The sequence below is a fragment of the Thioalkalivibrio sp. ALJ4 genome, from assembly GCF_000377225.1.
In the GTDB taxonomy this organism is placed as follows: Bacteria; Pseudomonadota; Gammaproteobacteria; order Ectothiorhodospirales; family Ectothiorhodospiraceae; genus Thioalkalivibrio.
Map to the genome: position 1 here is coordinate 72937 of NZ_KB897919.1, position 56805 is coordinate 129741.

The 56805-nt window shown below is 66.2% G+C and carries 53 protein-coding genes (2 of these 53 cut by a window edge); 25 read left to right on the top strand and 28 right to left on the bottom strand.

Annotation, left to right across the window (positions count from 1 at the left end; translation table 11 throughout):
* Positions 1-326 carry the 3' portion of a hypothetical protein gene (locus tag C936_RS0109845; RefSeq protein ID WP_018174197.1) on the top strand. It extends 352 nt beyond the left edge of the window, so the window shows 326 of its 678 coding nt (coding positions 353-678); its start codon lies off the left edge, out of view; the stop codon is at positions 324-326.
* On the opposite strand, the gene C936_RS0109850 is transcribed toward C936_RS0109845, so the two are convergent.
* On the bottom strand, positions 268-645 hold the full coding sequence (locus C936_RS0109850; protein WP_018139298.1) for an MliC family protein: 378 nt from the start codon (positions 643-645) through the stop codon (positions 268-270). The two genes, C936_RS0109845 and C936_RS0109850, sit on opposite strands and share 59 nt — an antisense overlap.
* Before the next feature lie 130 nt (positions 646-775).
* Between C936_RS0109850 and C936_RS0109855 the strand changes: the two genes are divergently transcribed.
* The 3 genes from C936_RS0109855 (at position 776) to C936_RS0109865 (ending at position 3464) form a co-directional block, all read left to right on the top strand.
* Entirely contained in the window at positions 776-1399 is a 624-nt protein-coding gene (locus C936_RS0109855) for a hypothetical protein (RefSeq protein WP_018139299.1), read from the top strand.
* Between the two features lie 72 nt (positions 1400-1471).
* Positions 1472-3007: an L-lactate permease gene (locus tag C936_RS0109860; RefSeq protein WP_018139300.1), complete on the top strand. Its 1536-nt coding sequence runs from the start codon at positions 1472-1474 to the stop codon at positions 3005-3007.
* Positions 3008-3251: 244 nt separating this feature from the next.
* Entirely contained in the window at positions 3252-3464 is a 213-nt protein-coding gene (locus C936_RS0109865; protein ID WP_018139301.1) for a CsbD family protein, read from the top strand.
* Between the two features lie 46 nt (positions 3465-3510).
* On the opposite strand, the gene C936_RS0109870 is transcribed toward C936_RS0109865, so the two are convergent.
* Together C936_RS0109870 and C936_RS0109875 are read right to left on the bottom strand one after the other, a co-directional pair.
* The gene (locus C936_RS0109870; protein ID WP_018139302.1) at positions 3511-4248 is read right to left on the bottom strand and encodes a Crp/Fnr family transcriptional regulator; all 738 of its coding nucleotides are present in this window, start codon (positions 4246-4248) and stop codon (positions 3511-3513) included.
* Positions 4249-4495: 247 nt separating this feature from the next.
* The gene (locus C936_RS0109875) at positions 4496-4942 is read right to left on the bottom strand and encodes a PRC-barrel domain-containing protein (RefSeq protein ID WP_018649463.1); all 447 of its coding nucleotides are present in this window, start codon (positions 4940-4942) and stop codon (positions 4496-4498) included.
* A gap of 518 nt (positions 4943-5460) precedes the next feature.
* Between C936_RS0109875 and C936_RS0109880 the strand changes: the two genes are divergently transcribed.
* Complete coding sequence (locus C936_RS0109880; RefSeq protein ID WP_018174201.1) at positions 5461-6258, top strand: GGDEF domain-containing protein; 798 nt, start codon at positions 5461-5463, stop codon at positions 6256-6258.
* A gap of 1 nt (position 6259) precedes the next feature.
* Here the strand turns inward: C936_RS0109880 and C936_RS0109885 are convergent, their stop codons facing one another.
* From C936_RS0109885 to C936_RS0109905, 5 genes are all read right to left on the bottom strand, one after another.
* The gene (locus C936_RS0109885; protein WP_018649464.1) at positions 6260-6961 is read right to left on the bottom strand and encodes an OmpA family protein; all 702 of its coding nucleotides are present in this window, start codon (positions 6959-6961) and stop codon (positions 6260-6262) included.
* Positions 6958-8526: an EAL domain-containing protein gene (locus tag C936_RS0109890; RefSeq protein WP_018139306.1), complete on the bottom strand. Its 1569-nt coding sequence runs from the start codon at positions 8524-8526 to the stop codon at positions 6958-6960. The genes C936_RS0109885 and C936_RS0109890 overlap by 4 nt, the downstream gene beginning before the upstream one ends.
* A gap of 312 nt (positions 8527-8838) precedes the next feature.
* Entirely contained in the window at positions 8839-9252 is a 414-nt protein-coding gene (locus C936_RS0109895) for a hypothetical protein (protein WP_018139307.1), read from the bottom strand.
* A 203-nt stretch (positions 9253-9455) separates the two neighbouring features.
* Entirely contained in the window at positions 9456-10439 is a 984-nt protein-coding gene (locus tag C936_RS0109900; RefSeq protein ID WP_018862896.1) for a pentapeptide repeat-containing protein, read from the bottom strand.
* A complete protein-coding gene (locus C936_RS0109905; RefSeq protein WP_018649468.1) occupies positions 10436-11431 on the bottom strand; it encodes a patatin-like phospholipase family protein in 996 nt (331 codons plus the stop codon). Before C936_RS0109905 ends, C936_RS0109900 begins: the two co-directional genes overlap by 4 nt.
* 97 nt (positions 11432-11528) lie before the next feature.
* Here C936_RS0109905 and C936_RS0109910 point away from each other — a divergent pair, with 97 nt between their 5' ends.
* Both C936_RS0109910 and thiI read left to right on the top strand, forming a co-directional pair.
* Positions 11529-12467 (top strand): DUF523 and DUF1722 domain-containing protein, encoded by a 939-nt coding sequence (locus C936_RS0109910; RefSeq protein ID WP_018862897.1) that lies wholly within the window; start codon positions 11529-11531, stop codon positions 12465-12467.
* Positions 12460-13941, top strand: a complete 1482-nt coding sequence (gene thiI / locus C936_RS0109915) for a tRNA uracil 4-sulfurtransferase ThiI (RefSeq protein ID WP_018139311.1) — start codon at positions 12460-12462, stop codon at positions 13939-13941. Before C936_RS0109910 ends, thiI begins: the two co-directional genes overlap by 8 nt.
* 9 nt (positions 13942-13950) lie before the next feature.
* Here the strand turns inward: thiI and C936_RS0109920 are convergent, their stop codons facing one another.
* The 5 genes from C936_RS0109920 to C936_RS0109940 form a co-directional block, all read right to left on the bottom strand.
* Complete coding sequence (locus C936_RS0109920) at positions 13951-14958, bottom strand: MDR family oxidoreductase (protein ID WP_018649469.1); 1008 nt, start codon at positions 14956-14958, stop codon at positions 13951-13953.
* Between the two features lie 40 nt (positions 14959-14998).
* Positions 14999-16258 carry a GspE/PulE family protein gene (locus tag C936_RS0109925; RefSeq protein ID WP_018649470.1) on the bottom strand — a complete coding sequence of 420 codons (1260 nt, stop codon included), beginning with the start codon at positions 16256-16258 and terminating at the stop codon, positions 14999-15001.
* Positions 16259-16313: 55 nt separating this feature from the next.
* Positions 16314-16631 carry a hypothetical protein gene (locus C936_RS0109930; protein WP_012982770.1) on the bottom strand — a complete coding sequence of 106 codons (318 nt, stop codon included), beginning with the start codon at positions 16629-16631 and terminating at the stop codon, positions 16314-16316.
* 92 nt (positions 16632-16723) lie between these two features.
* On the bottom strand, positions 16724-17473 hold the full coding sequence (locus C936_RS0109935; RefSeq protein WP_018649471.1) for a bifunctional 2-polyprenyl-6-hydroxyphenol methylase/3-demethylubiquinol 3-O-methyltransferase UbiG: 750 nt from the start codon (positions 17471-17473) through the stop codon (positions 16724-16726).
* 143 nt (positions 17474-17616) lie between these two features.
* A complete protein-coding gene (locus C936_RS0109940; RefSeq protein WP_018649472.1) occupies positions 17617-18927 on the bottom strand; it encodes a diguanylate cyclase in 1311 nt (436 codons plus the stop codon).
* A 216-nt stretch (positions 18928-19143) separates the two neighbouring features.
* Here C936_RS0109940 and C936_RS0109945 point away from each other — a divergent pair, with 216 nt between their 5' ends.
* Positions 19144-20673 (top strand): amidase family protein, encoded by a 1530-nt coding sequence (locus C936_RS0109945; protein ID WP_051074796.1) that lies wholly within the window; start codon positions 19144-19146, stop codon positions 20671-20673.
* Positions 20674-20699: 26 nt separating this feature from the next.
* Here the strand turns inward: C936_RS0109945 and C936_RS0109950 are convergent, their stop codons facing one another.
* The 4 genes from C936_RS0109950 to C936_RS0109965 all read right to left on the bottom strand — a co-directional run bounded on the left by C936_RS0109950 (position 20700) and on the right by C936_RS0109965 (position 24778).
* A complete protein-coding gene (locus C936_RS0109950) occupies positions 20700-21707 on the bottom strand; it encodes an adenosine deaminase (RefSeq protein ID WP_018174210.1) in 1008 nt (335 codons plus the stop codon).
* Positions 21708-21782: 75 nt separating this feature from the next.
* The gene (locus tag C936_RS0109955) at positions 21783-22706 is read right to left on the bottom strand and encodes an isoaspartyl peptidase/L-asparaginase family protein (RefSeq protein ID WP_018174211.1); all 924 of its coding nucleotides are present in this window, start codon (positions 22704-22706) and stop codon (positions 21783-21785) included.
* Positions 22706-24079 carry a sialidase family protein gene (locus C936_RS0109960; protein ID WP_018174212.1) on the bottom strand — a complete coding sequence of 458 codons (1374 nt, stop codon included), beginning with the start codon at positions 24077-24079 and terminating at the stop codon, positions 22706-22708. The genes C936_RS0109955 and C936_RS0109960 overlap by 1 nt, the downstream gene beginning before the upstream one ends.
* A gap of 81 nt (positions 24080-24160) precedes the next feature.
* Positions 24161-24778: a rhomboid family intramembrane serine protease gene (locus C936_RS0109965; RefSeq protein ID WP_018139320.1), complete on the bottom strand. Its 618-nt coding sequence runs from the start codon at positions 24776-24778 to the stop codon at positions 24161-24163.
* A 141-nt stretch (positions 24779-24919) separates the two neighbouring features.
* On the opposite strand from C936_RS0109965, the gene C936_RS0109970 reads away from it, so the two are divergent.
* From C936_RS0109970 to C936_RS0109980, 3 genes are all read left to right on the top strand, one after another.
* The gene (locus tag C936_RS0109970; RefSeq protein WP_018174213.1) at positions 24920-25450 is read left to right on the top strand and encodes an Hsp20/alpha crystallin family protein; all 531 of its coding nucleotides are present in this window, start codon (positions 24920-24922) and stop codon (positions 25448-25450) included.
* A gap of 86 nt (positions 25451-25536) precedes the next feature.
* Positions 25537-26562 carry a DUF2235 domain-containing protein gene (locus tag C936_RS0109975; protein WP_019592568.1) on the top strand — a complete coding sequence of 342 codons (1026 nt, stop codon included), beginning with the start codon at positions 25537-25539 and terminating at the stop codon, positions 26560-26562.
* Positions 26563-26688: 126 nt separating this feature from the next.
* Positions 26689-29061, top strand: coding sequence for an HDOD domain-containing protein (locus C936_RS0109980; protein WP_018174215.1), 2373 nt, complete (start codon positions 26689-26691; stop codon positions 29059-29061).
* Positions 29062-29067: 6 nt separating this feature from the next.
* Here the strand turns inward: C936_RS0109980 and C936_RS0109985 are convergent, their stop codons facing one another.
* The 7 genes from C936_RS0109985 to C936_RS0110015 all read right to left on the bottom strand — a co-directional run bounded on the left by C936_RS0109985 (position 29068) and on the right by C936_RS0110015 (position 34971).
* Positions 29068-29436: a cytochrome b5-like heme/steroid binding domain-containing protein gene (locus tag C936_RS0109985; RefSeq protein ID WP_018139324.1), complete on the bottom strand. Its 369-nt coding sequence runs from the start codon at positions 29434-29436 to the stop codon at positions 29068-29070.
* Positions 29437-29443: 7 nt separating this feature from the next.
* Entirely contained in the window at positions 29444-30736 is a 1293-nt protein-coding gene (locus tag C936_RS0109990) for a ferric reductase-like transmembrane domain-containing protein (protein ID WP_018174216.1), read from the bottom strand.
* Between the two features lie 67 nt (positions 30737-30803).
* Positions 30804-31361 (bottom strand): CPBP family intramembrane glutamic endopeptidase, encoded by a 558-nt coding sequence (locus C936_RS0109995; RefSeq protein WP_026278829.1) that lies wholly within the window; start codon positions 31359-31361, stop codon positions 30804-30806.
* A 29-nt stretch (positions 31362-31390) separates the two neighbouring features.
* Entirely contained in the window at positions 31391-32320 is a 930-nt protein-coding gene (locus C936_RS0110000; RefSeq protein ID WP_018139327.1) for a histone deacetylase family protein, read from the bottom strand.
* 36 nt (positions 32321-32356) lie between these two features.
* Positions 32357-32623, bottom strand: coding sequence for a DksA/TraR family C4-type zinc finger protein (locus tag C936_RS0110005; RefSeq protein WP_018139328.1), 267 nt, complete (start codon positions 32621-32623; stop codon positions 32357-32359).
* A gap of 66 nt (positions 32624-32689) precedes the next feature.
* Entirely contained in the window at positions 32690-33889 is a 1200-nt protein-coding gene (gene trpB / locus C936_RS0110010; RefSeq protein ID WP_018139329.1) for a tryptophan synthase subunit beta, read from the bottom strand.
* 83 nt (positions 33890-33972) lie between these two features.
* Positions 33973-34971: an LLM class flavin-dependent oxidoreductase gene (locus C936_RS0110015; RefSeq protein WP_018174218.1), complete on the bottom strand. Its 999-nt coding sequence runs from the start codon at positions 34969-34971 to the stop codon at positions 33973-33975.
* A 123-nt stretch (positions 34972-35094) separates the two neighbouring features.
* Here C936_RS0110015 and C936_RS0110020 point away from each other — a divergent pair, with 123 nt between their 5' ends.
* Genes C936_RS0110020 through C936_RS0110030 form a run of 3 tightly spaced genes read left to right on the top strand, consistent with a single transcriptional unit; the run spans position 35095 to position 37334 of the window.
* Positions 35095-35565 (top strand): aminoacyl-tRNA deacylase, encoded by a 471-nt coding sequence (locus tag C936_RS0110020; RefSeq protein ID WP_018139331.1) that lies wholly within the window; start codon positions 35095-35097, stop codon positions 35563-35565.
* Positions 35566-35610: 45 nt separating this feature from the next.
* A complete protein-coding gene (locus C936_RS0110025; RefSeq protein WP_018174219.1) occupies positions 35611-36573 on the top strand; it encodes a daunorubicin resistance protein DrrA family ABC transporter ATP-binding protein in 963 nt (320 codons plus the stop codon).
* Entirely contained in the window at positions 36570-37334 is a 765-nt protein-coding gene (locus C936_RS0110030) for an ABC transporter permease (protein WP_018174220.1), read from the top strand. The genes C936_RS0110025 and C936_RS0110030 overlap by 4 nt, the downstream gene beginning before the upstream one ends.
* Before the next feature lie 27 nt (positions 37335-37361).
* On the opposite strand, the gene C936_RS0110035 is transcribed toward C936_RS0110030, so the two are convergent.
* Genes C936_RS0110035 through C936_RS0110045 form a run of 3 tightly spaced genes read right to left on the bottom strand, consistent with a single transcriptional unit; the run spans position 37362 to position 43241 of the window.
* Positions 37362-38948 (bottom strand): TolC family protein, encoded by a 1587-nt coding sequence (locus tag C936_RS0110035; RefSeq protein ID WP_018174221.1) that lies wholly within the window; start codon positions 38946-38948, stop codon positions 37362-37364.
* Positions 38941-42015 carry an efflux RND transporter permease subunit gene (locus C936_RS0110040; RefSeq protein WP_026278830.1) on the bottom strand — a complete coding sequence of 1025 codons (3075 nt, stop codon included), beginning with the start codon at positions 42013-42015 and terminating at the stop codon, positions 38941-38943. The genes C936_RS0110035 and C936_RS0110040 overlap by 8 nt, the downstream gene beginning before the upstream one ends.
* On the bottom strand, positions 42012-43241 hold the full coding sequence (locus tag C936_RS0110045) for an efflux RND transporter periplasmic adaptor subunit (protein WP_018174223.1): 1230 nt from the start codon (positions 43239-43241) through the stop codon (positions 42012-42014). The genes C936_RS0110040 and C936_RS0110045 overlap by 4 nt, the downstream gene beginning before the upstream one ends.
* Before the next feature lie 161 nt (positions 43242-43402).
* Here C936_RS0110045 and C936_RS0110050 point away from each other — a divergent pair, with 161 nt between their 5' ends.
* The 3 genes from C936_RS0110050 to arsJ all read left to right on the top strand — a co-directional run bounded on the left by C936_RS0110050 (position 43403) and on the right by arsJ (position 46202).
* On the top strand, positions 43403-43879 hold the full coding sequence (locus C936_RS0110050; RefSeq protein ID WP_018174224.1) for a TspO/MBR family protein: 477 nt from the start codon (positions 43403-43405) through the stop codon (positions 43877-43879).
* Between the two features lie 74 nt (positions 43880-43953).
* The gene (locus C936_RS0110055; protein WP_018139338.1) at positions 43954-44967 is read left to right on the top strand and encodes an ArsJ-associated glyceraldehyde-3-phosphate dehydrogenase; all 1014 of its coding nucleotides are present in this window, start codon (positions 43954-43956) and stop codon (positions 44965-44967) included.
* 5 nt (positions 44968-44972) lie between these two features.
* Complete coding sequence (gene arsJ, locus C936_RS0110060) at positions 44973-46202, top strand: organoarsenical effux MFS transporter ArsJ (protein WP_018174226.1); 1230 nt, start codon at positions 44973-44975, stop codon at positions 46200-46202.
* 26 nt (positions 46203-46228) lie between these two features.
* Here arsJ and C936_RS0110065 read toward each other — a convergent pair whose 3' ends face one another.
* Positions 46229-47101, bottom strand: coding sequence for a LysR family transcriptional regulator (locus tag C936_RS0110065; protein ID WP_018174227.1), 873 nt, complete (start codon positions 47099-47101; stop codon positions 46229-46231).
* A 401-nt stretch (positions 47102-47502) separates the two neighbouring features.
* Between C936_RS0110065 and leuC the strand changes: the two genes are divergently transcribed.
* The 8 genes from leuC to C936_RS0110105 form a co-directional block, all read left to right on the top strand.
* Positions 47503-48915: a 3-isopropylmalate dehydratase large subunit gene (gene leuC / locus C936_RS0110070; RefSeq protein ID WP_018174228.1), complete on the top strand. Its 1413-nt coding sequence runs from the start codon at positions 47503-47505 to the stop codon at positions 48913-48915.
* Between the two features lie 3 nt (positions 48916-48918).
* Entirely contained in the window at positions 48919-49563 is a 645-nt protein-coding gene (gene leuD, locus C936_RS0110075) for a 3-isopropylmalate dehydratase small subunit (RefSeq protein ID WP_018174229.1), read from the top strand.
* Between the two features lie 462 nt (positions 49564-50025).
* Entirely contained in the window at positions 50026-51099 is a 1074-nt protein-coding gene (leuB, locus tag C936_RS0110080) for a 3-isopropylmalate dehydrogenase (protein ID WP_018875312.1), read from the top strand.
* A gap of 99 nt (positions 51100-51198) precedes the next feature.
* On the top strand, positions 51199-52224 hold the full coding sequence (locus tag C936_RS0110085; RefSeq protein ID WP_018174230.1) for an aspartate-semialdehyde dehydrogenase: 1026 nt from the start codon (positions 51199-51201) through the stop codon (positions 52222-52224).
* A 181-nt stretch (positions 52225-52405) separates the two neighbouring features.
* Positions 52406-54814, top strand: coding sequence for a FimV/HubP family polar landmark protein (locus C936_RS0110090; protein WP_018174231.1), 2409 nt, complete (start codon positions 52406-52408; stop codon positions 54812-54814).
* A 36-nt stretch (positions 54815-54850) separates the two neighbouring features.
* Positions 54851-55564 carry a hypothetical protein gene (locus C936_RS0110095; RefSeq protein ID WP_018139346.1) on the top strand — a complete coding sequence of 238 codons (714 nt, stop codon included), beginning with the start codon at positions 54851-54853 and terminating at the stop codon, positions 55562-55564.
* Positions 55565-55640: 76 nt separating this feature from the next.
* Positions 55641-56429, top strand: coding sequence for a tRNA pseudouridine(38-40) synthase TruA (gene truA / locus C936_RS0110100; RefSeq protein ID WP_018139347.1), 789 nt, complete (start codon positions 55641-55643; stop codon positions 56427-56429).
* Between the two features lie 69 nt (positions 56430-56498).
* Positions 56499-56805, top strand: the start of a protein-coding gene (locus C936_RS0110105; protein ID WP_018139348.1) for a phosphoribosylanthranilate isomerase. Its footprint extends 323 nt past the window's final position; only the first 307 of its 630 coding nucleotides appear in the window; it begins with the start codon at positions 56499-56501; the stop codon falls past the right edge of the window.

The following is a 56805-nucleotide window of genomic DNA, read 5'->3' on the forward strand; positions in this document are numbered from 1 at the left end:
GGGAAGGTGCACTGCAGATCGCCGAGTGCGATAACGGCGAGACGTTACTGGTGCGCGAGGACCGGGTGACCTCGGAGGGGATCGCGGTACTGCAGATCCAGCGCATCCATGCCGATGGGCGCCTGGATCCGGAGCTTCTGGCGACCACGGGCGTGGGTTACACGCCGAGCATTGGCGAGGGCATGCGACCGTATCTGGAAGGCTCGGTCGAATGCGGTCTGGAAGGCTTTTCCAGTGCTGGCGAGGCGCTTGGCCGGCTGGAGGCGTTTATTCAGGAACACCCGCCGCGGCACTCCAGTGCCGTGGCGCCGGTGGAGCCGGAGTAGCTGCATCGGCATTGGGCTGGCGAATGCGGCAGGTCCAGTAGATGCCGTGGAATTCGAGCATGGCGGCTTCGCCCTTGGTCCAGAAGACGATCTGCTCGCCGGGGTTGGCGTAGCGTGCCCCGGAGGCGACCTCGGTCGCCTGTAATACGGCCTTGGAACGGCCAAAGCGCAGCTTGGCCTCATTGTCGCTGAAGCTCGCCATCAGGTTCGGGCCACGATCGCAGCTGTAGGGCACATCGCGTGCCTGTTCGGCGGTCGGGGGCAGGGTGCCGCAGGCGGCGAGTACCAGCGTGGCGCTGATGGCAATCCAGGTTCTCACGCGCCGGTTCTCCCGCGGGTCGAATGGACTTTTCATCATACGCGTAACGGGCTGTCGCACGTGAAGGAACACTGTGACTCCGGGTTCGAACCGTTATAGTGAGAGCCCGGCCCCGTCAGGCGATTACGCTTTGTTTCCTCGCTGGTTTCTGGTTGCCTACCTGCTGTTTGTCTGCGTCCTGGTACCGGTCTATGCGGTCCAGTATGGCTGGCTCAATTTCCTCTGGCTGTCCAATCTCGCGCTGATCGCCGGGTGCGCGGCGGCGTGGCTGGAGAGCCGGCGCCTGGCGAGCATGCTGGCGGTGGGCGTGGTCCTGCTCGAGATGGGGTGGGTGATCGATTTCTTGCTGGGGCTTGTGCTGCTGGGGAACCCGCCCTTCGGCTTTGTCGCCTACATGTTCGATCCGGAGGTTCCGCTCTACCTGCGGCTGTTCTCCCTGTACCACCTGCCGCTTCCGTTGGTGCTGTTGTGGATGGTCTGGCGCCTGGGATACGACCCGGTGGCGGGGCGTTTGTGGATCCTGGTGGGCTGGGCCGTCTTGCTGGTGTCGTACCTGCTGTCGACGCCCGAGGCGAACGTCAACTGGGTGCTGGGCCCCTGGGCGCGGCCGCAGGATCTGGTGCATCCCTATGTGTGGCTGGCGGTCTTGATGGCCGGCTGCGCCCTGGTCTGGTGGTTGAGCCATCGCATGCTTTGGTGGGGCATGGGTCGCTTTGGGCGTGTTCATCCGGATCAGGAGGATACGCGCGATTGATCTGACGCAGTGGGCCTCTGCGCGGGACAGGCGATACTCTCCCGATAACGTTTTCTCGAGGATGTCGCACGCATGACGCTTTTCTGGGTGGCCCTGGTGCCGTTTGTGGTGCTGTTTGTCTGGCTGGTCCCGTTGCGCAGGCCGGCCTACGAGGCCGCGCCACTGGCCTATCTGGCGACACTGGTTATTGCCCTGTGGGTCTGGCAGATGCCGGGGGCCGTGCTGGGCGCGAGCCTGCTGGATGCGGGCGTGGTGTTTGTCGAGGTCATGCTGATTGTGGCCGTCGCGCTGCTGGTGCTGAACGTGATGATCGCAACCGGCCACATGGATGCGATCCAGTCGGTGATCGCCAGCGTGTCGCGCGATCCGCGCGTTCTGGCGATGTTGCTGGGGTGGGGCCTGGTCGGATTCGTGGAGGGTATCGCCGGATTCGGGACCCCGGCCGTGCTGGCGGCACCACTGCTCGTCTATTTCGGCATGAAGCCGCTGAAGGCCGTGGCGATCGCGCTGATCGGCAACAGTACCGCGGTGCCGTTTGGCGCGGCGGGTACGCCGGTGGTGATCGGCTTCGCGGGGCTGGGACTGGACGATGCGGTGGTGCAGGAGGCGGTGGTGCGCACGGCGTTCATCCTCGCGCTGCTGGCCGTGTTCATCACCATTTTCATGACCTGGGTTGCCACGCTGGGGGACGAGAAGGGGCGTTTTCGCGAGTTTGTGCCATTCGCGGTGCTCTCCGCGCTCGCGTTCGGTATTCCGTACGCCCTGGTCGCCTGGCTGATCGGGCCGGAGTTGCCCTCGATTGTCGGTGGCGTCGTCGCGATGGTCGTCATCTCACTGGCCGCGCACAAAGGTTTTCTGCTGCCATCGAGCCCGCAACACACCGAGACCGAACCCGCCCCGATCAAGCGGGTACTCGTGGCGTTTGTGCCGTTCGCCGTGATGTCGGTGGCCTTGATTGCCTCGCGCACGGTGATGCCGCTGCGCGAGGCCCTGCAATCGGTGCGCTGGTCCCTGGGCGAGTTTCAGGGGGTGGAACTGGGGCAGAGCCTGGCCCCGCTGTACACGCCGTATTTCTACTTTGCCCTGGCGCTGCTGACTGCACTGATCCTTTTTCGCGTGGGGCGCGCCACGCTGGGCGAGGCCGTGGTGGCTACTGGACGCAAGCTGCGGGTAGCCGCGATCGTGCTGATCTTCATCATCGCGCTCACCCAGATCCTGCTGATGTCCGAGCTCAACGCGGCGGGGCTCCCCTCGATGCCGCAGGTACTGGGGCAGGGCCTGGCCGGGTGGTTGGGGGGCACGTTCGTGCTGTTCAGCGGATTTCTGGGGGCGCTGGGGTCGTTCATGACCGGAAGTGCCACGGTCTCCAATCTGCTCTTTGCCCGCCTGCAGGCCGACACCGCGGAAGCAGTGGCATTGTCGCTGCCGTCGATTCTCGCCTTGCAGCTGATCGGCTCAGGCGTGGGCAACATGATCTCGTTGCACAACATCGCAATGGCGGCCGCGGCCTGCGGCCTCCAGGCGCGCGAAGGGCAGGTGGTACGGGAGACGATTGTTCCCGTGGTGGTGGTCTGTCTCGGGGCCGGCTTGCTGGCGCTCGTCTGGTGAAGCTCCGGCCCCCTGGGAAACCGAGAAAGCTCAGGGTCACCAGCACGATTACGACAAAGCCGACGAGCCAGATGATGTGGGTCATCATGAGTAGATGGCCTGACTGGCTGGGTGGGCACACCAGTGAGTCACACGCGGGGGTGGAACGTCTGTGCGTCGCCGAACAGACGCCAGCCAGGTGGTCTGCTTACGCTCGGGTGTTGATTGGCAATGTCGCCGATCAGCGACTGGAGGAGGACGGGGAATGAACTGGGACATCGTTAAAGGAAACTGGAAGCAGTTCAAGGGGAAGGTCAAGGCGCGCTGGGGGAAGCTGACGGACGACGAACTCGACGCCGTGGCTGGCAAGCGGGAAGAGTTGGCAGGCCGCATTCAGGAACGCTATGGCGTGACGAAGGACGAAGCGGAGCAGCAGCTGGCAGAGTTCGAGAAGAAGATCGACCGGGACGAACACTGAGCGAAGCGGCCCGCTGGCGACGCCCCGGGACTGATGCGTTCCGGGACTAGTACTGTGGCGTCGTCGGTTCATCGAGGAGGCGGGCGTATTCTCGAGATACGACCCCGTAGCACTCGCAGCTGTGCTGCTCGAGCCCCGGACGGTCGAGAATGACCAGGCGACCTCGGTGGTAGGTGATCAAGCCCGACTTTTGTAACCGCCCGGCGGCCTCGGTGACGCCTTCTCGGCGAACCCCCAGCATGCTCGCGATGAGTTCATGGGTCATTTTGAGTTCGCGATGTGGTGAGCGATCGTCGCTCAGCAACAGCCAGCGGCAGAGCTGCTGCTCCACCGAGTGGTGTCGATTGCAGGCGGAGGTCTGTGCGATTTGCGTGAACAAGGCCTGCGTGTAGCGAAGCATCAGGCGTTGCAGTTCGCCTGTGCGCGAGAAGGCCTCGCTGATGATGGCGCTGCGGATTCGATAGGCGTGCCCGGCCATGCGTACCGAGGCCCGGGTGGGGGTCGTGTAGCCGCCCATCAACAGCGAGATCCCGACCAGTCCCTCCCGTCCGGCCACCGCGATCTCGCCACACTTGCCGTCTTCCATTACACACATCAAGGCGATGATGGCTTCGGTGGGGAAGTAGACGTAGTGGGTCTCCGACGGGCCCTCGTAAAGGCTGGTGCCGAGTGGCAACAGGACCGGATTCAGGTGTGGCTGGAGATGCTTGTATTCACTGTCCGGCAGGGCCGCGAGCAGTCCATTGTCGAGGGGCGTTCGCCCGGTCGGTCGGGTTAAGGGCACCGGTGCGTCCGTTTGTTGGTCGGGAGCGTTCGACGGTCGGAAAGATTCGGATAATTAATAGTTTAAGGATAGTCCTTCGCGGTGGGCTAAACCCCGTATCCCCGACTGAAATCTTCCAGACTGGCGGACCATTTTCGCGTTAAGGCAGTTGGCGTAGCGACGCCCAACGTTCTGCACTGGCCAGGCCGGCGTAGCGGAAGACCGAGCCCGAGGGAAGAGCAATCCCTCGGGCCGGGTAGTGCGAGCCCTAGTCGCGTTCGTACTCGGGCGCTTCCTTCAGGGTGTCTTCATCCATATCGATGTACAGCTTGACCTCGTCGCCTTCGGTCGTGCGGTCGATCCGGTCCCAGGCGATTGCGATCTCCTTTTCGCCCATACCCAGGACACCGCCGGTGCCGACTACGACGGCGATGATCCGACCGTCCTGATCGATGACGAGGTCATTGATCTCGCCGACTTCCTCGTCGTCAGTCCGGCTGTGGACCTTCTTGTCCATCAGATCGGAGGCATGCAGTCCCTGCGCCGGCATACGGTCGATATGGGGGGCATCATGGCGCTCGTCGGCATCACGCTCTTCCATTGCGTTGCGGTCATTGCCGTTCAGTTCGTGTTCGCCCGCCATGGCGGTGCTCATGCCAAAGGCGAGAACGGGGATCATCGCGGCGGCGAGTTTGAGTGAGGTGAGTTTCTTCATGATTCCGCTCCTTGAAGGGGTCGGCGTTAACGCCGGCGGTCAGTGTCAAGCTCATCGTTCGGGCACTCGACCCGCACGATGTATACGCGTCCCCGATCATGTGGCTGGCTGCAATGTCGGTCTGTACGGCGGCCCACAAATCGAGGCAATAACGGCCAGGAGTGCGATGAACGCTGGTTTTTCGCCGGGATGATTCGTGACTGGCCCGACCAAACGCGGTGTGACCCGCAGGTTGTTTCGCCGACGGGGTGCTAGGCTCAGCAGAAGGGCCGGCACGCAAGCGCCAGTCGATCCGAGGGATGCCGATGACGCTCGTCCAGAACCGTGGCTTTCGCAGCCAAGGCTTGCGGCTTGGCTTCGGGGGGCTGTTGTGGCTGTTCCTCTCCGTCCCCGTCTGCGCCAGCCCGCCGCCTTCGTCTCACGCCGGGGTCTTGCTGCAGGACAGTGATATCCAGGCTCGCCAGGTCCCCTGGCGGTTATCGGGGTCCGGTGGACCGGAGGAACGGTGGGGCAGGGAATTGTTTCCGGCCCAGGCGGCCCGGAATTCGTCGGACCGGGCGGATGATCAGAGCGCCAGCCGCGGTGGGGTCAACCGGGACAGACCGAACCTGCCGCGCCGGCAGGCGGTACGCGTCGCAGTCGACCACGCATGGTGGTACCGGATTGCGCTGATCGCAGGCGCTACCTTGCTCCTGGTTAGCCTGCTCCTGCTGCATTACGTGCGGGTCAGTCGCCGTTTGCGTCAGGAGGCCGCTCTGCGCAAGGAGGTCGAGACAACACTGCGCCAGCAGCAGGAGGAATTGGTGCGTCTGGCCAATACGGACGCCTTGACCGGGGTTTGGAACCGCCAGAAGTTCAAGACCGAGGCGGAACACGAGGTGGCTCGTGCGGAGCGTTACAACCTGCCGCTTTCGTTGATTTTTCTCGATCTCGACTACTTCAAGGAGGTCAACGATCGCTACGGTCACGCGATGGGGGATGCCATCCTGCGGGAGATGTGCCAGCGGTTGCAGGCGTGCCTGCGCGACTCGGACCGTCTCGGCCGGTGGGGCGGCGAGGAGTTCCTGATCCTCGTGCCGCACGCCGACTCGGACCGTGCAGCGTTGCTGGCGGAAAAACTCCGCCAGGCCATTGCGGACCCACCGGCGGCCCATGGCCAGCCGATGTCGATCAGCCTGGGGGTGGTGTCTCGCGAACCCGGAGATTCCCTGGAAGATCTCGTGCGCAAGGCCGATGCGGCGCTCTATCGCGCCAAGGCGCGTGGCCGAAATCGTGTCGAGGTCCACCGCGCGGAGGGCCCCCCAGACGCTTTGTGAGTCAGGTGGCCGTTAGTGGCTCCACGCGTAGCTCCACGCGGCGGTTCAGGGCGCGCCCATGTGACGTTTCATTCTCGGCGATGGGGCGGTCCGGTCCGTAGCCGATCGCAATGATGCGCGCCTCTCCGACGCCATTGTCGTGCAGGTGACGACCGACCGACAGGGCCCGTTGTTCCGACAGGTGCTGGTTGTAACCGCGTGCGCCCGCAGAGTCGGTATGTCCGGCGATCGTCACCAGGCTGGCGTCGTACTCCTCGAGCACCTGCCCCAGGGCATCGAGGGTGGGTATCATGTCCGGGTGAATCTCCGCGCTGTTGGTCTCGAAGGCCTTGGCGCCCGGAAATATCAGGGTGATGATTCGCCCCTCGCGTTCCATTTGCACATCGTATCCCGCCAGCTCCTGGCGCAACCGTGCGGTCAGCACGTCCATATAGAAGCCCACCCGATCCAGGGCGACGGATTCGTGCCCCTCGTCCAGCAGGTGCTGACGACGTGCGTTGACGGCGTCGTCATCGCGCGCCAGATAAACCGCGTTCCGGCTCGTCCCGTAAGCATCGTCCTCATGGGGGGTATCCCGGGCTTGTTCGCCGTTGGCGGCTGCATCTGGTGAACGTTCTCCCTGAGTGGGCATGGCGTTACACCCGGTCAACAACAGTGCCGCGACGATGGCGGCAAGTGTGTTGTGGCGAATAATGGCGTTCACTTCGAGTCCCCGGCTTGTTGGCACCAATCACGGAATGCGCGCGCCGAGAGGGGGCGGCTGAAGCGATAGCCTTGCCCGAATCCGACCCCTTGCTGGCGCAGCCACTCGACCTGATGCCCGGACTCGATGCCTTCGGCGACGATGTTCAGCTTCAGCGAGCGTGCCATCACGATGATATGGCTAATGATGTTGCTGGTCACTGCTTCGTGGCCAATGGCATCGGCAAATGTTTTGTCAATCTTGAGGGTGTCCAGTTCGAAGCTCTCGAGATAGGCCAGGCTGGAGTAGCCGGTGCCAAAATCGTCAATCGCGATGCGATGGCCGCGCGCGCGCAAATCCTGGATTCTCCTGCGAACGTCATCCGTGTTGAGCAGCGAGCGCTCGGTGATCTCGAGCTTGATTGCGTGGGCCGGAACCTTGGCCTGTTCAAGCTCGCGCTGGAGGGCTTCGCTAAAGCGGGTGGAGGCCAGATCCTGTCCGGTGATGTTCAGGTTGATCGGGCAATCCGGCCGGTCGCGGAGCTGTGGCCCCAGCTCGTGGAGGACACAGCGCAGGATCGCGAGGGTCAAGTCGGTCCCCTGTTCGGTATCTTCGGCCAGAGGCACGAAGACATCCGGGCCAATAGTTTCCCGGTTATCGCGCCGCCAACGCGCCAGGGCCTCGGCACCCTGACAGCTGCCTGTTTCCAGGTCGACGATGGGCTGGAACACCACCTGCAGCTGGTCATGCGCAATCGCCTCGCGCAGCTCCTGAGCCAGGCTGAGCTGGTGGCGGAAGTACCGCAGGATCAGAAACAGCCACAAACCAACGAGTAACAGGCCAAAGGCCCCGGCCCCGGCCAGCGTGGGGAGGTAGCGCTGCCAGAATTGCGCCATCGGCTGCACGGCGATGATGTCGATCGGCAGGATAGTATCGAGCGACGAGCGGCTGACCAGCCGTTGTTCGGCGTGATCCACCGTGAGCCCGGGTTCGAATAACTCGGGATCCGGGACATCGGCCCCCGGGGGATGGGTGATCATGGGCATGGATTCGACCCAGAGCCCGACTTCCTGGTCCTCCAGCAGGCCTGGGTTTACCAGCAGGCGCGGGTCGATGGCCACGTCGTGCTGGCCATAGCGCATCAGGAAGAGCTCTACGCCGCCGATCGCCGTCGTGGGGCCGGGCCACCAGGCCACCAGTCCGCTGTCGTAGATGCGGCTGGCCTGGGGGGGAGTGAGGGCATCGCCCTGGACAAAACCGGCGCCGCATTCGCGTTCCACTGCCCGCCAGTAACCGACGGCGCGAATATGCGGCCGCGAAATCGCGGCTTCCTGCAACTGGTTCAGGTGCTGCGGCGAGCAGGGGGTCACATCGAGGGCATTGAGCTCGTCGAGCAGGTCGCGCGCGTCGAGGATCGCCTGCTCGGTTTGCTGGCCGAGCTTTTGTGCGAGTTCGTCCAGACGCTGTTCCTCCGCGACCACGGACCCTTGCCAGAGATACCAGCCCAGGAGAAACAGCGGCAGCAGGAGCCCCAGGACGGTTACGCCAAAGACGGCAAACAGCAGCTTGTCGCGCCGTGTAGCCATGGCGTTCCATCCTCCGTAAGTCCCGAATAGACGGGATTTCAAGAGTGTAGCATGGGGTTATTGGGATCCTGCCGCATCCGGGAGGACGGTGAGAAGGATGGCCACACCGTGAGGAATCACGATGAACGAAAAGGTCACTGTGAGGGAAAAATCAGGGTCATCACTGAGCCAGCACGAAGGGGTGTCGGTGGCCTGCGACTGTTGCTCCTGCGAGGCGGAGCCCTATTGGTGGGAGGTTGCCGCGGAAATGGGGATCGATCCGCAGTCGGACAAGCCGGACCGGGCGGCAAGTGCCGCCCGGCCGGGAGGTGATTACTCGACCTCGACGGAGCCTTCGGCCCCACCTTCGGCGCCGGCTTCGGCACCGCCGTCGTCGCCTTCGGCTTCACCGCCAGCACCGGCCCCGGCACCTGCATCGGCGCCCATGCCGCCACGGGCATCGTCGTCCTGACGGACGTCACCGCTGGCGCCGGCATCGCCGCTCGCGCCAGCACCACCCTCGGCACCCGGGGCCTGGCCTTCGGCCGCCGCACCGCCGGCGGTCCCGCCACTGGCTTCGCCGCCCATTTCGGAGCCGCCGGCGGCTCCACCGCTGGCTTCGGCACCGGTCTCGGCAGCACCTTCGGCTGCCGCACCCAGGTTTTGCGCCTGCGCGGTGGCGAGTCCACCCAGCGCGAACATCGAGGCGAGGGCAAAGGCAATTGCAGTCTTGCGATAGCTATACATCAGTACAACCTCCTGTTTCGGATTGAGGAACGGTCATTCCGTGCCTCGCGACCGACCGATCGGCCATCGGCTCGTGTCGGTCTGCGTGTACAGGTCTAGCTCCCCCGGGCAGGGGGACGAAAGGGAATGGACGGGAAGGTGCGAACGCCTTCACTGCGCCGAGGGGAGGAATCGAACCTCGGTCAAACTATTTCCCGGTATGGTCAGTCGGTCGCGCTGGATTCGCAATGGCCAACGGAGCCTGCCGCACAGATGCGCCCATCGATCCAGATGGCGCGGTCCAGCCGAGCCCCTTCCAGCCGGGCGTCGGTCAGATCGGCGCCGGAAAGGTCGGCGTGGCGCAGATCCGCATCTTCCAGGCGGGTGCTCCGGAGTCGAGCGCTCCGCAGGTCGGCACCAGTTAATTGGGCGCGTGAGAGATCGGCCCCGTCCAGGCGGGCTCGGTCGAGGTTTGCGTAGCGCAAATCGGCATCCGCGAGTTGCGCGCGCTCCAGCCGTGCGGCGCTCAGGCGGGTGTCATACAGGCTGGCACCGGCCAGGTCAGCTCCGCGCAGCGCAGCCCCGGACTTGTTGCAGTAGTTCCAGTTCACCGAGGGTCCGGGTGGCGCATCGCAATCCGGTGCCGGCGTGATTTCCTGTTGCTGTGCGAACCAGACCAGCAGGCCCGTGGCAAGGAAAAGCGCAACGCCAGACAGGATCCAGGGGCGCGGACCCTGTACCCATTGGCGCCAGGGAAATGGCGTACGGTCGAGCAGGGCGGCCCATAGCTGGCGATGGTTCAACGTCTCCAGGTTCTCGGGACAGCGGCGGTCGCCCTTGCGCTGGTCGCGGTAGAACGAATCCGAGGCATGCGAACGACGTTCCCGCAGGCGTTCGTCCTCGCGCAGCCGGGCGCGCTCGAGGCGTTCCTTGCCACCGGGGGTGTTGGCCAGACGCACTTCCTCGGGAATCAGGTGGGGCCGTTCGGCGATCCGTACCCAGAATTCCCGGTCCTGACTGATCTCGTCCTGTTCGGTCAGGCGCCCAAGGATGAGGAACCGGCCGATCTGGCGAGCCGGGTAGGGCCCGCAGACGCCATCCGGGCGGCGCAGAAACCAGCGCTCGTGGCGCACGGCCTCGGACGAGGAGGGGGGCGGGTCCGTCGCCTCGTGGGTTGTTTCCGATGGATCGGAAGGCTGCGTGGTCACTGGCGGGTCCCCTGATCACGCGTGACGGCGTCGCCGGGTCGCCAGTCCTTCAGGTGCTGGCGCAGCTCGGCGGCGCTTGGCTGGGCAGCCTCCAGGATCAGGTGAATGCGGTTGAAATGGAGCAGTTGCGCGCCACCGGTATCGGGTGCCAGATAAAGGTCCGGTTGTTCGCGCCGGATCATTTCGCGGATCAGCGATTTCTGCATGATGCTGAAGGTCTTGAACAGGAGGTCGGTCAGCCCGGGGAGTGGCTGGTTGGCGACGTTCCATGCGCCGGATACGTCGACCGCGATCACGATATCGACCTTGTCCCGGAGGAGGTCGTATGGCAATGGATTGGAGGCCCCGCCGTCGATCAGTAACCGGCCGTCGTCCGACGGTACGGGTGCGAACAGGCCGGGCACCGCCATGCTGCCCGCAATCGCCGGAAAGAGCTCACCTTCCTGGAGCGTGACCGTCTGGCTGGTCCAGTAGTCGGTCGCTACCACCGTCAGCGGGATGCGCAGTTCGTCGAAGCTGCGGGTCGGGGTGTGCGTTGCGAGAAAGCGCAGGAAGGTATCGGCGTCCAGCAGGGCGTTGCGGCCCAGGCGCAGGGGGATCAGTTCGAACAGCTCGAGATCGGATCGGGCCAGGCGCGAGAGGGCGTCCATCTCTGAACCGGCGAAGTCGTCAAAGATGTCGAGGATCTCCTCCGCGCTGAGGCCGGCGGCATACAGGCCGCCGATGATCGCGCCAATACTGGTCCCCGCGATATAGTCCGGCTGCAGGCCGAGCTCATCGAAGGCCTGCAGTATCGCGATGTGGGCCAGGCCACCCGCACCGCCGGAGCCCAGGGCCAGACCAATGGTGGGACGCGTATCGCTCGTTGGTTCCGCGTCGCCGGCGTTCGCCGGCATGGCCACCCACGTCAGCAGCAGCGTCAGGGCCAGCAGCAGGAGCGGGCCAGGACGCGTCTTCGAGATGCGACGCTGGAGGGGCTTGATCGCGAACACGCGGATGCTCCGGCAGATACTGTTCGCAGTATAGCGGTCGGTGTCGCATGGCGCGGCTTGCTACCCTGAATGTCCTGCACATCCACCCGCATGGCAGATGAATCCGCAACCAACCCCCAATCTCGGTGTGTCGCAGTGTTTGCTCGGCGAACCCGTTCGCTACGACGGTGGACATCGGCGGGAGGCCTTTGTGGTCGAACGGCTGGCACGCCATGTCACCTGGGTACCTGTCTGTCCGGAGGCGGTGCTGGGCACGCCGCGCGAGCCGATGCACCTGGTTCGTGAAGGCGGACGCCTGGCGCTGCGCGGGAACGAAACGGGTGGGGACTGCACAGGCCCCGTCCAGGACTTTGTTCAAGACCGTGTGCCAGTCCTCGCGGCGGCCGGACTGGATGGCTACATATTCAAGGCACGATCACCCAGTTGCGGGCTGCAGGTTCGGGTGGCGAACGAGGCCGAGCCTGCTGCGGGCCTGTTCGCCACCGCACTGACCGATGCGCTACCCGACCTGCCCGTCGTCGAGGAGGCCGGGCTGGCCGGTCCGGATGCTCGCGAGGCCTTTCTCGAGCGCATCTTTGCGCATGCGCGGGTTCGCGAGCTGTTTGCCGCGCGGTGGACCCTGGGAGACCTCATGCGTTTCCATACGCGCGAGAAGATGCTGCTGCTCGCCCATGACCGGGTCGGCTACGATCAGTTGGGGCGTTTTGTTGCACAAGCCGCTGGGCAGCCGCGGGACGAGGTCGCGCCGGGATACACGCGGCGGTTTATGGGGGTGCTGGCAAGACCCGTGTCGGTCGGCCAACATGTGAATGTGCTGCAGCATATGGCCGGGCACTTTCGCGATCGCCTGGACCCATCCCGTTCGACGGCCCTGCATGAAGCGATCGACGCCTGCCGCCGCGGCGAGTGTCCGCCACGGCATGTCTACGCGCGAATCCGTGCCCTGGCAGAAGAGCTGGATGTCCAGTGGGTGCGCGAGCAAAGCATCCTCAACCCGTTTCCCCAGGAACTCCTGACCGAAGACATTCATGACTGACGTCGCTGCAACCCCGATCATCGTTCGCCTGGCCCCGGAGATTCATCTGAAGTCGCCCAGCACCCGGCGCCATTTCACGCGGGTCCTGCGGCGGAACCTCAAGCGGGCTCTGATCGGCATCCCGCATGATCTGCGTACCCAGCAGGGCCGGCTGGTGCTCTATACACCGAAGCCCGAGGCGGGCCAGTCGATCCTGCGCAAGGCCTTCGGGGTCAGCACCTTTTCGCCGGTCGAGGCGGTGCTCAAAGAGGTCTCGGTGGAACGCCTTTGCGAGGTCGTGGGCGCCCGTTTCACGGAGGCGGTGCGCGGGCGCCGGTATGCCGTTCGCTGCAAGCGCCATGGCCGCAAGGATATCTCGGCGACCGAGGTCGAGCGCCGGGTGGGTGCGGTCCTGGATGGGCCCGGTCGCGTCGACCTGGACAACCCCGAGGTCGTCGTCCGGATCGATCTCGACCGCGAACAGGCCTGGATTTACTCCAGGCGCGAGCAGGGGGGTGGGGGATTGCCCCTGGGCGTGCAGGGGCGCGCCATGGTCCTGATCTCGGGCGGGTTCGATTCGGCAGTGGCGGCCTGGTACATCATGCGCCGCGGGACCGCCGTGGATTTCGTATTCTGCAACGTTGGTGGGTCCGTGCACGAGGAGATGGTGCTCGCGGTCTGTCGCCGTCTGGTCAGCGACTGGGGCGCGGGCATTCGCCCCAGGATGTTCAGTGTCGACTTTTCCGGCGTGGTCGACGACCTGCGCGCGAAGGTGCCCGGCGATGCCTGGCAGATCGTGCTGAAACGGCTGATGTATCGGGCCGCCGAGCCGATCGCGCGTGAGCGTGGCGCGGAGGCGCTGGTGACCGGCGAGGCGCTCAGTCAGGTCTCGTCTCAGACCCTGTCCAACCTGGAAACCATCGATGCGGTAACCGATCTGCCTGTATTGCGGCCACTGATCGGCTTCGACAAGACCGAGATCATGAACCGTGCGCGCGCGATCGGCACGTTCGAGGTGTGCGAGAAGGTCCCCGAGTTTTGCGCAATCGCGAATCAGCGGCCGATGGTGACCAGCAAGCGCGCACACATCGAAAGGCTGGAAGCCGCGCTCAGTGACGGCTGCCTGGACCGCGCCGTTGCCGAGGCCCGGATGCATGACCTGGGGGCGCCGGCCCCATCCGCGGATCGCACGAGCCCGCTTCTGGTCGAGCATATCCCCGCGGCGGCGGAGATCATCGATTGTCAGCCGCCCGATCTGTATCGGCACTGGCACCTGCCGGGCGCGGTGAATCACCCGGCCGATGAACTCGTGGCGTGCTTCGAGCAGTTCCCGCGCGACCGCGCGTACGTGCTCTACTGTTTTCGTGGTACGCAGTCCGCGGTACTGGCCGAGCGCATGCGTGCTGCGGGCTATGATGCGCGGGCCTTCGCGGGCGATGTGAGCAGGCTTCGCCGGCAGTGGGACAGGCAGCCCGTGACTGAGGTGGATGCCTGAGCGCTCTCGTCAGTGGTCTGTTGGAGTGACGAGGACACGCCCGCGGATCTGACCGGCCAGCAGCGCCTCCGCGCGCTCCGGGAGCTGTGACAGGCCGATCTCTTCCGCCAGGCACCGCTTGAGCGTCTCCGGCGAGAGGAGGCGGCCGATCCGTTGCCAGACCCGTTCGCGGTCGGTCGCGGGATATTGCACAGAATCGATGCCCTGCAGCCGAATGCCGCGCAGCAGGAACGGGATGACTGTGGTCGTCAGCCCCGCCCCGCCCGCGAGTCCGCAGGCGGCGACGACGCCGCGGGCCTGGGTCTCGGCGAGTGCATGGGCCAGGGTATCGCCACCCACGCTGTCGATCACGCCCGCCCAGCGTTCGGAAAGCAGCGGGCGGTCGGGCCGCTCGGCAAGCTCGCCTCGGGGCACGATCGACCGGGCGCCCAGGGTCTCCAGGTGCCTGGCGTTTTCCGGCCGGCCGGTGGCGGCCACAACGCGATAGCCCAGCGCGGCAAGGAGTGCGATCGCCAGATTGCCCACGCCGCCGGACGCGCCCGTGACCAGGATCTCTCCGGTCCCGGGGGTGATCTCGCCGTGTTCCAGGGCCTCGATCGCCAGCATGGCGGTAAACCCGGCCGTGCCCACGATCATCGCGCCACGCGCATCCAGCGTGTCCGGCATCGGGGTCAGCCAGTCCCCGTGGACCCGGGCGTATTCCGCGAAGCCGCCCCAGTAGCGTTCGCCGACGTGCCAGCCGGTCAGCAGGACGTGATCCCCGGGTCGGTAGCGGGCATCGCTGGATTCCGTCACGGTGCCCGCCAGGTCGATGCCCGGCACATGGGGATACTCCCGCACCAGGCGACCCAGTCCGTTGAGGATCATTGCGTCCTTGTAGTTCAGCCCCGAGTGTTCAACGGCGACCAGTACTTCCCCTGCCGGGAGGTCGGCCGGGTTCAGGGTGGATACCTCGGCGATCGGTCGAGGATCGCCCTCTTGCAGCAGCAATGCGTTGAATGTGTCGTTTGGGGCCATGGGGGGGAACGTAATCGAGGTTTGACGATGTGTGGTTGCGCTACGGGGAAAGCAGGCCGGCGCGGAACAACTCGTCGTAGGTCGTCAGTCCGCGTTCGGCCTTGTCCATGCCGTCATCAAGGAGCATGCGCTGGCCCTTGTCGGCCAGGCGCTGGCGCAGGCCCCTGTCGTCGTGGTGGTCGAGGATGGCCGCGCTGTCGGACTCGTCCAGGTGCCAGACCTCGAAGATGCCGATGCGGCCGTAGTAGCCCAGATTGTTGCAGACGGAACAGCCGCGCGCGGCCCAGACCGTCTCGGGGGTCTCGCGACCGCCGATGCCGAGCCACTTTTGCTCTCGGTCGTTCGGTGCCCGGTGCTCGTGGCAATGCGGGCAAAGACGTCGCACGAGCCGCTGTGCGATCACAAGCTCGAGTGTCGGCGCGATCTCGAAGTCTTCAAGGCCCATGTTGCGCAGGGAGGCGACGGTACCGACTGCATCACGACTGTGCAGGGTGGCCATCAGGGAACGCCCGCTGGTGGCGATGTTGATCGCGCCGCGGGCGGATGGCCCGTCGCGGACCTCGCCGACCAGTACGTAATCCGGGTCGAGTCGAAGCAGGGTCTGGGTGCCTTGCTCGAAGTCGAGTCCCTGGTCGGTATTGATCTGGATCTGGTTCACGCCCGGGATGGCGTACTCGACCGGGTCCTCGAGCGTGATGATCTGCTGCGATGTCTGGCCGATTTCGTGCAGCAGGGCGTACAGGGTCGTGGTCTTGCCGCTGCCGGTGGGGCCGGTCACCAGCAGTACGCCACCGGCTGTCTGCGTCCATTGGCGAATGGCCTCGACCTCCTGTTCCGGAAGACCCAGGTCGCTCAGGTCCTGGAAGGCATCGGGCTCGGCCAGGATGCGCACGGACAGCTTGTCGCCATTGACGCAGGGTACGGTTGTAACGCGCAGATCCAGGTGCCCTGTGTCCTCGCCGCGCCAGGCGAAGCTGCCTTCCGCGGAGTTCAGGGTGGGCATCGGGTCGAGACTGGCCAGCGTCTTGAGCTGATTGGACAGCAGTTCGCCGAGGCCGGACTCGAGTGTCGTGGCGTCGACCATCAGGCCATCGATGCGCAGCCGAATGCGGTAGCCGTGAGGTTCGGGGTCGAGATGGATGTCGGAGGCGCGTACGGCGACGGCGTCCTCGATCAGGGCATGGGCCTCGAGCCGGCCTTCTGCGTGCTCGTCCTCGTTGAGGTACTCGCGCAGGCCGGGGACCAGATGGGGGTTCAGTGCGCGCCCGTCACCGGGCGTTGGTCGGAGCGATTCCGGCATTCAGCCCCCGGGAAAGGATTGGGGATGTCGCGATACCGGTCGAAACCGGCAAAAGCTACCGCTGCGGGCGTTCGCGCAGGTCGCTCGCGGAACGGGTGACCTGTGCTTCGCGGTCCAGCATGATCAGGGCCTGCGTCTCCTCAGTCTCCTCGCTGACCATCTGGTCACCCTCGACCCCGGGCGGCGGGCTTTGAGGCCGCATTTCCATGACCTGCGCGAGGGTGGGCAGCTCAACCTTCGAGACCAGCTCGGCAGTGGCGTCCTGGGCTTGCGGATTCTGCATCGTCAGCACGAAGCCGGTCGCGAGCACGAGCAGCGACAGGATAAATGGGTGCTGTTGTTGGGCCGTATGCAGCGGACGGGTATCGAACATCGATGCAGCCTGGGTAAGGGACTTGATCCATGGACCATACCCGCGGGAGCGGGTTCCTTCAAGCAACCATGTTCCGGCCGCGAGTGCGCGTCTCAGGCCACTCGGCGGCAGACCAGAAAGACCTCGCCGACGTCTTCTGTGGGGATCATGCCCGGATAGAGCTGGAGCGTCTTCTGACGCTTCAGGGCCAGCGGCATGAAGTAGCGGTTGTAGTAATGCATGGCCGTATCGCGGTGATGCTGCAGGAACCACATGCCCAGACGGGTGAGGAGTGACGAGCGGGGCTTCATGCCGAAGACGCCGCTCTGATCGATGGTAAGACCATGGCGTTCCAGCAACGCGAACAGGCTGTTGGGCGTGTAGCGGCGGTAGTGACCCACGATTTCGTCGAAGCGGGTCCAGTACTCCGGATGGAGGGGCGTCGAGAGCAGGATGCGCGCCCCCGGGGCGGCGACACGCGTCAGTTCGCGCATGGCCTGCTCGTCATCCTCGACGTGCTCGATGATGTCGAGCGCAGAGATCAGGTCGAAGCGGCCGTCTTCGTAGGGCAGGTCGCTGATGACCGCAGATTCCGTGTGACCGCCTTCGGCGCGCAGCGTGCGCAGGGCGGGCTCGCTGATGTCGGCGAAGTGGGTACCGGCGATGGGCAGCCGCGGCCGCATGCCGGGCCCGACCTCAAGGCGCTCGCAGCCGTCGCGATTGAGTCGGCAGACCAGCGGCCAGGTATTGAACTGGTCGGGCGACACCAGTTGCGAGTCTTTCCACAAGTCATTGTAGAAACGGCGATTGGTGTCGAGCAGCCGATCGTGATCGGCGGTATGCGGGGAGGCAGGATCAGACAAGCAGATTTCCGGGGTGCGAATATGTGAAGAGTATAGGGATTCTGTGACGCTCCATGGCGGAGACCGGGGGGCGCATGTGGGAAGCTGTGAACGGCGTCCGGGTTCCGCCCACGCAAGGGAGCGCTTACCTGGGGCGATGTCGATCAGCCGAAATGTTGTTCCGTGGATTCCTGTGACCGCGTGGGGACCGACACCACGCAGTTCCGCCCTTGGGCCTTGGCGTTATAGACGGCCTCGTCGGCCGCGCGGAACAGGTCGTTGATTTCTACATCGCTGCCCGGCTCTCGGCTGGTGACTCCGAAGGACGCGGTGAGCGGCAGGCCCGCCGGGCGCAGGTCCTGGATCCGCTGGCGCAGGTCCTCGGCACGGGTATGGGCATCGAACAGGTCGTTGCCTGGCATCAGGATCAGCAGTTCCTCGCCGCCGAAGCGGACAGGGACCTCGCCGGGCGCGGCCACGGCGCGCAGGAGTTCGCCAATGGCCGCGAGGACTTTGTCGCCGACCAAGTGACCGTGACGGTCATTGATGTCCTTGAAGTGGTCGAGATCCATCAGGATCAGGGCCAGCGGTTGTTCCCGGCTGCAGGGCTCATCGAAGAAACGGCTGGCGAACTCGGTTAGTGCATTGCGATTGCTCAGACCGGTCAGTGGATCAACCATTGCCATTTCGTAGTGCTTCTGACGCTGAAGGCGGACCTCTTCCATCAGGCGTTTGTTGTTCAGCAGGTTGCACAGGCGCGTCCGAAGTTCACCCCCTTGGAAAGGTTTGGTGATGAAGTCATTGACGCCAAGGCGAAATAGCTCCGCGCGTTGGTGCTGATCATCCAGGCCAGACATGGCGACGATTGGCATCTCGGTCATGTCCGGGCATTGCTGACGGATGCACCCCACAAGCCCCATCCCGCTCAGCTCGCCCTCAACCAGGATGTCGCTCAGGACCAGGTCGAACTGCGAGGGATCGAAGGCCGCGAGGGCGTCGGAGGCACTGGCGTAGTGCACGATATCGATGCCCATCGGCTCCAGGGCGCGGCGCAGGTAGCGTGCGGCGGTGGGGCTGTCCTCCACAAACAGAATCCGTCCGCTGTGGAGGTTCTCCAGCGGCTGCGCGTACCGTTCGGCCTGCTGGAACAGTTCCCCAATGTTGGTTCGGTCGTGGACATCGGTCGCGCCCGCGGCGAAGGCGCGTTCGCGAATGCGCATATCGGGGTTGGACGTAAGGAGGATCAGTGGCAGCCCGCGGCCGTGACGCTTCTTGCGCGCCGCGCGGCAGAATTCCAGGCCATCCATGTCGGGCAGGCTTAGCGAAACGCAGGCCAACTCTGCGCGGAAGATGTCCAGGCGTGCGAGCCCCTCGGCGCCGGTGCCGGCCATGCTGGCTTCGTGTCCGGCGGTGCCCACCATGCGGCTCCAAAGGGCCCGGAACACGCGCGAGCGATCGACGACCAGGATCCTCATGATCCCGGCTCCTGTGGGCGATCCTGCCGTGGCCCCCTGTGCCCGTGCATGTCCTTGCTCCCATTCCGTCCGGAAACCGCAGCGTCCGTGCTGCCGCTCCGTATAGTGCGCGTTGCCAGCGTTTGCAACAACTGCGGTACTTCGGCTGTGTTGCCGGGGCATGAATGGAGCGTGGGTCGCCTGACTGCATAAGCCAACCCACGGTACAGTTCCGTCATGAAAGGAGACGACGCTGGCAAGGCACCGGGAGCGCGCGATTATCGCCAATGGGATGCCTGCGCCTGTGCGGCAGCCGTGCGTGACGGGGAGGTCGCGCCCGGGTCTCTGCTGCGGTGCGCGCTGGAGCGCCTGGATGCGGTGAACCCCGTGCTCAATGCGGTTTGCATCGATGCCCGATCGCGTGCCAATGCGCGAATCGACGAGGGCGTTAAGGGACCATTCGCCGGGGTCCCGTACCTGGTCAAGGACCTCCTGCAGGACGTCCAGGGGCTTCCCTCGACCCTGGGCAGTCGGTCCTGCCGTCAGGTGATTGCGCCGGCCAGTGCTGACACCGTCCACCGAGCCGAAGAGGCAGGGTTGGTGATTCTGGGCAAGACCGCGACCCCGGAATTCGGGCTCAAGGGGGTTACGGAGTCCGCGCTCTGGGGGCCGACGCGAAACCCGTGGGATATCGATCGCTCGCCCGGTGGTTCCAGCGGCGGGGCGGCGGCGGCCGTGGCGGCCGGGATCGTGCCCATGGCCGGTGCCAACGACGGGGCCGGGTCGATTCGCATACCGGCCTCGTACTGCGGGTTATTCGGACTGAAGCCTTCGCGCGGTCGGGTGCCGGTGACGCCGCTGGCGGGCGAGGCCTGGGAGGGCGCCGTGAGCGAGGGGGTGCTTTCGCGCAGTGTGCGTGACAGTGCCCGGATGCTCGATGTCCTGTCCTCGGGGCAGAGTGCTTCCGCGCCCTTTCGGGTGGAGCCACCTTCGGCAAGCTTCGAGGTACTCGCCCGACGCGAGCCGGGACGCCTGCGGATCGGCTGGAACGTCGATTCGCCCGTTGGCGGAAGAGTCGATCGCGATTGTGTGGAGGCGGTGGGGCGGGCCGGCGCTTTGCTGGAAGCGCAGGGCCACGTCGTCGAGCGGGTAACGGACTGGCCAGTGGATGGCCGGCATGTGGCGCGGTCGGTACTGGCGTTGTTGTACGGACAGGTGGCGGCGTTTGTGGCGCGGGCGCGCGAACGGGGTGCGCGCTGGGACGACTTCGAGCTGGATACGCGTACGCTGGCGCGGCTGGGGCGGGCGTTGACCGCGGGGGAATACGCCCGCGCCCGGCAGGGCTGGAATCGCGTGAGTCTGGCGCTGGCGACGCTGTTCGAGCGCTATGACGTCCTGCTGCTGCCGACCGTGGCGATGCCGCCCCCGCGGATCGGCGAGCTGGAGCCAGCCCCCCTGGTCCGCGCCCTGCAACGGCTTGCCCTGTACCTGCCTGTGGGCCGCTGGATGCTGAACAGCCGCTTTCTGGAGCGGATGACGTTCGAGAACCTGGAGCGCACCCCGTTTACCCTGGCCGCCAACCTGGCCGGAATCCCCGCGATGTCGGTGCCGCTGCACTGGGATCGGGATGGACTCCCCGTGGGTGTGCAGTTCATGGCGCCCTGGGGCGAGGAGGGGCGGCTGCTCTCGCTGGCAACCCAACTGGAAACCGCGCAGCCGTGGTTTGACCGGGTGCCGCCAGCCCAGACGGACACCCGCCAGGGCTGAAGGAGACGTCCTGTCCCGGTTCCCGGTCAGGCGATGCTGCGGCGCCAGTCCGTGATTTCGTCGTGCAGTTGCTGGCGCGACGGATCGTCCATGAAGGCGGCCTCGACCGCGTTGCGGGCGAGCTTTTCCAGTTCGTCGATCGACAGTGCCAGCGCGTCGGTGGTCGCGCGGAAGTTCTCGCCGATGTAGCCGCCGAAGTAGGCGGGGTCGTCGGAGTTGATGGTGACCCGCAGGCCGGCATCGAGCAGGCGCTTGAGGTTGTGGTCCTCGAGCTGGTCGAACACGCAGAGCTTGATGTTCGACAGCGGGCAGACGGTCAGCGGGATCTGTTCCTTCGCAAGCCGTTGCAGGAGGGCGGGGTCCTGTTCGGCCTGCACGCCATGGTCGATGCGATCGACCTGCAGCAGGTCCAGGGCCTGGTGGATGTATTCGGGCGGGCCCTCCTCGCCGGCGTGGGCGACGACACGGAAGCCGGCCTCGCGCACGCGATCGAAGACGGCCCGGAATTTCTCCGGCGGGTTGCCCTGTTCGGCCGAGTCCAGGCCGAACGCCGCAATGCGGTCGCGGTAGGGCAGGGCCGCCTCGAAGGTCTCCATCGCGGCCTCGGCGCTCAGGTGGCGCAGAAAGCACAGGATCAGGCGACTGGAGATGCCCAGCTCGCGTTCGCCGTCGCCCAGGGCGCGGGTGAGGCCGTCGATCACCGTCGCGAACGCCACGCCGCGTTCGGTATGCGTCTGGGGGTCGAAGAAGATCTCGGTGTGGCGTACGTGATCCTGCTGGCAGCGCTGGAGATAGGCCCACGTCAGGTCGTAGAAGTCCTGCTCGGTCAGCAGGACGCAGGCCCCCGCGTAATAGATGTCCAGAAACGACTGCAGATCCTGGAACTGGTAGGCCGCGCGCACCTCGTCGATCGAGGCATAGGGCAGTTCCACGTTGTTGCGCTCGGCCAGCCGGAACAGGAGTTCCGGTTCCAGGGCGCCCTCGATGTGCAGGTGCAGCTCTACCTTGGGGAGGCGGGCGATGGCGTCTTGCATGGTGGCGGCCTGTGGTTTCGTGCGTGGGCGAGGAATGGTAACGGCTTGTTCTGGATCGCGCTTGATGGGCCGCGATTACGGGTCGATACGCGTCTCGCTGGCGCCGCCGTGCTCGATCCAGCCACGGATCATGCGTGGGGTGGTCGTGCCGGCCGCACAGCGCCCCTCGCGGTCGATCACGATCGCCCCGCCGTAGCCGTCCAGTCGCTCGCGCAGCCGTCGCAGGCTCGCGGTGAGGGCCTCGGCGGCACCGAGGCCCAGCAGCTCGATATGGTCGGCCAGGTCTTTGGCGAAGACACTGCGTAGAAAATGCTCGCCGAGGCCGGTCGCCGAGATGGCGGCGGTGTGATCGTCGGCGTAGACGCCCGCACCTGCGATGGGCGAGTCCCCGACGCGGCCGGGGCGTTGGCCATTCATGCCGCCTGTGGAGGTTGCCGCGGCCAGGTGGCCGTGCTGATCGCGGGCGACCGCGCCGATGGTCCCCGGGGCGGGCTCGTCATGGTCCAGCGTGACTGTGCCGCGTCGCAGTGTTCGTTCCAGTTGCTCCCGCCGTTGCGCCGTGATCAGTCGGCTTTCGTCGATCAGGGGCAGCCCGGCCTGCCGAGCAAAGCTTGCGGCACCCTCCGCAACCAGCAGCACATGCGCGCCGTCCTCCAGGATTGCGCGGGCCAGGCGGATGGGATTGGCGATCCCGCGAACGGCGCCCGCAGCCCCCACACCGAGGGTTTCACCTTCCATGATCGCGGCGTCCAGCTCGACCGTGCCCTCGCGGGTCAGCGCGGCTCCGATGCCGGCGTTGAACAGCGGCTCGTCCTCGAGTAACGCCGCGCAGTATTCAACGGTATCGAGTGCTCGTTCGCCATGGGCCAGGCGCTCGCGGCCGGCCTCTAGTACCCGCAGCGTCGCGGCGTGATACTGCGCGGCAACCAGCGGGTCCTGCGCCTCGCGGATGTGGCCGGCACCGCCGTGGATCATCAGCGAGAAGGGCTCCAAGGCCATCAGCGATCCTGCACCTGTCCGCGGATCAACAGGATGTCGCTGTGGCTGCCCGGGACAAAGCGGCTCTGGGCGATCGCGATCTCGCCAGCCGCGTTGGCGGCCATCCGCCGTTTCAGCTGCCCCTGAAGCCCACCGCTGTAGGGTTGGTCGACGGTCCCGGGGACGGGCTCGACAGGCGCGAACGCCAGGGTGTCCAGTGGAGCGAGGCTAAACGCGAGGCCGTACGGGCGATCAGTCGGGTGTGGATAGCGCTGCCAGACGAGATAGAGCCGGTCGGCGGAGCTCGACAGCGTGGGGAAGCCGCCCGGCCAGTCGTCCGCGTCGAGTTCGTTCGCCGGGCTGAACTCAAGGGTGTCCGCATCGGCCTGGGTGATGTGCATTCGACGGTGGTAGGGCTGGCGGTAGTCCTCCAGGTCGTTCGCCGGGATGGCTCCGAACGCCAGATGCACGGTGCCTTCGTCATCCACGGCCAGCGAAGGGGCGTCGGCGTGACCGGGCGTTTCAAGCGCCGTCGCGGGTGGGGAAAAGCCTTCGCCCAGGTCATCGGACGTGGCGATGCGGACATCGGCATACGGACTGTCGCCCTCCGACCAGGCAAGCAGGATGCGCCCCGAGGGGGCCCGGGCCAGGCTCGGTGCGCGGGCCGGTTTGTCGGCCCCTTCGTTGATCGTCTCGGGCTCCGCGAAGCTTTCGCCATTGTCGGACGAATAGGTGACGCGCAGCGGACCCTGGTACTCGGTCCAGGCCGCGACGACCTGACCCTCGGCGGCCAGCAGCAGGTCCAGGCTGCCATTGTCCCAGCGATGGGCGGTGATGCGTCCCTTGCCGGCACCGTCCCGCGAGTTGGACAGATTCTGGTGGTCCTCGAACGAGCGGCCGCCGTCCCGGGAGCGGGCATAGAGGATCTCCCCGCCGTGGTCGCCCCCGGTAAACAGGATCTCCTGCCAGAGCAGATGCACGGTGAATTCGTCCTCGTCATCCGGGGCCGGCTCGATCGCGACGCGTGGCAGCCAGGAGAAGGTGTCCGGTTCCCCGCCGATACGGGTGGGTTCATCCAGGACGGCCTGACCGTCCCGGTCGTAGCGTTGCAGCAAGATCGCCTGTTCTACCTGGTCAACCCAGACGACCACCACCTCGCCATGATCGTTGATCGCCACCGAGGCATCGTCCACATAGCGAAACTCGGAGGCATTCATGCGCCAGGGGCCTCGGTAGGCCTCGCCGCGGGCGACTTCGCCGGGATCCTGCCAGACAATCCGGTTCTGGGCTTCGTGGTCCGCCAGTGGTGGTGTGGGCGCAATAGCGAAAGCTAGGCCGGCCACGAGGCCAATGGCCGGCCGGGCGTGTGCGTGTGCGTGTGCGGTACGAGCCATGCGACCTCCTGGGATGAAATCCGGGCCGGTTACGTGCGGCTGCGCATTATGGGACCACCGGGTGCCGGGAAGGATTCACGTCTATCCCCCAAGGGGAGACAACAGTTCCTGGACGAAACGGCCGAACAGCGCTGGTTCCAGCAGGAGCATGAAGCTTACGCCCCAGGCACCGCCCCACAGGTGGGCGCTGTGGTTCACATTGTCGCGAGCCTGGCGCTGCGCCCAGAAGGAATAGGCCACATAAGCCGCCGCAAAAACGATCGCCGGCATCGGGATGAAGAACACGAACAGCATCGACCAGGGCTGCAGCAGGATATAGGCGAACAGAACGGCCGAGACCGCTCCCGAGGCGCCCAGGCTGCGGTAGAAGCGGTTGTCCCGATGGCGCAGGTGGGTGGGCAGGATCGCCAGCACGATGCCGGCCAGATAGAACGCCACAAAGCCCAGTACGCCGATCTCCGGGACCAGCACGCGCTCCATGGCCATCCCGAAGAAGAACAGCGTGATCATGTTGAACGCGAGATGGGTACCGTCCGCGTGAATGAACCCGTGGGTGATCAGCCGCCAGTATTCCCCGCGGGCCACCGCCGGTGGCCAGTAGATCATCCGCTCCATCACGCGCGGTCGCTGCCAGGCCCAGACGGAGGTCGCCACGGTACCCGCGATGATGAACAGCGTGATGTAAAAGTCCTGTTCCATTGATGATCGGCCACGGTCGGGGGGCCGATTTTTCTGATGGGTTCGGCCCTGGATATTGAAAAGTTCGCTCGACTTCCTACGTATCGGGGTAGGAGCCCTGAATGCAAGTGCGTACGACACACAATACGAGGAGGTGACCGCATGGACCTGCAAAAGCTCAAGCCGTGGAACTGGTTCAAGCGCGAGGAACAGGAACAGCCCGAGGTCCTGCCCGTGCGGCGCGATGACGCCACGGGCGACCCGCTGCTGCGGATGCACCAGGAGATGGACCGGATGTTCGAGCAGTTCTTCGGTCGTGCCCCGGGCGGTGCCCTCGCGGGGCGTACCGGTCCATTGTGGCTGAAGCCCAGCGTGGACATCGCCGAGGGACGCAAGGCCTACCGGATCTCGGTGGAGGTGCCCGGGATCGCGGAGGAGGAGATTGACCTCTCGATCGATGGCGACGACCTGATCGTCTCCGGCGAGAAACGCCAGGAACACGAAGAGGACGAGGAGGGCTACCATCGAATCGAGCGCAGTTACGGGCGGTTTCGCCGGGTCCTGAGCCTGCCCGGCGACGCCGACACGGACGGCATATCCGCGCACTTCAGGAACGGCGTGCTGGATATCCATGTGCCCCGCCGCAAGGATGGCGAGCGCCCCGGGGTGCGGCGAATCGAGATTGGCCGTTAGCGTTGCGTGGGGGCACCGGTCGGGACATGCGCATCGGACCGGCGCAGTCTAGGCTGAAGGACAGGTAAGCGGCAGGGAGGCCGATGATGACGCGCCGTATCGTGATCTGCGCGGACGGGACCTGGAACCGTCCGGAAGAGGACGTCGAGTCCGACGTCCCGACGAACGTATTGCGCCTGGCTCGGGCGGTGGCGCCGGTCGACGCCGCTGGCGACACCCAGCAGGTGTTCTATGACTGGGGTGTGGGGTCGTACCACGCCCGGGTCAGTGGCGGAATAACCGGGCGGGGCATCCACAAAAACATCACCGATGCCTATCGCTACATCGTGCAGAACTACGCCTCCGGCACGGAGCTCTTCCTGTTCGGGTTCAGCCGGGGCGCGTACACCGTGCGCAGCCTGTGCGGCCTGATCAACAACTGCGGGGTTCTCCGGCGCCCGGATGCACGCCTGATCGAAGAGGCCTTTCGCCTGTACAAGCGCACAGGGGCGGCTTACAAGCCCGAGGGCAAGCACTCGCGCGCCTTTCGCGAGACCCACAGCCATCCCTCTCGGACGATCCGTTTCGTGGGTGTCTGGGATACCGTCGGGGCACTGGGCATCCCGTTTTCGGTGCTCGGGCTGTTCGACCGCACCGACGAGTTCTACGACACCAAGCTCGGCCCGAATGTCCGGATCGCCCGGCATGCACTGGCCATCGACGAGCGCCGCGCGGACTTCGAACCCACCCTGTGGGAGCCGCGCGAAGGGCTGGATCTGGACCAGCAGTGGTTCGCCGGGGTGCACGCGGATATCGGGGGCGGCTATCCACCCGATGCCCGGGGGCTGCGGGTCGCCGATATTGCCCTGGACTGGATGCTGGAGCAGGCATCCGCCGCAGGACTGGAGTTCGAGCCGCACCTCCCGGCCAGCCTGCGCCCCGACGCTCGCGCCGCGATCCACCAGTCGCGGCGTCACATCTATCGCTTGCGCCGTACACTGGTCCGGGATCTCGACCAGGGGGATTCCCCGACGCGGCTGCACTCGTCGGTCGAAGAACGCTACCGGCAGTCGCGCGACTACCGTCCTCCAAACCTCAAGGCCTATCTCGACAAGCGATCCCGCGACAGGTGACCTCACTGGCGCCGGGTCGTGTCATCATGAATGCACCGGCACGGGGGCGTTTGGAGGTATAACCGCCGCTTTGGCGGGGGTACCGGGCTCGGGGCGAGAGAGTGGCAACGGCTTTGGGGAGGGGGCATGGCGAGGTCGCGTGACGCGAGCCAGGAACGCTGGATCGATCGGTTTCGTGTGCTGGCGACACTGGGGGAGAGTGCGCGCGACGGCCTGTATGTCGCGCATGACGGCGTACTGGACCGGCGCGTGATGGTACGTACGCTGACGCAACAGGCCCTGGGCGATGCCGAGGCGCGTGATGAACTGATGCGTTCCGCCCGCGCGGTGAGCCGCTTCCGGCACCCCCACAGCGCGGCGATCTTCGAAGCGGGGCCCTGGGACGAGGGTCTTTACCTTGTATGCGAGTACATCGAGGGCGAAACGCTGGATGCCCTGCTCGCCAGGGGACGGCTGCCGCTGGACCGCGCCCTGGCGCTGATGCGCGAGATTGTCGATGCCCTGGCCGCTGCGCACGAGCAGGGGATTGTTCATGGGTCGCTGCAGCCCGCGAACATCACGGTGGGCGCGGATGGTCATGCGCGAGTCACCGGTCTGGGGCTCGCGTTGCCCCAGGGTAGCGAACAGGCCGCGGGGCATCAGACACAGACGCGCCATTACCTGGCCCCGGAGCAGCTGCGCGGCGGCACGCCTGCACTGGCAGGGGACGTGTTCTCGCTGGGGGCGCTGTTCTACGAACTCATGGCGGGGCGTCGGGCCTTTCCCGGGGACACCGACCAGGGTGTTCTGGATACGATGGAAACCGGCGTCTTCGAACCGCCGTCGAAGCACACGGGCGAGGGCGACGAACGCCTGGATGCCATCGCCCTGAGGGCACTGCGGCCCGATCCGCACGAGCGTTACGCAACGGCCCAGGCGCTGCGCGAGGCGTTTCTCGCCGTGACCGAGGGCCGCGAGTCCGACGCGGGAGATCCGGGCGACTTCATCCTTCGAAGGATCCGGCGCAAGCCGGACTTCCCGGGGGTCTCGGCCCACATCCGCGAGATTACCCAGTGCTCGGGCGACAGCCAGCAGCGCTCGGTCGCCGAACTGTCGAATGCGGTGCTGAAGGACTACGCGACGACACAGAAGCTTCTGCGGCTGGCCAATTCCCCTTTCTACAGCAACTTCGGCGGCAACATCCGCACGGTGTCCCGTGCGGTCGTCCTGCTGGGATTCGAGCAGGTGCGCACGGCGGCGCTAGGCCTCGTCCTGCTGGAAAACCTCAAGGGCGGGAGCCAGTCCGCTCGCCTGATGCAGGCGATGGTTCAGACGCTGTTCAGCGCGATGCTGGCGCGCACGCTGGCCCGGCAGCTCGGCGGAGTCGAAAGCGAACAGGCGTTCGTCTGCGCGTTGTTCCACGACATTGGGCGGATGTTGGCGCTCTACTACCTCCCCGAGGAGGCCGACGAGATTCAGATCCGGCAGACGCAGGGCGTTTCCGAGGGCAGTGCGGCGCGCCAGGTGCTTGGGCTCTCGTACGAGGCACTGGCGCGTGCCGTGCTGGAGGACTGGAACTTTCCGCGCGAGATCGTGCAGGCGGTCGAACGGGCGCCCGAGGGCACGTTGCCGGCGGTACGCGACCCGGACCAGCGTCTGCACCGGATCGTGACCCTGGCCAGCGAGATGGCGGGCCGGATTATCCACCAGGACCCGGCGGAGCAGGATCTCGCCCTGGCCGAACTGCGGCGCCGCTACAAGGCGTCGCTGGACGTCGAAGCTACGGGTATGCGCCGGGCCATTCAGGACGGGCGCGAGCATCTCGAGCAGTTTCTGAGCGTGGTCAAGCTGCCGCGCGAGGGGCAGGAACATCTGCGGCAACTGCGACGGAATCTGGGGGTTGGCGAAACCGCGCAGGGTGGCGATGTTCCGGACGAGGAGGCCCTGCTGGATGCCAATGGTGGCCTGGCGGCCGACGGCCCGGGCTCCGGGGCGGCGTCACCGGCCGAGCAGGCGGCGGCGCTGATGGAGTCGCTGACGGACATGCTCGATGCGATGGTCGAGGGATTCGAGCTGAACCCGCTGGTGCAGGCCGCGCTGGAAAACATCTACCAGGTGCTGGGGTTGCGCCGCGCGATGCTGATGCTGGCGGATCGGGAACGCCGCACGCTGGTGGCCCATACCGCGTTCGGGCATGAGGCGGAATCCCTGTCCGGGCGCTTGCGCTTGTCTCTGTCCGGCTCCGGCAATGTCCTCTCGCTGGCCATGACACAGCGCAAGGATATGGTGATCAGCGACAGTTCGGACCCGGCGATCAGCCGCTACATTCCGGGGGAGTTCCGTGATGTGCTGGATGCGCGTAGTTTTCTCTTGCTGCCCTTGGGAGTGCGTGAGCGCTGTGTGGGGCTGCTGTACCTGGAGTTGGCGCCGGGCAGCACGGAACTGGACCCGCTGGTGCTGCGCGCTCTGAAATCGGTTCGGAATCAGCTGGCCCTGGCGATCTGCGAGGCGCGTTCTTGACGCGATTCAAGGCGACCCCTCCCCGGCGAGTACGCCGATGCGGTAGTCGGGGAGCATGTCGTGGGCACGGCGGCTGTGGGGGCGGCCGGTACCCTTCGTATCCCATCCGTGCGAGGCATCCGTTCCGCAGTCGTCCTCGATCGGCGTCGGATGGCGCGGCAGGTACTCAGTGAAGTCATAGACCACGCCATGGATCGCCATCCAGCAGTCGTCTTCGCTGGCGTGGCGGGCCAGTTCCTCGTGCGTGATGCCCTCGTCACCCTCCACAACCGGTGGGGTGGTGTCCGGGCCCAGCAGGTGCACGGCCAGGAGGGTCAGCAGGCTCGCGATGAACGCGACTAGGAGCGTGTAGAGAGTCTGGCCGGTTCGTGTCATGGCGTTCTCACAGCAGATGGAAGGCCTCGGAGTGGATGCGCGCGTTCGGCACGCCTTCGGCATGCAGGAGTCCGCGGACGTAACGATCGACAACCCCCGGACCACAGATCCAGAACTCGGCGGATGCGAAATCCGCACAGTGCTGCCGCAGGAAATCGGCGCTGAGCAGGCCGTCCCGTTCGCGCAGGTGCAATGTCAGGTCCAGATCCTCGATCGTGTTGGCGAGACGCTCGAGTTCGTCATGGTAGGCCGCTGCTTCCCGGCGATCGGCCAGTTGGAACAGGTGCACGGGAGGGTTGGCCGAACGTCCTTCGTGCGCCAGCGCGCGTACCGCAGACACAAAGGGGGTAATGCCGACTCCCGCGCCCAGCCAGACGGCCGGCCGCTTGCGGTCATGCCCCTGCAGGAAGGTGCCGTACGGGCCCTCGACCTGGACCGGGCTACCCTTGGCGACCGTCTGCAACGCGCGCGATCCATCGCCCAGGCCCTTGATTCCAATCCTCAGGTATTCCTCCCCGGGTGCGGAGGCGATGGTAAAGGGGTGTTCTTCGCCCTGGCCGTTGGCCAGTCCCGGGTCGAGCGGCGTCAGATAAACAAACTGGGCCGGTTGATGCGCCAGCGGCTCTCCTTCGGGACGCAGACGCAGCTCGACCATGGTCGGGGTCAGCCGCTCGACTCCGTCGACCCGGTAGTCATGCCGTCCGATGCGGGGCGAGAGCAGCTTGCGCCACAGGTAGGCGGCCAGTGCCAGGATCCCGAGCAGCCACCAGGGCCAGGTCGCCTGCGCCAGCGGCCAGGCATGGACAACCCCCAGCAGAAGCGCGAGGCCGGACAGCACATGCAGGCGTTTCCAGCGGGCGTACCCGGGCTCGCCAAAGAACTTGAAGGTCGGGGCCAGCACGATGACTAGCACGACCAGTGCGCCCCATCCGGCCAGGATGGCCCAGTGATCGGGGCCCGGGAACAGGCGGTGAACGGCGGATGCCACCGAGTGTCCCATCCCCCCGGCGGCGACGAGCCAGACGTGCACGATCGCGAGGAGCAGGGCGGCGGCGCCCAGGGCGTGGTGGCGTCTCCAGAGGTCGATCAGCCCGCCGAACGGGCGGTCGCTGTGCGGTAGCCGGATGCTCAGGATGCCGGCCAGCAGCATGCAGGTGAGGGCGAGTACCCCGGAGACCTGCGTCAGCCAGCGGATGACCTCGTCGCGCTCCCAGATGATGGGCGCCAGGTGGCCACCGGCCCAGAGCGGGACGAGCAGCGCCAGCAGTAACAGAAAATCGCCCCGGTGGAGTCGGTTCACGGCGGCGCCCCTGAAGGGTGACCATCCGTCGAGTATGGAAATGCCTCGTGCGCTTCGCAAGTGGGCGTCAGAGCTTGCGCCGGTACCAGTGGATCACGATCCAGTCGTACAGCGCGTGGGTGATGATGACCACCAGCAGGTTGCCCGTCAGGTAATAGACGAGCCCCAGATAAAGCCCGATGGCCGTGGCAAAGACGAAATAGAGCCGCGTGATCGCATGGGCGAGGCCGAAGACCACCGCGGCGATCAGGATCGCCAGGAACGCCGGCAGGTGGGTGTCGAGCCAGGTCTGCAGGACACCGCGAACCAGGAGCTCTTCGCCGAGTCCGGCCAGCAACGAAATCAGCAGGATGGCCCCTGGCCAGGCGCTTCCGAACAGTCGCGCGATGAAATCGCGCACCTGTCCGGAAAGGGTGTCGTAGGCGGACCCGCCGAAATGCGCGATGAGCCCCAGCATCGCCAGCATCGGCAGCACCGCGATCACGCCGATCAGCGCATGATTCGGATCCCAGTGCAGGTGCTCGCCCAGCGGAACCCCGGCGATTGCGGCCAGGAAGAATGCCAGGGGGATCAGGGCGGCCTGGAACATCAGGCCGACTAGGAGGGGGTGGCTGCGCAGGTTCATGGGCGCAGGGTAGCGCACCCATGGGGTGGTTACGTGTTTTCCGTCAGCGCATGCACATGGCTGCGTACGCTGCGCGCCAGCGCCGCGAGATCGTAGCCACCCTCCAGCACCGAGACCAGACGGCCGGTCGCGTGCCGCTCGGCAATCGCCATCAGCTGGCGCGTGACCCACTCGAAGTCGCTCTCGAGCAGATTGAGCCCGGCGAGTGGGTCGTCCCGGTGGCCATCGAACCCGGCTGATATCAGGATCAACTCCGGCCGGAATCGTTCCAGGGCGGGCAGCCAGTCGCGCTCGATCGCCGCGCGAAAGGCGGGGCCGTCTGTACCCGCCGCGAGTGGGGTATGGACCAGGTGTTCGCGCCGGGACAGCGGCCGGTCCGGATAGAACGGATGCTGGAAGCTGGAACAGAACAGCGCCCGGGGATCATCGCGAACGATGTCTTCGGTCCCGTTGCCGTGATGGACGTCGAAGTCCGCGATTGCGACACGGCTCAGGCCGTGTACGTCCAGGGCCCAGCGTGCCGCGATTGCCACGTTGTTGAACAGGCAAAAGCCCATTGCCCGGTCCCGCTCAGCGTGGTGTCCAGGGGGCCGAACTGCACAGAAGACATTACGGGCCTCGCCCTCGAGGACGCGGCGGGTACCCTCGATTGTGGCTCCCGCCGCATGGTGCGCGGCGCGAATGGAATGCTCGTTGATGTGCGTGTCGGGGTCCACGGCAACGCGAACGCCCGGGTCGGGTTGGGCCGCGTGGATCGCGTCTACATGGGTACGGGAGTGGGCGCGCAATAGGTCCTCGTCCGTGGCCGCCGGCGGGTCCTCGATGCGCTCCAGTCCATTGAGGTTTTGCAGCGCGGCATCGATCGCGGCCAGTCGCTGCGGGCATTCCGGGTGTCCGGGTCCGGCATCGTGGAGCCGGCAGGCGGGGTGGGTGATGTACAGGGTACGGGCCATCGCCATCGACCTCTGCGTAGTGGCCGCGGGGTACGGCAGGGTTCAGCGCAACTGGCTGTCCTTGGAGGCGCGCCGGTTGTAGGGGCTGAAGGCCGCGTCCGTCTCGTCATGCGCCTCCTGGCAGGGGACGCACAGGCGTACGCCGGGCAGGGCAAGGCGGCGGGCCTCGGGGATTGTGGCCCCGCATTCCTCGCACGCCTCCAGGCTCTCGCCCTCGGGGAGTTGGCTGCGCACGCGCGCCAGTGCGTCCTCGACGGTGTCGTCGATCTGTTCCTGTTCCGCGCCGTCTTTGGACCAGCCACCCGCCATCACACCATTCCGTCAAAGCCTGTTGGGTGTTAGATACCCAGGCCCTGGCAGGGAGTTCCCGAGGTGTTAGTCGCCGTGGCCGAATTCGCGGGCGACGTAGTCGATGTCCTTGTCGCCCCGGCCGGACAGGTTGGCGAGGATCGTAACGCCGGGGTTCTCGCGGCCGTACTTCATCGCCCAGGCCACGGCATGGGCGCTCTCCAGCGCCGGGATGATGCCCTCGGCACGCGACAGGCGGTAGAAGGCCTCCAGCGTCTCGTCGTCGCTGATCGCATGGTAGGCCACGCGTTCGATGGTCTTCAGGTAGGAGTGCTCCGGGCCCACGCCGGGGTAGTCCAGCCCCGAGGCGATGGAGTGGACCGGGGCCGGATTGCCTTCCTCGTCGGCCAGCAGCATGCACTTGAAGCCGTGGATCATGCCGGGCTTGCCGTAGGTCATCGTAGCGGAGTGCTCGCCCAGCTTCGTGCCGCGTCCGAGTGGCTCGACGCCGTTCAGCTGGACGCCGGCGTCCTCGATGAAGCCGGCAAACATGCCCATCGCATTGGAGCCGCCGCCAACACAGGCGACCACATGATCGGGCAGCTCGCCGCCGGTCATCTCCATGAACTGCTCGCGCGCCTCGATGCCAACCACGGACTGGAAGTTGCGCACCATCAGCGGGAACGGGTGCGGGCCTACCACGGAGCCGATCGCGAACAGGGCCTCATCGGCCTGCGACAGGTAGGACTGGAAGGCCGAGTCCACGGCCTCCTTGAGCGAACGGCCGCCGAAGGAGACCGGCACGACCTGTGCGCCCATCAGCTTCATGCGGGTGACGTTGGGCGCTTCCTTGGCGATGTCGATCTCGCCCATGTGGATCTCGCAGTCCATGCCGAAGTACGCAGCTGCCGTGGCCAGCGCGACGCCGTGCTGGCCGGCGCCGGTCTCCGCGATCAGCTTGCGCTTGCCCATGTGCTTGGCGAGCAGGGCCTCGCCCATGCAGTGGTTCAGTTTGTGCGCACCGGAATGGTTCAGGTCCTCGCGCTTGAGATAGATATGCGCGCCGGCCTCGCGGCTCAGATTGTGCGCGTAGTACACCGGGGTGGGTCGGCCCTGGTAGTGCTTGCGGATGTAGCGCAGCTCGTTCAGGAAGTCGGCCGAGCGGGCGAGCGTCAGGTAGGCGCGGTTGATCTCGGCAAAATGCGGTTCCAGTTCGGGAGGCAGGAACGCACCCCCGAACTCGCCGAAATAACCTTCCTGGTTCGGAAAATCCTTCAGGTATGACATCGCCCGCCCTCGTGCATGTTCGAAAGGGCGAATGATCCTGTGCCAGGCGCCCCTTGCCAAGCCCGTTCGCGCAAACGCTGCCCTCAGGGGGGTGACAGGCGGTCGCAGACCTGGGCGGTGAGCTCCAGGGAGCGACGACGGGCGTCGTGATCAAAGGTCGTGGTGGTCAGGATCAGCTCATCAACCTGCGTGGCTTCAAGGAAGCGGCGCATCTCCCGCTCGACGGTGTCGGGTGCCCCGATCGCGGAGCAGGCCATGGTCTGTTCGACAATCGCCCGTTCAGCCCGGTCGAGCTGTTCGCGGTAGTGCGGGATCGGGGGCTGGATCGGTTCGGGTCGGCCGCGGCGCAGGCTGATGAAGGCCTCCTCCATGGAACTGGCCAGCGTCTGCGCGTCGGTATCGGTGTCGGCCACATAGACGTTGTAGCCGGCCATCACGTAGGGCGCATCCAGGTCCGGGGAGGGCCGGAACTCGCGGCGGTAGATCGCGATCGCGTCATGCAGCTGACCCGGGGCGAAATGCGAGGCAAAGGCGTAGGGCAGCCCCAGGTGCGCCGCAAGCTGGGCCCCGAACAGGCTCGATCCGAGGATCCAGACCGGAACATGCGAACCGGCGCCGGGTATCGCCCGAATGGCCTGGTCCGGAGCGGGGTCCGCCAGGTAGCCCTGCAGCTCCACCACATCGCGTGGGAACTGGTTGGGGTCGCTCTCCGCGCTGCGGCGCAGGGCGCGGGCCGTGGCCGGGTCTGTCCCCGGTGCACGGCCAAGCCCGAGGTCGATCCGACCGGGAAACAGGGCATCCAGTGTCCCGAACTGCTCGGCGACGATCAGCGGCGCGTGGTTGGGCAGCATGATGCCGCCTGCACCCACGCGGATGCGCGCAGTGGCGGCCGCGACCTGGCCGATCACCACAGCAGTCGCCGCACTGGCGATCCCCGGCATGTTGTGGTGCTCGGCGAGCCAGTATCGCGTGAATCCCAGTTCGTCCGCCCGTCGGGCCAGGTCGAGGGTGTTGTGCAGGGCCTGCCCTGCGTCCGACCCCGCGGTGATCGGTGCGAGATCGAGTATGGAGAAGTCCGTCATCGGGGCATTGTAGGACAGGGAGTGTTGTGCCGATTGTCGGTTGACGGGGTAGCGGGGAATCGAGGCACCGTGCGGGCAGAGTGGGTCTATAGTCCGGGGTAGGGACGGCAAGAGGGCCGCAGCATGGGCATCGCGAGAACGCTGAGTGACTATCTGGCGGCACAGGGTGTCGCTTATGAACTGGTTCGGCACCCGTATTCCAGCAGTGCCACCCGAACGGCAGAGGCCGCGCACGTGCCCGGTGATCGGCTGGCGAAGGCCGTGCTGGTGGAGGATGCCGGCCATTACATGCTGGCGATCCTCCCGTCGTCGCGGCGCCTGCACTTCGGGCAGCTCCACCACCTGATTGGCGAACACGTCGGGCTGGCCACCGAAAGGGAGGTGGCGGAACTCTTCCCGGATTGTGCACTGGGCGCGATCCCGGCGCTGGCCGAGCCCTACGGCCTGGAGGCGATGCTGGACGAACATGCCCCCACCGAGGGGGATGTATATCTCGAGGGTGGCGATCACGAGACCCTGGTGAAGCTGCCGGCCCTTGCCTGGCGGGACCTCCTGGGTGCCGCCCGGCACGGGTTATTCAGTCGGCATTTGTAGCCGCTGTCGGTTGCACCATCGGCGTGTGCGGTGAATGCTACGCCGATGGATATCGCGATTCGTTTGCAGGGGCTGGTGCGCGGTTATAACGGCACCCGCGCGGTCGATGGTGTTGATCTGGAAGTCCCGAGCGGGAGCATCCTCGGTCTTCTGGGGCCGAATGGTGCCGGCAAGACCACCATCGTGCGCATACTGTCCACCCTGATCAGTCCGGATGCGGGAACAGCCGAGGTGGGCGGCTTCGATGTCGTCCGCGATGCGGCGCACGTGCGCGAGATCATCGGGCTGACCGGGCAGTACGCCTCGGTCGACGAGAAGCTGACCGGGCGCGAAAACCTGTTGTTGATTTCACGATTGCTGGGTCTGGGCCGTCGCGACGCGCGCCGTCGCACGGACGAGTTGCTGGCCCAGTTTGACCTTTGCGATGCGGCGAACCGTCCGGCACAGACCTATTCCGGTGGCATGCGCCGCCGGCTTGATCTGGCGGCCAGCCTGGTCGGGAACCCTGCCATTCTCTTTCTCGACGAGCCGACCACGGGGCTGGACCCACGGGCGCGCCGCGATCTGTGGCGCCTGGTGGCGGAACTGCGGGAGCAAGGCACCACCGTGCTGCTGACGACCCAGTATCTGGACGAAGCGGACGCCCTGGCGGATCGGATCGTGGTGCTGGACCGTGGGCGGATCATTGCCGAGGGGACCTCGTCGGAATTGAAGGAACGTGTGGGTGGCCGCTCGCTGTTTGTGGTGGTGGCGGACTCGGCCCGACTCGATGATGCGAGCGAGGCGATTGCACGTATCGTCGGGGAGGGCCCGCAGGCGCGGGACAACACCCTGAGTGTCGCCGTGACGAGCAGTAGCGTTGTGCCGAAGGTCCTTCGGGCCCTGGATCAGGCGGGGATCGAGGTGGCCGAACTCGGTCTGCGCACTGCGAGCCTGGACGATGTCTTTCTGGCGCTGACCGGGCATGCGGCCGAGGTCACGTCCGAGACGACAGAGGAGGGCGCATGAAGGCACTGGACCAGACGCTGGCGCTGGCCTGGCGCAGTCTCGTGCAGGTGCGTCGCAATCCCTGGGAGCTGGGGGATTATTCCATCCAGCCGATCCTGTTTCTGGTGCTGTTCCTGTACGTGTTTGGCGGGGCAGTGGCCGGCTCGACCGAAGCCTATCTGCCGTTCGTGCTGCCGGGCGTGATCGCGATGAACATGCTGTTTGTCACCGTCTACGTCGGGCATGGTCTGAATACGGATCTCACACGCGGGGTGTTCGACCGCTTTCGCGCCCTGCCCATTCCGCGCTGGGCGCCGCTGGCCGGGCGCATCCTGGCCGATCTGCTGAAGCAGGCGCTTTGTATCGCGCTGTTACTGATCGTGGGGGTGTTGCTGGGGTTCCGGGTCGAGACCTCGGTCTGGGAGGTGCTGGCGATGGTCGCGCTGGTGCTGGTCTTCGCCTCGGCCGCGTCCTGGATCATGGTGCTGGTCGGCGTACTGTCCCGCGACCCGGAACATGTACAGCTGTTCGGTTTCACGGCGTTGTTCCCGGTGACGTTCGTCTCCACCGCCTTTGTACCGCTGGATACCATGCCCACCGTGCTGCAGCCCTTCGTGCAGGCCAACCCTGTCTCGTTGCTCGCGGATGCGTCGCGTGCCCTGTTGAGCGGAGGCGCCGCGCTGGAGCCTGCTTTGTGGACCCTCGTCTGGGCTGCTGCGATCGCGGTGATCTTTGCACCACTGTCGGTCTGGGCCCTGAATCGGCGTCTGGCCCGGGGATAGGGGCTCGGGTAAAGCGCTAACCCGGAATCACATGCGCAGGTCCACGCGTTCGGAGCCTGGCGCGTCGATGCCGCGGTGCAGCAGCAGCGTGCCGCTCGCGTTCAGGAGTTCGGTGGTTAACTGGCGAAAGCTCACCACGGTCTCGGTCAGGCGGAGGCGGCTCTCGAGCAGGTCGCGCTGGGCCTGCGCCACGGCCAGTGCTGTGCCGGCTCCGACCCGGAATCGGGTCTGTTCGACTCGCAGGAGTTCCTCCTGCAACTCGATGGTCTCTTCCTGCGCGCGGATCTGCTCGCGCACGCGGGCGGCGTCGAACCAGACCGAGCGCACGTCTTCGATCGCCAGCTGTTCCAGATTGGCCAGGGTCTCGGCGATCTGCTGCCGGGTGAGGCGAGCGCGCGTGTGCTCCGCCTCTGCGGCACGGTTGCCGATCGGCATCTCGAAGCGCAGCCCCGCGGCGAGGTCGTAGCCGTCGCCCTGGGTGTCGCGGAAGGTACGCCCGAAGCTGTCCGCATAGCCCGATTGCCCCAGCGTGACGAAGAAGTCCAGCCGGGGGAGCAGTCCGTTGCGGGTGCGGATGACCTCCAGCTCGTCGCGCTGAACCCGCAGGCGGGTCTCGTTCAAGTCCGCGCGGTGATCGCGCGCCAGTGCCACATAGGTATCGAGCGGCTCGATCTCGTAACGGTCCAGCGCCGGTTCGGAGCTGGTCAGCAGCCGCGTGTCCCACAGGCCCCCGTCGCCCTGGAGCAGGCGCGCCAGGGTGTCCTGGGCGCGGGCGCGCTCGCTGCGGGCATCGATCAGCCCCTGGCGACGCAGGGCGACCTCGGCGCGTGCGGATACGGCCTCGGTCTCCGGCCGATCACCGGCATCGATGCGGCGTTGTGTCTCGTCCAGCTGCTGGCTGGCGACCGCCAGGGCCTCCTCGAAGATTTCGATCTGCTCGCCGGCGAGGACCAGGTCCCAGTAGGCCGTCTCGACGTCGGTGATCAGCTGCTCGACGAAGGCGCGCACCTCGTACTCCGTGGCCTCGACGTCCAGCCCGGCCTGCTGCAGGCGCACGAGATTGGACTCGATTCGGCCCCCGCGCAGAAGGGCCTGGGTCAGCGTCAGGCCGGCGCGGGAGGAGAACTGGGTCTGGTCGACCCGCGAACTGCTGGCGCGCTGGCTGCGCACGGACAGGCTCAGGTCGGTACCCGTCGGGAGCGACTGACGAACGCCTGCCTCGCCGAAGCGCTGGGTCGAGGTGACCTCGTCGGTGTCTTCTTCGGCCTCCTCCAGCAGGCGCACGCTCTGGTCCCGGCTGACCCCGACCTCGGCGAACAGCTCGGGGTCGAATACAGCGCGCTCCTGTGCCTCGAAGGTACCCGCGATCGCGGTCTGCAGGCGTTCGGCGCGCAGGCCGCGGTTGCCTTCCAGCGCCCGCGCCACGGCTTCTTCCAGCGAGAGCGTCTCCTCACCGACCGGTTCGCGGGCGAACGGATCGATCGCCATCAGCTGCTCGGCCGGCAGTGAAAGGCGCAACCCGTTGCCGGTCGGCTCGTCTTCCTCTGCCGTGGCGGGAATAGCCAGGGCGAGCGAAGCGAGCAGTGGCAGGGCGACTCGGTACAGGCTAGGCATCTTCGGTTCCGGCTCGGTAGACGGGCTGCGGGTGCTCGCCGCGACGGTGGAACAGCAGATACAGCGTCGGGATCAGCACCAGGGTGATCAGGGTAGACGACAGCAGCCCGCCGATCACTACCCGCGCCATTGGCGCCTGGGCCTCGCCACCGTCGCCCATGCCGATGGCCAGGGGCGAGAGGGCCAGTATCGTGGTCAGCGTGGTCATCAGGATGGGTCGCAGACGCTCGCCGGCGGCGGCCACGACGGCCTCGTGCAGGTCCATGCCGTCGTCGCGGTGTCGCCGGGCCATGCGGTCCACCAGCAGAATCGCATTGTTCACCACAATCCCGACCAGCAGCAGGACCCCGATCAACGACTGCACGTTGAGCGTGGTGTCGGTGACGATCAGCGCGCCGGTGACCCCGATGATCGCGAGCGGGATGGAGAACATCACGATCAGGGGATCGCGCAGGGATTCGTACAGGCTGGCCATGACCATGTACACCAGCAAGGTAGCCAGCATCGTACCCAGCAGCAGCTCCGAGAAGGCGGCTTCCTGTTCTTCGATGTCGCCCGTGACGGAGTAGTCGATCTCCTCGGGCAGCGGGATGTCGGCCAGGGCCTCGCGGACCGAGGCCGCCACTTCACCCAGCGAGCGGTCGCCCAGATTGATGAACAGCGTCCGTACGCGGGCCTGTTCACGTCGTTCGATGCTGTCGGGCCCGATCTCGGTGTCGAAGGAAATCAGGCTGCGCAAGGCGACGCGTTCGCCGTCCTCGCTGCGCACGGTCAGGTTGAGCAGGTCGTCCAGCGAGCTCTGGTCGGCGTCGCGCAGCTGCACCCAGATGCGGGTCTCGTCGCCTCCCGCGCGCAACTGCCCGGCGCTGGAGCCGCCCAGCGCGGTCTCCAGCGTCTGGGCAATAGTACGCACATCCACGCCGAGGTCGGCGGCGCGGTCGCGATGGATACGGGTGGCGAATTCGGGCTGGCCGCCATCGGTCCCCACCCGCGTATCCGTAATACCGGGGACATCGGCCAGCGCCTCCTCGAACCGTTCGAGCACCGCATTCATGGTCGACAGCTCGAAGCCGCGCACCTCGACCGACAGGCGTTCCTCGTCATCGCCACGCCCGAATCCGCGGAAGAAGATGCCACTGGATGCGCGGACACGGATCTCCGTTCCCGGCGGGGTGCCCAGGGCCTCGCGCAGGGCAGCGGCAATCTCCTCGGAAGAACGGCTGCGACTGTCGCGCGAACCGACCATTACGCGCATGTTGCCGGACGCGGGCGACGACGCTCGGAAGGCAGAGGCGCCAGAGCTGGACACCAGGTTCTGCAGCTCCGGCACCTCGTCGCGAATCACCTCTTCCAGGCTGGCCATGGTGGAATACAGCTCGTCGAGTGGTGTCCCCGGTTCCATGGAGACATGCACGCGCAATTCACCCTCGTCGGTGGCGGGCAGAAACTCGGTGCCGACGCCGCGCAGCCCGGCCAGTGCGATGACCATCAGCAAGGCACTGATCCCGATCACCATCCAGGGATGCGCCAGGGTGCCGCGCAGCAGCCCCTGATAGCGCTGTTCCATGCGGGCGAGGGCGCTGGTGTCGCGCTTCGGCATCGGGGCACGCGCCATCAGCATCGGCACCACGGTGAGGGCCACGATCAGCGAGGCGGCCAGCGCGAAGGCGACTACGGCGGCAAGTGGTTTGAACAGCTGCCCGGCCAGTTCCTGGGCGAAGAACAACGGCAGAAAGATGGCGACGGTGGTCAGCGTACTGGCGATGATCGCGGGCGCCACGCGCCCGGTACCACTGACAGCCGCCTCGACCGCGCTTTGCTCCGCGTGTTCCTCTCGCCTTCGGGCGATGCTCTCGATCACCACGATCGCGTTGTCGACCATCAGGCCCACACCCAATGCGATCCCGCCCATGGTCATCAGGTTGAGCGAGTGTCCACCAAAGTAGACCAGCCCGAAGGTTGAGATGACCGCCAGAGGAATCGCGGTGGCCGCCACCAGCGTGTAACGGATATTGCGCAGGAAGACGAGCAGGACCAGGACGGCCAGTGCGCTCCCGTAGAGGATGGACTGCCCGACATTGGTAATGGAGCTGCGGATGAATCCCGCCTCGTCCGTGACGGCGCGGATGTCGATCTGCGGGAAGTCGCGGTTGAGACGGACCAGTTCGGCGTGGACCGCTGCGGAGACCTCCACTGTATTGGCGTCCGCCAGTTTGCGCACGGCCAGCTGGACGCCTTCTTCCTGGTTGACTCGGAAACGACGGGTGACGCGCTGGTGGGTATCGCGGACCTCGGCGACCTGATGCAGGTAGGTGACGCCGTCCTCGCTGCGCTGAACCACGGTATCGCGTATCTCGCCCACCGAGCGGAACTCGGCAGGTGTACGCAGCCGGTATTCACGGCGACCGTCCATGATCGGGCCACCCGGAGTGATCACGTTGGCATCGCGGATGCGGTTGCGCAGGTCGTCCAGCCCCAGGTCGATCGCCTGTATCCGGTCTGGATCGACCTCCACGCGGACCTCGCGTTCGAGCCCGCCAAACGTATCCACCGCAGCCACGCCGGGGATGCGCTCCAGGCGTGGCGCAATGCGGTTGTCAATCAGGGTGCGCAGGTGAATGGCATCGAGCTGCGAGCCGACGCCCAGGCGCATGATGGGCGAGTCCTGGGTGTCGAACTGGCGCACCAGGGGGCGATCCGCCCCATCCGGCAGCTGACCTTCAATACGCGCCAGACGATCGCGCAGGTCATCAACGGCCTGGCGGATATCCGTGCCCCAGGCAAAGTTGACGCGCACATTGCTGTTGCCTTCGGCCGAGGTGGACCGGATCTCCTGGGCCCCGGTGATCGCGGCCGCTGCCTGTTCCACCGGGCGGGTCACCAGTTGCTCGACCTCCTCGGCCCCGGCGTTGGGGTAGGAGGTCATCACCGTGACCACCGGATAGGTGATGTCGGGCAGTAGGTCGACCGGGAGGCGGGTCAGCGCGGTCAGGCCCAGGATCACCACGATCAGGGCCACCATGCTGGTTAGCACGGGGCGGTGGACGGTAAGTCGAGCCGGATTCACGGCTCTTCGGTCTCCGACAGGTCCGGGGCGAAGTCCGCGCCGGGCACACTGCGCGGGTCGGTCAGGCGCAGCGGGGTGCCATCGGCGAGCAGGTGTTGCCCCAGCACCACCACCTCGGTGCCCTCGGGCAACTCGGGTTCCAACAGCTCAATCCAGTTGCCATCACGCACGCCGGTAACGGCCATGTGGCGGCGCGCCTCTGGCCGTTCGCCGCTACGGTCTACGCTGAACAGGGTGGGACCCGCCTCGCGCTGGATGATGGCGTCCCGCGGTATCGCCAGCGTGTCCGAGCGCTGGCCGAGAGTGATCGCGGTTTCGACAAACATCCCGGGCCGCAGGCGTTCATCGTCGTTCGGTACTTCGACCTCGATTCGTGCCTGGCGCGAACCCGGGCGAAACTCGGGGGAGATCCGTGTGATGGTGCCTTCGAATAACGCGTCGGGGTACGAGGAGGTGCGCACGGTCGCTTCCTGGCCGCGCGAGATCCGCGAATAGTCCGCTTCGGTGACTGCCAGAATCGCGCGGACCGGCTGCAGTGTGACGAGTGCCAGCGCGGGTTCGTTGGCGCTGATCACCGAGCCGGGGTCAACCAGGCGTTCGGCCACCCAGCGGGTGGTGCTGCCCGGGTCGGCGTCGATACGCGTGTAGCCTAGCTGGATTTCGCGGGTGCGCAGGGCAGAGCGGCGTTGTCGAATCTGGGACTCGGCAAGGGCCACGCGGGTCTGTGCCAGGGCGAGTTCGGTTTCGGCGGCCTCCAGCTCCGAGCGCGAGGCGATCCCCTGGTCGCGCAATTCGCGGGTGCGCTGCAGGTCGCGCTGGGCGGCGTTACGGCTGGCGACGGCCTCCGCCAGGCTGGCTTCGGCCACTTCCAGCTCGGCCTCGGCCTGCGTGACGTCCTGCTCGAATTCCTCGGTATCCAGTTGCAGCAGGGGGTCGCCCGGTTCGACTCGGTCGCCCAGGTTGACGAAGACTTCGGCCACACGGCCCCCGACGCGCGGCGTAATCACGATACGGTCGGCGCCCTCGATGCTGCCGGTGAATCGGCGGCGCTCCACCAGATCCTGTTGTTGCACGGTGGCCACCGCGACGGCCACGGGCCGTGTCTCGCCGCCACCCGCGCGCGAGGAAGAGGCCTGTTCGTCATCCGGGCCCCAAAAGAGCCAGGCGAGCACACCGCCCGCCATGAGGAACAGGACCAGGGTGATCACGGTGGACAGCTTGGGCATGCACGCGGCTCGAAATGGGTGAACGGGATCACGTTATGCTGCGAGTGTGCCGCAAGCCGCTGAATCGCGCATGAACCTCGTTCATTTTGCTGATTTCGGTTCAAATACGCTGGGCCGGCGTCTACAAGCAAGGGTACGGGACGCGCGAGAGAGGAGGGTCGATGACCAATACAAGGGATGGGGTCGGACTGGTGGGCTGGGTGGCCCTGGTGTTCCTGGTGGCCTCCGCGGGCGGGTATGCCACCAGCCTGTCGGTGCAGGACTGGTACCAGACGCTGGAGCGACCCGAGCTGAATCCACCCGATGCCCTATTCGGCCCGGTCTGGACCGTCCTGTTTGCGCTGATGGCCGTGGCCGCCTGGCGGGTATGGCGTCGCACCGGCTTCGCGGGTGCACCGCTCGCGATGGGGCTGTTCCTCGCCCAGCTGGTGTTGAACCTGGGCTGGTCCGTGCTGTTCTTCGGCATGCAACGGCCCGATCTGGCACTGGTCGAGATCCTGATGCTGTGGCCCCTGATCCTCGCGACCCTGATCGCCTTCTGGCGCCACGACCGGATCGCGAGCGCGCTGCTGGTGCCGTACCTGCTGTGGGTAGGTTTTGCGATCTACCTGAACGCGGCTATCGTCGCTCTCAACTAGGGGCACTGCTCAGCCTGTAATGCGGTTGTCATGATCGGGAGGTATCCTGACGCGATTTTTCGCGGGAGGGCGTCATGGCCGTACGGGTCGGCATCAACGGGATGGGGCGGATCGGCCGCCTGGCGCTGCGTGCGGCTTGGGATCGCGATGACCTCGAGATCGTGCACCTGAACGAGGTCGCGGCGGACGGCACGGTCACCGGGCACCTGCTGGAGTTCGATTCGGTGCACGGGCGCTGGGATCGCGGCATCCGGGCCGAGCCGGATGCGCTGCAGATCGACGGCCGCAGCCTGCGCCACACGCAGCTGGGCGAACCGGGGCAGGTGCCCTGGGCCGAGTCCGGTGTAGATATCGTGATCGATGCCAGCGGCGCCTTTCGCACCATGCAGACCCTGCAGCCGCACTTCGATCGCGGGGCCCGGCGTGTGGTCGTCGCGGCGCCGGTGAAGGACGAGCTTGCGCTGAACGTAGTGATGGGCGTCAACGATTCGGCCTACGATCCGGCCCGGCACCGCGTCGTCACCGCTGCCTCCTGCACCACCAACTGTCTGGCGCCCCTGGTCAAGGTGCTGCACCCGGCCCTGGAGATCCGCCACGGGTCGATCCTGACGGTGCATGACATGACCGCCACGCAGTCGGCCGTGGATCTGCCGCGCGACAATCTGCGCCGGGCCCGTGCGGCCGGGTTGAACCTGATCCCGACCACCACCGGCTCGGCGAAGGCGATTGGTGACATCTTCCCGGAACTGAACGGACGGCTGAATGGCCATGCCGTGCGCGTGCCGCTGATGAATGCCTCGCTGACGGACTTCACCTTCGAGGCGGCGCGCGAGACCTCCGCGGAGGAGGTGAACGAACTGCTGCGCTCGGCGGCCGAGGGCGAACTCGCCGGCATCCTGGGCTTTGAGGAACGCCCGCTGGTCTCCAGCGACTTCCGCACCGACCCGCGCTCGTCCATTGTCGATGCGCAGTCGACGATGGTGGTGGATGGGACGCAGGTGAAGGTGCTGGCCTGGTACGACAACGAATGGGGCTATGCCAACCGGCTGGTCGAACTGGTCGCGCGCGTGGCCGAGCAGGGCGTGTAGGACGGATGGGCAGCCCGGCCGAAACGCCGAACGCACCGCCCACCCTGGGGCTGGGCGCCTACGCGCGCATCACCGCGAACTACTGGGCGTTTACCGTCACTGACGGTGCGATTCGCATGCTGGTCGTGCTGTTCTTCCACCAGCTGGGCTACAGCCCGCTGGAGATCGCGTTCCTGTTCCTGTTCTACGAGCTGTTCGGGGTGATCACTAACCTGACCGGCGGCTGGCTGGCCGCGCGGCTGGGGGTGAACACAACGATGATCACCGGGACCTTGTTGCAGGTCGCCGCACTGCTGATGCTCACGGTGCCGGAGGCCTGGCTGGGGGTGGCCTATGTGATGTTCGCGCAGGCGCTATCGGGCATCGCCAAGGACCTGAACAAGATGAGTGCGAAGTCCGGGGTGAAGCTGGTCGCCGGCGACGGGGAGGGGCGGCTGTTTCGCTGGGTCGCGGTGCTCACCGGCTCGAAGAACGCGTTGAAGGGGGTGGGCTTCTTCGTTGGCGGCGCGCTGCTGTACTCGGTCGGGTTCCAGATGGCGCTGGTCATCCTGGCCGGGATGCTGGCCGTGGTGATGCTGTTCTCCATCGTCGGCCTGCCCCGCGGGCTGGGCAAGGTCGGCGGCAAGCCTAAATTCACCCAGATGTTCTCCAACTCCGCCGCGATCAACGTGCTCTCGGCGGCGCGATTCTTCCTGTTTGGCGCGCGCGATGTCTGGTTCGTGGTCGCCTTGCCGGTATTCCTCAGCGCGACGCTGGACTGGAACCACATGCAGGTGGGGGCGTTTCTGGCGCTGTGGGTGATCGGTTACGGGATCGTGCAGGCGTCGGTGCCGCGCCTGCTGGGCCGCGGCGGGCTGCACCCGACCGGGCTGACCGCGCGGCTCTGGGCCTTCATCCTGATGCTGCTGCCCATCGGCATCGTGATCGGCCTGGAGACGGGGCTGGACCCGGCCTGGGTACTGATGGTCGGGCTGGGCGTGTTCGGCGTGGTGTTTGCGATCAACTCCGCCGTGCACTCGTTCCTGATCCTCGACTATGCGGAGACCGACCGGGTCGCGATGAAGGTCGGCTTCTACTACATGGCCAACGCCGGTGGGCGTCTGATCGGCACCGTCGCCTCCGGTGCCATCTTCATGGTCTGGGGCCTGGAGGGCGCGCTGATCGCCTCCACGCTGTTCATCTTCGCCACCTGGATGATCTCCTCCCTGCTCCCTCGGGTACCTGCTCGGGCCTGAAAGGGTGGCCCCACGCATGGTTCCGGTTACTGCAATTCCTCGATGACCGCCTCGAGGGTTCGCGAGCGGTAGCGGTCCGCGTGGCGGACCCAGCCGAGCTGGCGGGCGATGGGCGGGGCGGGCCATTCGAGGATGGCCAGCTCGGCGGTGGCCATGGTGCGGGGGAGGAAGCCGATGCCGAGGCCGGCGGCGATCATCATGCGGATGACCTCCAGGTACGGGCTTTCCTGTGCTGCGGCGGGGTGCAGGCCCTCTGCGGCCAGCGCGTGGTCGATCTGGCGGCGGGTGGTGGAGCCCACCGGCGGAAGGATCGCCGGCCAGTCATGCAGCCGTTGCAGTGTCTCCAGCGGGGCATCCTGGGCGCGGCCGCGGGCGATCATCGGGACCAGGTCATCGGTCCAGACGGCTTGGGCCTCCGAGCCCTTCGGCAGGTCGTCAGGCAGGGTGGCCAGGGCCAGATCGGCGTCGCCGTGCATCACCGCCTCGATGCCGGCCTCGGAATCCATGAACGCGAGTTCCAGCTCCAGCTTGGGGTAGCGGGTGCGCAGGCGGGCCAGCGGGACGGGCAGACGGTGCAAGGCGATGTGGTGCGAGGTGGCCAGGCGGATGCGGCCACGAACGACGTGGTCGAGGTCCGCCACCTGCTGCTCGATTGCGTGCAGGCGGGCCAGGATCTCGCGCGCTTCGGGCAGCAGGCGTTCGGCGACCTCGGTGGGCCGAACGCGGCGCCCCTGGCGCTCGAACAGGGGGCGTTTCAACGTCGCCTCGAGCGACTGTATGCGCTTGCTGATCGCCGGCTGGGTCAGGTGCAGCCGCTCGGCTGCGGCGGAGAAGGCACCGGTGTCGACCACCGCCACGAAGGCCTGCAGGGACTCGATGCTTAGCTGTTCCGGACGCATCCGCCGCCTCCGTGGGATAATGACCGGCTGACGGATGCGGTGCCGGTTTGCCAATCCATAACCATATGGAATGGTAAAGATAATAAATCGGATTTGAAAGAATAGAAGGGCGGCCGCAGACTCTGCTTAAACGGTTGTCCTGAAATGACGTCATTGCGAGGCGTGGCCACTGGCACCGTCATTGCGAGGAGCCGAAGGCGACGCGGCAACCTCCGAAAGCTGGCAGAGCGCCAGTATCAGGATCCGGTGGTTCCGGACGGAGGTTGCCACGGCCCCTGCGGGGCCTCGCAATGACGGTGCATGTTGCGACGCGGCGCAAGGGCGAGCCTTTGGAGCGCTGGTAGATCATCGGCGGTGGGGCGCAAGAACGATAGAACGCGGCGTGGCCGCGGGAGCGGGTAATGGCAGGCAAGACACTGTACGACAAGCTGTGGGAGGCGCATGTGGTGCGCGAGGAGCCGGATGGCTCGACGCTGCTCTACATCGACCGCCACCTGGTGCACGAGGTGACCAGCCCGCAGGCCTTCGAGGGTCTGCGTCTGGCCGGGCGCAAGCCCTGGCGCGGGGACTCCGTGCTGGCGGTGCCGGACCATAACGTGCCCACTGCCAATCGTGACCGCGGGATCGAGGATCCGGTCTCGCGTACCCAGGTGGAGACGCTGGAGACCAACGTCACGAGCCTGGGGCTGAAGTTCTTCCCGATGGCCGATGTGCGCCAGGGCATCGTGCATGTGATCGGTCCCGAACAGGGGGCGACCCTGCCGGGGATGACGGTCGTCTGCGGCGACTCGCATACCTCCACCCACGGCGCGCTGGGCGCGCTGGCCTTCGGCATCGGCACCTCCGAGGTCGAGCACGTGCTGGCCACGCAGTGCCTGTGGCAGAAGAAGACCAAGGCCATGCAGATCCGCGTGGAGGGCGAGCTGCGCCCGGGCGTGACCGCCAAGGATGTGGTGCTGGCGATCATCGGTCGTATCGGCACCGCCGGCGGCACCGGCTATGCGATCGAGTTCGCCGGCTCGGCGATCCGCAGCCTGTCGGTCGAGGGCCGCATGAGCATCTGCAACATGTCCATCGAGGCCGGGGCCCGCGCGGGCATGGTCGCGGTGGACGAGAAGACCATCGAGTACGTGCGCGGCAAGCCGCAGGCGCCGAGCGGCGAGTTGTTCGAACAGGCCGCAGAATACTGGCGCACGCTGGTCTCCGACCCCGACGCCGAGTTTGACGCGGTGGTGGAGATGGATGCCGCCGAGATCGCCCCGCAGGTGAGCTGGGGCACCTCGCCGGAGATGGTCGCGCCGATCGACGGCCGCGTGCCGGACCCGGCCGCCGAGTCCGATCCGGTGCGTGCCGAGGGCATGAAGCGTGCGCTGGAGTACATGGACCTGCAGCCGAACACACCGATGACCGAGATTCGTCCGGACAAGGTCTTCATCGGCTCCTGCACGAACTCGCGGATCGAGGACCTGCGTGCGGCTGCCGAGGTGGTCAAGGGCCGCAAGAAAGCCGACAACATCAAACTGGCGATGGTGGTGCCGGGCTCCGGGCTGGTGAAGCAGCAGGCGGAGCAGGAAGGGCTGGACCGGATCTTTCTGGACGCCGGCTTCGAGTGGCGCGAGCCGGGTTGTTCCATGTGCCTGGCGATGAACGCGGACCGGCTGGAGCCGGGCGAGCGCTGCGCCTCGACCTCGAACCGCAACTTCGAGGGCCGTCAGGGGCAGGGCGGGCGTACCCATCTGGTCAGCCCGGCGCTGGCCGCCGCGGCCGCCGTGGCCGGACACTTTGTCGAACCGTCGGCACTGAAGGAGGCGTAAGCGATGCAGGCCTTTACCGTACACCGTGGGATTGTCGCGCCGCTTGATCGCTCCAATGTCGATACCGACGCGATCATCCCGAAGCAGTACCTGAAGTCGGTCAAGCGTACGGGCTTCGGGCCCAACGCCTTTGACGACTGGCGCTACCTGGACCCGGGCGAGCCCGGTATGGACAGCTCGCAGCGCCGCATCAACCCGGACTTTGTGCTCAACCAGGGGCCGTTCGACCAGGCAAGCATCCTGCTGGCGCGCAAGAACTTCGGCTGTGGCTCCTCGCGCGAGCACGCGGTGTGGGCGCTGACCGACTTCGGTTTTCGTGCGGTGATCGCGCCGTCGTTCGCGGATATCTTTTTCTCCAACAGCTGCAAGAACGGGCTGCTGCCGGTGGTGCTGGCCGAGGACGAGGTACAGGCGCTGTTCGATCAGGTCGAGGCGAACCCGGGCGCGCAGGTCGAGGTGAGCCTGGAAGAGATGACCGTAGCGGCACCGGACGGTACCGTGTTCCGTTTCACGCTCGATGAGGATCGCCGCCACCGCCTGCTGAACGGCCTGGATGACATTGCGCTGACGCTGCAGTACGCCGATGACATCCGCGCCTATGAGGAGCGCCAGCGCCGCGAGTGGCCCTGGATGGCGGAGCAACGATAGAAACGATAGAGATGGCGCGGGTGGCCTGAACCCGAGCCTCGTCATTGCGAGGAGCGAAGCGACGAAGCAATCTCCCAAACAATGGCCGAGCGCAGGTAGCGGGATCCGGTGGTTTCGCCCGGAGATTGCCACGGCCCCTACGGGCCTCGCAATGACGAGGTAGAGGTGCCGTCATTGCGACGAAGCAACCTCCGTCCGGAACCACCGGATCCATGTGCCGGCGCTCTGCCAGCTTCCGGAGGTTGCCACGGCCCCTGGCGGGGCCTCGCAACGACGGGGCCGGGGCGCACCGTCATCGCGAGGAGCGCAGCGACGTGGCGATCTCTGTGGGTGGCCCCGGCGTCGGCCGGGACGAACATCGTGGTTCCGTCCGGAGGTTGCCACGGCCCCTTGCGGGGCCTCGCAATGACGGTGCTATTGGAATCGTACAAGTAAAAGCTAACAGTTGGTTAGGAGAGGTTTGTGAGCCGAATTCTGGTATTGCCCGGGGACGGGATCGGGCCCGAGATCGTGGCCGAGGCGCTGAAGGTGCTGGAGCGTGTGGGCGAGATCGGCGGCCTGGATCTGGAGATCGAGCAGGGGCTGATCGGGGGCGCGGCGCACGATGCGGCAGGTCACCCGTATCCGGAGGCCACCCGCGAGGCGGCGCGCCGCGCCGACGCGATCCTGCTCGGCGCGGTCGGCGGCCCGCAGTACGAGTCGCTGGAACGCGACCTGCGCCCCGAGCGCGGACTCCTGGGTATTCGTTCGGATCTGGGCCTGTTCGCGAACCTGCGGCCGGCGATCCTGTATCCGCAGCTGGCCTCGGCCTCCACGCTGAAGCCGGAGGTCGTCAGCGGGCTGGATATCCTGATCGTGCGCGAACTGACCGGCGGGATTTACTTCGGCCAGCCGCGCGGGATCGAGGAGCGCAATGGCGAGCGCTATGGCTTCAATACCGCCGCCTACAGCGAATCGGAGATCGAACGCATCGCGCGGGTTGGTTTCGAGTCCGCGATGAAGCGCGGCAAGCGCCTGTGCTCGGTGGACAAGGCCAATGTGCTCGAGGTCTCGGAGCTGTGGCGCGAGGTGGTCGAGCGCGTCGGGAAGGAATTCCCCGAGGTCGAGCTGTCTCACATGTATGTGGACAACGCGGCCATGCAGCTGGTGCGTGACCCCAAGCAGTTCGACGTGATGGTGACTGGCAACATGTTCGGCGACATCCTGTCCGATGCCGCGGCCATGCTGACCGGGTCCATCGGGATGCTGCCCTCGGCTTCGCTGAACAGCGAGGGGGTCGGTCTGTACGAGCCGATCCACGGCTCCGCGCCGGATATCGCGGGGCAGGGCAAGGCCAATCCGATGGCGACCGTGCTGTCGGTCGCGATGCTCTTGCGCCACAGCCTGAATCGTAATGACCTGGCCGAGCGCATCGAGCAGGCTGTGGGGCGGGTGCTGGATCAGGGGCTGCGCACGCCGGACATCTTTGGTGAGGGCATGACGCTGGTGGGCACCCAGGGGATGGGTGATGCCCTGGTGGCTGCGCTGGAGGGCTAGGCGTTGTAGCCAATGATGCGTTTCGCTGCGCTCAACGCATCCTACGAATGTTTCAACGGATCAATATTTTGCAGTTAGAACTTAAACCGGGAATGAACGATGAGTGACCGCAAGTTTGACGTGGCCGTGGTGGGCGCAACCGGCGCCGTCGGCGAGACCCTGCTCTCCATCCTGGCAGAGCGCGACCTGCCGCTGGGCCGTGTGCATGCGCTGGCCAGTTCGCGCTCGGTCGGCAAGACGGTCGCCTTCGGCCGCCGCGAGCTGGAGGTGGAGGATCTGGCCACCTTCGATTTCTCCACCGTGCAGATCGGGCTGTTCTCGCCGGGGGCCTCGGTGTCCGCGGAGTACGCCCCGAAGGCGGCCGCGGCCGGCTGCGTGGTGATCGACAACACTTCGCAGTTTCGCTACGACCCGGAGATCCCGCTGGTGGTGCCGGAGGTCAATCCCGAGGCCGTCGCCGGCTACAAGAAGCACGGGATCATCGCGAACCCGAACTGCTCCACCATCCAGATGCTGGTGGCGCTGAAGCCGCTGCATGACGCGGTCGGCGTCGAGCGCATCAACGTCGCCACCTACCAGGCCGTCTCCGGCACCGGCAAGGATGCGATCGAGGAACTGGCCCACCAGACGGCGGCGCTGCTGAACGGCCGCCCGGTGGAGTGCAATGTCTATCCCAAGCAGATCGCGTTCAACGCGCTCCCGCACATCGACGTCTTCCAGGACAATGGCTACACCAAGGAAGAGATGAAGATGGTCTGGGAGACCCGGAAGATCATGGGTGACGAGTCCATCCTGGTGAACCCGACCGCCGTGCGCATCCCGGTGTTCTACGGCCATTCCGAGGCCCTGCACATCGAGACCCGCGAGAAGATCAGTGCCGAGAAAGCGCGCGAGATCCTGTCCGCCGCACCCGGCGTGACGGTGCTGGACAAGCACGAGGACGGGGGCTATCCGACCGCCGTGACCGAGGGTTCCGGCAAGGATGCGGTGTTCGTCGGACGCATCCGCGAGGACATCTCGCATCCCCGCGGGCTGGACCTCTGGGTGGTGTCCGACAACGTGCGCAAGGGGGCCGCGTTGAACACAATCCAGATTGCCGAGGTTTTGATCCGGGATTACCTGTGATTTAATCCGGTAAAAGTCCGGGAAAATTCATACCCGGCAACACGCGGCCAGGGGGCGCTGGGGCCAGGAAGATGGCCCCAGGCGATGACAGGCCGCGCGGCACATTCAGGGGGGATTCGTGCGCAAGTTACTACTCGGGCTACTGCTCTTGCTGCTGGTTGCACCGGCATCATCGAATTCGGTGAGTTTCGGTGAGGTCAACCTGCAATCCCATCTGAACCAGACCTTGCGGGCGGAGATTCCGCTGCGAGGGGGTGCCGCAGCCAGTGATTCGCTGCAGGTGCGCCAGGCTTCGGAAAACGAATACCGGCGCGCAGGCATGAGCCGCGGCAGTGTGCCTGGTGACCTGAACATCCAGGTTCAGGGTGAGGGGTCCGATCGTCGGGTGGTACTGACCACGCGTCAGCCGGTGCGCGAGCCCTATGTGGGCATCCTCCTCAAGGCCCGCTGGGATGGTGGGCGCTCGATGCGCGAAGTCTCCCTGTTGCTCGATCCGCCGGACACCATGCCTTCCGGAGCGGCCGCTCCGGTCCCGCGTGACACCGCTCGGGGGGCACCGCGTCGACAAGACACGCCGATGCCGCGCGAAGGCGAGGCCTATACCGTGCGTAGCGGCGATACCCTCTATCGCATCGTGGAGCGCGCGGGTCTGGCCGGTATGGCGGATCAGGCGATGGTGGCGTTCCTGGAGGCCAACCCCGACGCGTTTTCTGACCAGAACATCAACAGCCTGCGCGCGGGTGCCGAACTGACCGTCCCGTCGCGTTCGGAGCTTGAGTCGCGCAGTGCGGCCGAGGCGCGGCAGGAAGTGCAGCGGCAGGTTCAGGCTTGGCGCGACGGAACGGTGACGGCAGCCCGCGAAGAACCCGAGCCTGAAGAAGCAGCGGAAGTCGAGACGGAAGTCGAAGCGGTCCCGGAAGAGGATGAGACGGTAGCGGAGGACGATGAGGCGGTGTCCGAGGACGACGAGGCCGCCGCGGATGACGCCGTGGCCGCTACGGACGAGGACGATGAAGCGGCCGCGGCTGACGACCGCCTGGAGATTGTGACAGAACTCCTGCCGGAGACGGATGAAGGCGCGGCTGCCGCGGCCGAGTCCCCCGATCTGCTCCAGGAAGCCATGCTGTCCCAGCGCGCCGAGATGGAGGGGATGCGCGATCAGATTACAGAACTGCGCGAGGAACTGGGTGAGCGAGGCCGTCTTGCGGAGCTTTCGAGCGAGAATATGGCTGAGCTGGAGGAGCAGCTGAGCCAGCTGCGGGCGGAACGCAATGAACTGATGGCACGGCTCGATCGGGCCGATGCCGAACGCAATGCGCCGCTGCACGAGCGGATCATGAACGATCCGCTGCTGCTGATGATGGCGATTGCACTGGTGATCCTGCTGCTGCTGGTGCTGTTGGCCTTTGCGCGCGGTGGTCGGCGCGAGGTGGTGGTTGAAGAGCGTACCGCCGGCATGCCGGCGCGGGCGGACAACAGCGGTGTGCGGGCCGCGGCCGCGGATCCCGTCGGCTACGAAGCGCGTGAGATCGAAGGTGCGGGCGTGGGATCGAGCGGCGCCGGTGCAGCAGCCGTAGCCGGAGGGGCCGCAGCGGGCCTGGCGGCCGGAGCGGTCGCGGGCAAGGACGATGATCGCGAGCAGTCGGACGAGCCGGAGGAGTCGGTGAGTGAGCCTGTCGTGGTGAGCTCCAGTGGCGATGCTTCGGTGGACGACGTGCTGGCGGAAGTGGATGTCTGCCTGGCCTACGGGATGAATGATCAGGCCGAAGAGACGCTGACCCAGGCCATCGAGCGCGATCCGGATAATTCCCAGTATCGTCTGAAGCTGGTCGAGGCGCGCGTGGCGCTGGGCGACGAAGAGGGCGCCCGCGAGGCGGCATCCGCCCTGCGCGAACGCCTGCCGGCGGACGATGTTGAAACCCGCAATCATCTGGCGGAGCTGGAATCGCGTATCGGTGGCGCCAGTGATGACAGCGCTGGACCTGCGGGCGCTCCGGCGGGTGTCGGAGGTCTGGGTGCTGCGGTGGAGCCGCAGGCGGCGGGTGACGGCGAAGCGCCGAACGAAATCGACTTCTCCGGCCTGGATCTCCCGGATGTGGAATCCGAAACCGAAGATCTCGGGGACACCGCCGAGCCACAAGAAGAGACCGATTCCGGGCTGGCCTTTGATTTCGACGAGACCTTCGATGAAGGGGCTTCGACGCCAGCGGAGAAGACGTCTTCGGAAACGGACGAAGCGCGCAGCGATGACCTGAACGACTTGTCATTCGATATCGACGACAGCGATCTGCCGAACCTGGATGAAGAGACCCGGGGCGACGCGGCTGGGAGTGACATCCCGGCATTGGATTTGGGAGCCGACGATTTGCCGGCTGCCGGCCAGGAAGAGGACTTGCCGGTGGAGGGCGATGCCTCTGCGCCCATCGGGGCGGACGAAGACAATGAGACACGGTTGAGCCTGGCGCAGGCCTATGCGGACATGGGCGATGACGAGGGCGCGCGTGAACTGATCGACGAGATTGTGGCCACCGGGTCGGACGACCAGAAGGCGCAGGCGGAGGCGATTCGTCAGCAATTGGACGGCTCCTGAGCCGTACATCTGTCTTGTGAAGAGTATCCTGTCGCGATGATGCGGCAGGGTTTCGATAGGCAACAAGAAACGGCCGGGTCGGCGTCCCTGTGGGCGCTCCCGGCCGTTTTGCTGGTGTCGGTGGTGCTGGCGACCGCGAAGCCGGCCGTGGTGCTGGCAGTGCTGGTTGGCGCGGTCGGGTTGGTATGGGTCGGGCCGTTCGCCTGGCGGCGATGCGGGCGCCTGCTCTGGCGACTGAAATGGTTTTATCTCTCGTTGCTGGTGTTCTTCGGCGTATGGCCAGTCGAAGCAGGCGGGGATTCGGTGCTGGCCGGCCTGAGCGAGGCCGCCTGGCGGATCGGGGCGTTGGCGCTGGTGGTGGTGCTGGTGGTCTGGCTGACGGAGCGTTTCTCGCGCGGCGAGCTGGTCTGGGCGCTGTCGACCTTGTTGGCGGGTCCTCGTGGTTGCTTTGGCGCGTGGGGCGCGCGCTTCGCGCAGCGGCTTTTTCTGGCTCTGGCGCTGTTCGAGTCGGATCGGGTTAATACCGAGCGCGAACGTGAGCAACTCCGGGGTGGATGGCGGGAACGACTGCAGGCGGCGCGCGACTGGCTGATTGCTCGGCTGGATCGGGCCTTGAGTGGGGAGGTGCCAGCGCCAGGGGCTCGCGAGTCCCACCAGGACATGGACGAGGTTCGGAAAGAGGGCGCGGGGGCCGTGGTGTGGTTGTGGACAGTGGCGGTTGCAGGTGGCTGGATCGCCTGGTGGTGGTGATCGGGTGATGACAAATACGACTTCGGCAATGCGTGATGCAGACCGGGTGCCTGGAGCGGTTTGTCAGCGCTGGGCGTTGGGGGTCGAGTACGACGGGCGTGGGCTGCTGGGCTGGCAGCGTCAGAAAGACGGCCCCAGCGTGCAGGGGCATCTGGAAGCGGCGCTGAGTTTCGTGGCCAATCACGGGATCGAGCTCAGCTGCGCGGGGCGCACGGACGCGGGTGTGCATGCGACCGCTCAAGTGGCGCACTTTGACACTTCGGCGGTGCGGGAGCGGCATTCCTGGGTGCTGGGGGTAAACAGTCGCCTACCGGACGGGATTGCCCTGCGCTGGGCCGAGCCGGTCGCTGAAGACTTTCATGCGCGTTTCAAGGCATTCGGTCGCCGCTATCGCTATGTGATCGCGAATCGAGCGGTGCGGCCTGCACTGGAAGCGGGGCGGGTGGCCTGGTGGCGCCGTCCGCTGGATGCCGCGCGGATGCACGACGCGGCGCAGGTCTTCGTGGGCGAACACGACTTTTCCAGCTTGCGCGCCGCCGGGTGCCAGGCCAAGTCGCCGATCCGGGAGGTGCACTTGATTGCGGTCCAGCGGCGGGGTTCGTATGTGATTCTGGATATCCATGCCAATGCCTTCCTGCATCACATGGTGCGCAACATCGCCGGGGTTCTTCTGGCGATCGGCGACGGGCGCGAAGAGCCGGGCTGGGCTGCACGGATTCTTGCGGCTCGCGACCGGCGCGTCTCGGGGATCACGGCGCCGGCCGGCGGGCTTTATTTCGTGCACGTCGACTATCCGCCCGAGTTCGCTCTCCCCAGTGCCGAGGGGCCGATGCTGGAAGGGATCCCCGGCAATGGGGCGATCTGATTGCGGGAAAGGGGTCGCGGGCCGCGGTTCTGGTAGGCTTTGGCGCTTGATGAATGAGGCCGGAGCGGGATGCGCTATCGGGTAAAGATTTGCGGGATCACGACGCCGGAGCAGGCGGTGGCCGCGGCGCGTGCCGGGGCCGACGCGATTGGCCTGGTGTTTCATCCGCCCAGCCGCCGTTATGTCGAGCCCGACCAGGCGGCGGAGATCGCTGCGGCGCTGCCGCCCTTCGTGACGACGGTGGGGCTGTTCGTGGATCCGGAGCCGGCGCGCGTCGAGGAGATCCTTTCCGGGGTGCGCCTGGACTGCCTGCAGTTCCACGGTCATGAATCGGCAACGGAATGTGCGCGTTTCGGGTACCCCTATCTCAAAGCGG

What these genes read in the sequence shown, in the direction of transcription:
- C936_RS0110055 (WP_018139338.1), top strand. Translation starts at nt 43,954, where the DNA reads ATGGCCGTACGGGTCGGCATCAACGGGATGGGGCGGATCGGCCGCCTG.
- C936_RS0109910 (WP_018862897.1), top strand. Translation starts at nt 11,529, where the DNA reads ATGAATCCGCAACCAACCCCCAATCTCGGTGTGTCGCAGTGTTTGCTC.
- thiI (WP_018139311.1), top strand. Translation starts at nt 12,460, where the DNA reads ATGACTGACGTCGCTGCAACCCCGATCATCGTTCGCCTGGCCCCGGAG.
- C936_RS0109940 (WP_018649472.1), bottom strand. Translation starts at nt 18,927, where the DNA reads ATGAGGATCCTGGTCGTCGATCGCTCGCGCGTGTTCCGGGCCCTTTGG.
- C936_RS0109980 (WP_018174215.1), top strand. Translation starts at nt 26,689, where the DNA reads ATGGCGAGGTCGCGTGACGCGAGCCAGGAACGCTGGATCGATCGGTTT.
- C936_RS0109950 (WP_018174210.1), bottom strand. Translation starts at nt 21,707, where the DNA reads ATGCAAGACGCCATCGCCCGCCTCCCCAAGGTAGAGCTGCACCTGCAC.
- C936_RS0110085 (WP_018174230.1), top strand. Translation starts at nt 51,199, where the DNA reads ATGAGTGACCGCAAGTTTGACGTGGCCGTGGTGGGCGCAACCGGCGCC.
- C936_RS0109925 (WP_018649470.1), bottom strand. Translation starts at nt 16,258, where the DNA reads ATGCCGGAATCGCTCCGACCAACGCCCGGTGACGGGCGCGCACTGAAC.
- C936_RS0109970 (WP_018174213.1), top strand. Translation starts at nt 24,920, where the DNA reads ATGGACCTGCAAAAGCTCAAGCCGTGGAACTGGTTCAAGCGCGAGGAA.
- C936_RS0109955 (WP_018174211.1), bottom strand. Translation starts at nt 22,706, where the DNA reads ATGGCCTTGGAGCCCTTCTCGCTGATGATCCACGGCGGTGCCGGCCAC.
- C936_RS0110035 (WP_018174221.1), bottom strand. Translation starts at nt 38,948, where the DNA reads ATGCCTAGCCTGTACCGAGTCGCCCTGCCACTGCTCGCTTCGCTCGCC.
- C936_RS0110030 (WP_018174220.1), top strand. Translation starts at nt 36,570, where the DNA reads ATGAAGGCACTGGACCAGACGCTGGCGCTGGCCTGGCGCAGTCTCGTG.
- C936_RS0110005 (WP_018139328.1), bottom strand. Translation starts at nt 32,623, where the DNA reads ATGGCGGGTGGCTGGTCCAAAGACGGCGCGGAACAGGAACAGATCGAC.
- C936_RS0109920 (WP_018649469.1), bottom strand. Translation starts at nt 14,958, where the DNA reads ATGGCCCCAAACGACACATTCAACGCATTGCTGCTGCAAGAGGGCGAT.
- leuC (WP_018174228.1), top strand. Translation starts at nt 47,503, where the DNA reads ATGGCAGGCAAGACACTGTACGACAAGCTGTGGGAGGCGCATGTGGTG.
- C936_RS0109860 (WP_018139300.1), top strand. Translation starts at nt 1,472, where the DNA reads ATGACGCTTTTCTGGGTGGCCCTGGTGCCGTTTGTGGTGCTGTTTGTC.
- C936_RS0109890 (WP_018139306.1), bottom strand. Translation starts at nt 8,526, where the DNA reads ATGGCTACACGGCGCGACAAGCTGCTGTTTGCCGTCTTTGGCGTAACC.
- C936_RS0109985 (WP_018139324.1), bottom strand. Translation starts at nt 29,436, where the DNA reads ATGACACGAACCGGCCAGACTCTCTACACGCTCCTAGTCGCGTTCATC.
- C936_RS0109930 (WP_012982770.1), bottom strand. Translation starts at nt 16,631, where the DNA reads ATGTTCGATACCCGTCCGCTGCATACGGCCCAACAACAGCACCCATTT.
- C936_RS0109895 (WP_018139307.1), bottom strand. Translation starts at nt 9,252, where the DNA reads ATGTATAGCTATCGCAAGACTGCAATTGCCTTTGCCCTCGCCTCGATG.
- C936_RS0110065 (WP_018174227.1), bottom strand. Translation starts at nt 47,101, where the DNA reads ATGCGTCCGGAACAGCTAAGCATCGAGTCCCTGCAGGCCTTCGTGGCG.
- C936_RS0109995 (WP_026278829.1), bottom strand. Translation starts at nt 31,361, where the DNA reads ATGAACCTGCGCAGCCACCCCCTCCTAGTCGGCCTGATGTTCCAGGCC.
- C936_RS0109865 (WP_018139301.1), top strand. Translation starts at nt 3,252, where the DNA reads ATGAACTGGGACATCGTTAAAGGAAACTGGAAGCAGTTCAAGGGGAAG.
- C936_RS0110020 (WP_018139331.1), top strand. Translation starts at nt 35,095, where the DNA reads ATGGGCATCGCGAGAACGCTGAGTGACTATCTGGCGGCACAGGGTGTC.
- C936_RS0110015 (WP_018174218.1), bottom strand. Translation starts at nt 34,971, where the DNA reads ATGACGGACTTCTCCATACTCGATCTCGCACCGATCACCGCGGGGTCG.
- C936_RS0109875 (WP_018649463.1), bottom strand. Translation starts at nt 4,942, where the DNA reads ATGAAGAAACTCACCTCACTCAAACTCGCCGCCGCGATGATCCCCGTT.
- trpB (WP_018139329.1), bottom strand. Translation starts at nt 33,889, where the DNA reads ATGTCATACCTGAAGGATTTTCCGAACCAGGAAGGTTATTTCGGCGAG.
- arsJ (WP_018174226.1), top strand. Translation starts at nt 44,973, where the DNA reads ATGGGCAGCCCGGCCGAAACGCCGAACGCACCGCCCACCCTGGGGCTG.
- C936_RS0110025 (WP_018174219.1), top strand. Translation starts at nt 35,611, where the DNA reads ATGGATATCGCGATTCGTTTGCAGGGGCTGGTGCGCGGTTATAACGGC.
- C936_RS0109945 (WP_051074796.1), top strand. Translation starts at nt 19,144, where the DNA reads ATGAAAGGAGACGACGCTGGCAAGGCACCGGGAGCGCGCGATTATCGC.
- C936_RS0110050 (WP_018174224.1), top strand. Translation starts at nt 43,403, where the DNA reads ATGACCAATACAAGGGATGGGGTCGGACTGGTGGGCTGGGTGGCCCTG.
- leuD (WP_018174229.1), top strand. Translation starts at nt 48,919, where the DNA reads ATGCAGGCCTTTACCGTACACCGTGGGATTGTCGCGCCGCTTGATCGC.
- C936_RS0110000 (WP_018139327.1), bottom strand. Translation starts at nt 32,320, where the DNA reads ATGGCGATGGCCCGTACCCTGTACATCACCCACCCCGCCTGCCGGCTC.
- C936_RS0109965 (WP_018139320.1), bottom strand. Translation starts at nt 24,778, where the DNA reads ATGGAACAGGACTTTTACATCACGCTGTTCATCATCGCGGGTACCGTG.
- C936_RS0110045 (WP_018174223.1), bottom strand. Translation starts at nt 43,241, where the DNA reads ATGCCCAAGCTGTCCACCGTGATCACCCTGGTCCTGTTCCTCATGGCG.
- C936_RS0109960 (WP_018174212.1), bottom strand. Translation starts at nt 24,079, where the DNA reads ATGGCTCGTACCGCACACGCACACGCACACGCCCGGCCGGCCATTGGC.
- C936_RS0110095 (WP_018139346.1), top strand. Translation starts at nt 54,851, where the DNA reads ATGATGCGGCAGGGTTTCGATAGGCAACAAGAAACGGCCGGGTCGGCG.
- C936_RS0109975 (WP_019592568.1), top strand. Translation starts at nt 25,537, where the DNA reads ATGACGCGCCGTATCGTGATCTGCGCGGACGGGACCTGGAACCGTCCG.